At 46.4% G+C, this 40,821-nt stretch carries 40 protein-coding genes and 1 pseudogene; 6 read left to right on the top strand and 35 right to left on the bottom strand.

The window, feature by feature from the left end; translation table 11 throughout:
• The 16 genes from map to AB7S66_RS01925 form a co-directional block, all read right to left on the bottom strand.
• Nucleotides 1–722 (bottom strand): type I methionyl aminopeptidase (gene map / locus AB7S66_RS02000; RefSeq protein ID WP_428517699.1); only part of this gene is annotated, 722 nt, incomplete at its 3' end.
• Nucleotides 703–1,161, bottom strand: a complete 459-nt coding sequence (gene nusB / locus AB7S66_RS01995) for a transcription antitermination factor NusB (protein WP_428517698.1) — start codon at nucleotides 1,159–1,161, stop codon at nucleotides 703–705. The genes map and nusB, both read right to left, overlap by 20 nt.
• Nucleotide 1,162: 1 nt before the next feature.
• A complete protein-coding gene (locus tag AB7S66_RS01990; RefSeq protein WP_428517697.1) occupies nucleotides 1,163–2,206 on the bottom strand; it encodes a peptidylprolyl isomerase in 1,044 nt (347 codons plus the stop codon).
• A gap of 57 nt (nucleotides 2,207–2,263) precedes the next feature.
• Entirely contained in the window at nucleotides 2,264–2,677 is a 414-nt protein-coding gene (locus AB7S66_RS01985; protein WP_428517696.1) for a flavodoxin family protein, read from the bottom strand.
• Between the two features lie 74 nt (nucleotides 2,678–2,751).
• A complete protein-coding gene (gene secG, locus AB7S66_RS01980) occupies nucleotides 2,752–3,099 on the bottom strand; it encodes a preprotein translocase subunit SecG (RefSeq protein WP_428517695.1) in 348 nt (115 codons plus the stop codon).
• 20 nt (nucleotides 3,100–3,119) lie between these two features.
• Nucleotides 3,120–3,872: a triose-phosphate isomerase gene (gene tpiA / locus AB7S66_RS01975; protein ID WP_428517694.1), complete on the bottom strand. Its 753-nt coding sequence runs from the start codon at nucleotides 3,870–3,872 to the stop codon at nucleotides 3,120–3,122.
• Between the two features lies 1 nt (nucleotide 3,873).
• Nucleotides 3,874–5,052, bottom strand: coding sequence for a phosphoglycerate kinase (locus AB7S66_RS01970; protein WP_428517693.1), 1,179 nt, complete (start codon nucleotides 5,050–5,052; stop codon nucleotides 3,874–3,876).
• 84 nt (nucleotides 5,053–5,136) lie between these two features.
• Nucleotides 5,137–6,141 (bottom strand): type I glyceraldehyde-3-phosphate dehydrogenase, encoded by a 1,005-nt coding sequence (gap, locus tag AB7S66_RS01965; RefSeq protein WP_428517692.1) that lies wholly within the window; start codon nucleotides 6,139–6,141, stop codon nucleotides 5,137–5,139.
• A gap of 83 nt (nucleotides 6,142–6,224) precedes the next feature.
• Nucleotides 6,225–6,983 (bottom strand): hemolysin family protein, encoded by a 759-nt coding sequence (locus tag AB7S66_RS01960; RefSeq protein ID WP_428517691.1) that lies wholly within the window; start codon nucleotides 6,981–6,983, stop codon nucleotides 6,225–6,227.
• 2 nt (nucleotides 6,984–6,985) lie between these two features.
• The gene (ybeY, locus tag AB7S66_RS01955; RefSeq protein WP_428517690.1) at nucleotides 6,986–7,486 is read right to left on the bottom strand and encodes an rRNA maturation RNase YbeY; all 501 of its coding nucleotides are present in this window, start codon (nucleotides 7,484–7,486) and stop codon (nucleotides 6,986–6,988) included.
• Entirely contained in the window at nucleotides 7,486–9,705 is a 2,220-nt protein-coding gene (locus AB7S66_RS01950) for an HD family phosphohydrolase (protein WP_428517689.1), read from the bottom strand. Before AB7S66_RS01950 ends, ybeY begins: the two co-directional genes overlap by 1 nt.
• On the bottom strand, nucleotides 9,702–10,670 hold the full coding sequence (locus AB7S66_RS01945) for a PhoH family protein (protein ID WP_428517688.1): 969 nt from the start codon (nucleotides 10,668–10,670) through the stop codon (nucleotides 9,702–9,704). Before AB7S66_RS01945 ends, AB7S66_RS01950 begins: the two co-directional genes overlap by 4 nt.
• A gap of 8 nt (nucleotides 10,671–10,678) precedes the next feature.
• Nucleotides 10,679–13,738, bottom strand: a complete 3,060-nt coding sequence (locus AB7S66_RS01940) for a hypothetical protein (protein WP_428517687.1) — start codon at nucleotides 13,736–13,738, stop codon at nucleotides 10,679–10,681.
• 22 nt (nucleotides 13,739–13,760) lie between these two features.
• Nucleotides 13,761–16,598 carry an excinuclease ABC subunit UvrA gene (gene uvrA, locus AB7S66_RS01935; protein WP_428517686.1) on the bottom strand — a complete coding sequence of 946 codons (2,838 nt, stop codon included), beginning with the start codon at nucleotides 16,596–16,598 and terminating at the stop codon, nucleotides 13,761–13,763.
• Nucleotides 16,591–17,631, bottom strand: a complete 1,041-nt coding sequence (gene ispG / locus AB7S66_RS01930) for a flavodoxin-dependent (E)-4-hydroxy-3-methylbut-2-enyl-diphosphate synthase (protein ID WP_428517685.1) — start codon at nucleotides 17,629–17,631, stop codon at nucleotides 16,591–16,593. Before ispG ends, uvrA begins: the two co-directional genes overlap by 8 nt.
• 64 nt (nucleotides 17,632–17,695) lie before the next feature.
• Nucleotides 17,696–18,115, bottom strand: coding sequence for a hypothetical protein (locus tag AB7S66_RS01925; protein WP_428517684.1), 420 nt, complete (start codon nucleotides 18,113–18,115; stop codon nucleotides 17,696–17,698).
• 105 nt (nucleotides 18,116–18,220) lie between these two features.
• Between AB7S66_RS01925 and AB7S66_RS01920 the strand changes: the two genes are divergently transcribed.
• The gene (locus tag AB7S66_RS01920; RefSeq protein WP_428517683.1) at nucleotides 18,221–18,823 is read left to right on the top strand and encodes a nitroreductase family protein; all 603 of its coding nucleotides are present in this window, start codon (nucleotides 18,221–18,223) and stop codon (nucleotides 18,821–18,823) included.
• A gap of 64 nt (nucleotides 18,824–18,887) precedes the next feature.
• The gene (locus tag AB7S66_RS01915) at nucleotides 18,888–19,361 is read left to right on the top strand and encodes a methylated-DNA--[protein]-cysteine S-methyltransferase (RefSeq protein WP_428517682.1); all 474 of its coding nucleotides are present in this window, start codon (nucleotides 18,888–18,890) and stop codon (nucleotides 19,359–19,361) included.
• On the opposite strand, the gene AB7S66_RS01910 is transcribed toward AB7S66_RS01915, so the two are convergent.
• The 12 genes from AB7S66_RS01910 to AB7S66_RS01855 form a co-directional block, all read right to left on the bottom strand.
• Nucleotides 19,346–20,281 (bottom strand): ArsR/SmtB family transcription factor, encoded by a 936-nt coding sequence (locus tag AB7S66_RS01910; protein WP_428517681.1) that lies wholly within the window; start codon nucleotides 20,279–20,281, stop codon nucleotides 19,346–19,348. The two genes, AB7S66_RS01915 and AB7S66_RS01910, sit on opposite strands and share 16 nt — an antisense overlap.
• A 57-nt stretch (nucleotides 20,282–20,338) precedes the next feature.
• Nucleotides 20,339–21,829, bottom strand: a complete 1,491-nt coding sequence (locus AB7S66_RS01905; RefSeq protein WP_428517680.1) for an alpha-N-arabinofuranosidase — start codon at nucleotides 21,827–21,829, stop codon at nucleotides 20,339–20,341.
• Between the two features lie 19 nt (nucleotides 21,830–21,848).
• The gene (locus AB7S66_RS01900) at nucleotides 21,849–22,445 is read right to left on the bottom strand and encodes a carbohydrate ABC transporter permease (RefSeq protein ID WP_428517700.1); all 597 of its coding nucleotides are present in this window, start codon (nucleotides 22,443–22,445) and stop codon (nucleotides 21,849–21,851) included.
• A 251-nt stretch (nucleotides 22,446–22,696) separates the two neighbouring features.
• Nucleotides 22,697–23,482: a carbohydrate ABC transporter permease gene (locus AB7S66_RS01895; RefSeq protein ID WP_428517679.1), complete on the bottom strand. Its 786-nt coding sequence runs from the start codon at nucleotides 23,480–23,482 to the stop codon at nucleotides 22,697–22,699.
• A gap of 184 nt (nucleotides 23,483–23,666) precedes the next feature.
• Entirely contained in the window at nucleotides 23,667–24,956 is a 1,290-nt protein-coding gene (locus AB7S66_RS01890; protein ID WP_428517678.1) for an ABC transporter substrate-binding protein, read from the bottom strand.
• A 346-nt stretch (nucleotides 24,957–25,302) separates the two neighbouring features.
• On the bottom strand, nucleotides 25,303–25,740 hold the full coding sequence (locus AB7S66_RS01885; RefSeq protein ID WP_198893036.1) for a V-type ATP synthase subunit K: 438 nt from the start codon (nucleotides 25,738–25,740) through the stop codon (nucleotides 25,303–25,305).
• A 31-nt stretch (nucleotides 25,741–25,771) separates the two neighbouring features.
• Nucleotides 25,772–27,610, bottom strand: a complete 1,839-nt coding sequence (locus AB7S66_RS01880) for a V-type ATP synthase subunit I (protein WP_428517677.1) — start codon at nucleotides 27,608–27,610, stop codon at nucleotides 25,772–25,774.
• A 1-nt stretch (nucleotide 27,611) separates the two neighbouring features.
• On the bottom strand, nucleotides 27,612–28,223 hold the full coding sequence (locus AB7S66_RS01875; protein ID WP_428517676.1) for a V-type ATP synthase subunit D: 612 nt from the start codon (nucleotides 28,221–28,223) through the stop codon (nucleotides 27,612–27,614).
• A gap of 9 nt (nucleotides 28,224–28,232) precedes the next feature.
• Entirely contained in the window at nucleotides 28,233–29,537 is a 1,305-nt protein-coding gene (locus AB7S66_RS01870; protein WP_428517675.1) for a V-type ATP synthase subunit B, read from the bottom strand.
• A gap of 10 nt (nucleotides 29,538–29,547) precedes the next feature.
• Complete coding sequence (locus tag AB7S66_RS01865) at nucleotides 29,548–31,305, bottom strand: V-type ATP synthase subunit A (RefSeq protein WP_428517674.1); 1,758 nt, start codon at nucleotides 31,303–31,305, stop codon at nucleotides 29,548–29,550.
• Nucleotides 31,306–31,316: 11 nt separating this feature from the next.
• Nucleotides 31,317–31,850 (bottom strand): DUF2764 family protein, encoded by a 534-nt coding sequence (locus AB7S66_RS01860; RefSeq protein ID WP_428517673.1) that lies wholly within the window; start codon nucleotides 31,848–31,850, stop codon nucleotides 31,317–31,319.
• Nucleotides 31,851–31,859: 9 nt separating this feature from the next.
• The gene (locus tag AB7S66_RS01855; RefSeq protein ID WP_428517672.1) at nucleotides 31,860–32,462 is read right to left on the bottom strand and encodes a V-type ATP synthase subunit E; all 603 of its coding nucleotides are present in this window, start codon (nucleotides 32,460–32,462) and stop codon (nucleotides 31,860–31,862) included.
• 221 nt (nucleotides 32,463–32,683) lie between these two features.
• Between AB7S66_RS01855 and AB7S66_RS01850 the strand changes: the two genes are divergently transcribed.
• Nucleotides 32,684–32,998 carry a hypothetical protein gene (locus tag AB7S66_RS01850; protein WP_428517671.1) on the top strand — a complete coding sequence of 105 codons (315 nt, stop codon included), beginning with the start codon at nucleotides 32,684–32,686 and terminating at the stop codon, nucleotides 32,996–32,998.
• Between the two features lie 47 nt (nucleotides 32,999–33,045).
• Nucleotides 33,046–33,447, top strand: a complete 402-nt coding sequence (locus AB7S66_RS01845; RefSeq protein WP_428517670.1) for a hypothetical protein — start codon at nucleotides 33,046–33,048, stop codon at nucleotides 33,445–33,447.
• Here the strand turns inward: AB7S66_RS01845 and udp are convergent.
• The 5 genes from udp to rsgA all read right to left on the bottom strand — a co-directional run bounded on the left by udp (nucleotide 33,389) and on the right by rsgA (nucleotide 38,448).
• Entirely contained in the window at nucleotides 33,389–34,204 is an 816-nt protein-coding gene (udp, locus tag AB7S66_RS01840) for a uridine phosphorylase (protein WP_428517669.1), read from the bottom strand. The two genes, AB7S66_RS01845 and udp, sit on opposite strands and share 59 nt — an antisense overlap.
• A 55-nt stretch (nucleotides 34,205–34,259) precedes the next feature.
• Nucleotides 34,260–34,739 (bottom strand): DUF6530 family protein, encoded by a 480-nt coding sequence (locus AB7S66_RS01835; protein WP_319474934.1) that lies wholly within the window; start codon nucleotides 34,737–34,739, stop codon nucleotides 34,260–34,262.
• On the bottom strand, nucleotides 34,736–35,074 hold the full coding sequence (locus AB7S66_RS01830) for a GIY-YIG nuclease family protein (protein ID WP_428517668.1): 339 nt from the start codon (nucleotides 35,072–35,074) through the stop codon (nucleotides 34,736–34,738). The genes AB7S66_RS01835 and AB7S66_RS01830 overlap by 4 nt, the downstream gene beginning before the upstream one ends.
• 76 nt (nucleotides 35,075–35,150) lie before the next feature.
• Entirely contained in the window at nucleotides 35,151–37,499 is a 2,349-nt protein-coding gene (locus tag AB7S66_RS01825; protein WP_428517667.1) for an endonuclease MutS2, read from the bottom strand.
• The gene (gene rsgA / locus AB7S66_RS01820; protein ID WP_428517666.1) at nucleotides 37,480–38,448 is read right to left on the bottom strand and encodes a ribosome small subunit-dependent GTPase A; all 969 of its coding nucleotides are present in this window, start codon (nucleotides 38,446–38,448) and stop codon (nucleotides 37,480–37,482) included. Before rsgA ends, AB7S66_RS01825 begins: the two co-directional genes overlap by 20 nt.
• A gap of 78 nt (nucleotides 38,449–38,526) precedes the next feature.
• Here rsgA and AB7S66_RS01815 point away from each other — a divergent pair, with 78 nt between their 5' ends.
• Together AB7S66_RS01815 and AB7S66_RS01810 are read left to right on the top strand one after the other, a co-directional pair.
• Complete coding sequence (locus AB7S66_RS01815) at nucleotides 38,527–39,105, top strand: pentapeptide repeat-containing protein (protein ID WP_428517665.1); 579 nt, start codon at nucleotides 38,527–38,529, stop codon at nucleotides 39,103–39,105.
• Entirely contained in the window at nucleotides 39,102–39,710 is a 609-nt protein-coding gene (locus AB7S66_RS01810) for an MBL fold metallo-hydrolase (protein ID WP_428517664.1), read from the top strand. The genes AB7S66_RS01815 and AB7S66_RS01810 overlap by 4 nt, the downstream gene beginning before the upstream one ends.
• Here AB7S66_RS01810 and AB7S66_RS01805 read toward each other — a convergent pair.
• The gene (locus tag AB7S66_RS01805) at nucleotides 39,643–40,650 is read right to left on the bottom strand and encodes an RluA family pseudouridine synthase (protein ID WP_428517663.1); all 1,008 of its coding nucleotides are present in this window, start codon (nucleotides 40,648–40,650) and stop codon (nucleotides 39,643–39,645) included. The two genes, AB7S66_RS01810 and AB7S66_RS01805, sit on opposite strands and share 68 nt — an antisense overlap.
• Nucleotides 40,640–40,821 (bottom strand): annotated as a pseudogene (locus AB7S66_RS01800) (hypothetical protein); the annotation flags it as partial. The pseudogene AB7S66_RS01800 and the gene AB7S66_RS01805, both read right to left, overlap by 11 nt.

Raw genomic sequence — 40,821 nt, 5'->3', positions numbered from 1 at the left:
GTAATAGCAACAGTATCCTCAAAATGTGCAGATGGCATACCGTCGGCTGTAACGACTGTCCAATCATTGGAAAGAAGTCTTACTTTATGGGTTCCCAAGTTGATCATCGGCTCGATAGCCAAGACCATGCCTTCCCGAATGCGAGGGTTTGGTAAGTAGGAGCTGGTGTAGTTGGGAATTTCAGGCTCCTCATGTACATCAAGACCGACACCATGGCCACAGTAGTCTCTCACAACTCCGTAGCCATGCTTTCTGGCATGCTTGTAGACTGCAGAGCCAATATCCTGGATTCGAGCCCCCTTCTGCGAAGCGGCCTCAATACCGAGACGCAGACTCTCTTCGGTAACATCACAAAGCTGCTGGTACTCATCCTTGGTCTTTCCAACGATGAATGTTCTGGCCATGTCAGAGAAGTGCCCATTCATGTTGATACCCAGATCAACATCAACCAGGTCCCCTTCCTTGATGATTCGTTCTTTTGAAGGAATCCCGTGGATCACCTCCTCATTGACAGAAATACAGGCAGTAGCCGGAAACCCCTCATAATGAAGAAATGCAGGAACTCCTTTATGGTTAATAATAAACTGGTAACAGTACTGGTCTATATCAAAAGTGGACATTCCTGCCTGTATATAGGAGGAAAGGGTATGCATAAGCTCAGCTGTAAGATGACATGCTTCTCTTATTCCAGCAATCTGTGCTTCAGTTTTTAAACGAATCATTGGTATGTTGCTCCTGAATAGGGAAAAGCTGTTTCTGCATTGCATCCAGAATTCCATTGATGAACTTATAGTTTACTTCAGTGGAGAAATCCTGACTCAGCTTTACCGCTTCGTCAATGATGATATGAGGATGGATATCCCCAAACATAAGGCAGAAAACACTCATCCTGAGAATATTCCTGTCTACGATATCAATTCGTTCGAGAGGACGATTGAGTGAAAACTTTCTGATCGACTCATCAATCTTCTCAAGATTTTCCAATGTACCCCTTACAAGATACATACCATAGAGTTTTACATCATCCTCGAGCATGCTGTATTCTTCATCAGTGATACCACTGAAGATGTACGGCATGGATTCCAACGTAAGTGTATGGTTGAAGTCCATTGCATAGAGAGTTTGTAACGCTAATTCACGTGCTTTATGGCGTGTTTTCATGCTATTTGTACAAAATGTTTACAGTAGCAGATTTTCGCAAATCATCCACCAGGCTGTTGATCGCCGCATAATAGTTCGATTGTTGCTTTGCGGCAGCAAGTTCACTTCTGATGTACTGTTCCACCGTAGTGGAAGTAGTTGGACTGATCTGGTCCTCCAACTGAAGAATCTTGGTATCATTGTGCGCAAGAATTTTCAGGATATGGTAACCGGTATTGCTGGTCACTACATCACTGACACTTCCAACATCTGTAGAGAATGCCACATCGAAGAAAGCATCCCCAAGACCTGCAAGCGCTTCAGTATTATCCATGGTCAGCCAACCAATATCACCAGCCTTGTTCTTGCTCTGAGTATCTTCTGAGTATTGGACCACTGCTTTCTCGAATGAGATGGCTCCGCTCTTGATATCACTTGCAACACGTTCAAGAAGCGCCTTGTTCTGTGCATCTTTCTGGGAGTCATCGGTAAAAGGAATATAGATATGACTCAGTTTCACTGTTTCTGGGCTGACAAAACGAGTCTTGTTCTTGCGATAGAAGGAGCTGACTTCAGCATCCGAGATCTGGACCTTTTCACTAAGCATATCGGCTTTCTTCATACGTACATAGGAGTCAACCATCAACTGTTCCTGAATAGCTTTACGGTATGCATCAACGGAACCGAAGTTGTTGGTAATAATCTGGTCGAATTGTGCATCGGTGAAAGTCTGTCCAGTGGAAGCCTCAAGATTGGCCTTCTGGGATTCATATGCACTATCGACCATTGCATCAGTTATCTTTACACCATCACGGGCAGCACCCTGACGAAACAGTTCATTGTTGATCAGAAGATTCAATACCTGCAGAGGGTCAACGCTTTCAGGGTCCTTTCCCTGCTCTGCTGCACTTGCCTTGTACTGTGCCACTTCTGCTTCAAGATTTGCCATGCTGATGGGTGTGGTCTTGGTAAGCCTCACTGTTGCGGCAGGCGCACCTATCGTTGCAGCAAAGGCCATTGTGCCGATGAGCAGAATGACAGCAAGAACACTAAATCTACGTTTCATATAACAACTCCTAAGAATATCTTCTCATAAGGTACTACCAATAGAATCGGGAATCAATCAGTTTTTCACATGTTTACCGACAGCGCGAGCAAGATCAACCTTGTTGATTATCTCGCTTTTCTTCAGGAACATCCCTTCCCCCTCCATTGTTTTCATCAAAGTCTGGAGTGTTTTCATGGGGCGAACACCCCCTTTGGTGATGAAAGCCATGCATCGTTTTCCAGAAATGCTACCGGCTGTCTTCAGGAACCCAGAAACAGTGTTTGGTATTTTTCCACCAAAAAACGTAAGGGTCTCGGTCCCGATGATCAGATAATCATAGAAAGAGACAATCTTACCTGCTTCGAGGGACATATCGAATACATCCACCATATGACCTTGGGAAGCGATACCTTCCGACAGTGCATTGGCGATTGCCTTCATTTTATCATTCCCTTTTGATGCTGGTGCATACAATACACAAACTTTCATAGACACTCCCTTGAAACAGCTACCGACCGCAAGTCTGCGGCCGGTAGTCGATAGTTATTGGAATAGCGACCGTCCTAGTTGGCTTCAGTAACTGGCTCAGCTGCTGCTGCACTTTCACCACTTTTCCACCAATCGGTAGTCTGCTGTACCTGTTCCGTGGTGACAGAATCGAGCAACTCATCCTGTGATGGCGATTTGTTCACGAAAGCCACCAAAAGGGCCAATACCAAGAACAAGACTGCAAGCGTCCCCGTAGCCTTGGTTACCACACTGCTTGTGTGGGACCCAAAAGCGGTATTGCTTCCACCACCGAAAATTCCGCCCAGGCCTTCACTTTGTTCATCCTGTACTGCGACAAGGAAAATCAACAGAAGACTGACGACGACGAATAATACCAACAGAATAATGCTCAAAACACCCATTTTCTCTTTACTCCGAATACTTACTTATCAAAGTTCACAATCGGAAGGAACTGCTCCACGGAAAGGGAGGCACCACCAACCAGTGCGCCATCGATATGTTCTTTAGACATCAAGGCTTTCACATTCGAAGCCTTCACTGAACCACCATACTGTATAATCAGCTCTTCTGCAACACCCTTGTTATAGAGTTTTTCAACGAGGCCACGAACATAGGCATGTGCAGCATCAGCATCTTCAGGGGTTGCTGTCTTTCCTGTCCCAATAGCCCAAACAGGTTCATAGGCTAAGGTTATATGCTTCATCTGCTCTGCAGAGACACCCTTTAGACCTTCCGCCACCTGACGGCTCAATACTTCTTCAAGTTTTCCTGCCTCTCGTTCTTCCAAGGTCTCACCGATACAGAGATCGACATCCATACCCTCAGCGAGTGCAAGCAATACCTTTCTGTTGATGAAAGCATCGGTCTCTCCATAGAGAGCACGTCTTTCACTGTGTCCAAGAATAACGTTGGTAACACCAAGATCCTTGAGCATGGTTGCACTCACCTCTCCAGTAAATGCGCCTTTCAAGTTGTCGTTCATGTTCTGTGCAGCAACAATAATCCTTGAGCCCTTGAGTGCTTCAAGCACTGCTGGGATTGTGACGAAAGGAGGAGCAACCATCACCTTTGTATTGGTTCCTTCCACTGCCTTTGCAAGCTCCTTAGCGAAGGCTGCTCCTTCACTCGGAGTCATATTCATTTTCCAGTTTCCAGCGATATAGGGTTTTCTCATCTTATTTCTCCAAAGCCTTGATTCCTGGAAGGACCTTTCCTTCGAGGAACTCGAGTGAAGCACCACCTCCGGTACTTACGTGACTGATCTTGTCTGCCAAGCCAAACTTATTGATAGCTGCAACAGAGTCTCCACCGCCAACAATGGAAGTAGCCTGGCTCTCTGCAAGTGCCCTGGCAACGGTAAGGGTTCCCTCAGCGAATGCATCAAACTCAAATACACCCATCGGACCGTTCCAAACAACACTCTTTGCCTTGGTGACAGCATCAACAATCATGGATATGGTTTTTGGACCGATATCCATACCAATCAGGTTCTCAGGAATATCAATGGAATCGACACTGACAGGCTCTGCATCTTCCTTGAAATCGGCGCCACAGATGTGGTCAACAGGAAGGATTACCTGAACACCTTTCTCTTTTGCCTTTGCCAGGAATGACGAAGCAACATCCTTGTAATCTTCTTCAACCAGACTCTTCCCGATGGTGTGTCCTTGGACTGAAAGGAATGTATATGCCATTCCACCACCTATAACGATCGTATCACAAGTCCTTACCAGGCTTTCCAGGACACTGATCTTACTGGAAACCTTGGAACCTCCGATGATGGCAACAAAAGGCTTTTCAGGATTGCTCAGGAGCGGGGCCATAAACGTAACTTCCTTTTCAATAAGGAAACCTGCATAGGAAGGCAGATAGTGGGCCACCCCTTCCGTGGAAGCGTGTGCACGGTGTGCTGTTCCAAATGCATCATTTACATATACATCACCCAAGGAAGCAAGATTCTTTGCAAAATCGGGATCATTGTCCTCTTCCTCACTATAGAAACGGACGTTTTCCAATAAGAGAACATCACCAGCTTTCATTGATGCAACCTGCCCAGCAACCTCTTCACCGATCACATCACTTGCAAGTTGGACCTCTTTCCCCAGCAATTCGCTGAACCGCTTTGCGATGGGTGCCATGGAGAATTCAGGGTTCTTCTTCCCTTTTGGACGTCCAAGATGGCTCATGACCACAAGTGATGCACCATTATCCAAACAGTACTTAAGGGTAGGAAGAGCAGCCCTTATGCGTGTATCATCAGTAACCACGCCATCCTTGATGGGTACGTTGAAGTCCACACGAACCAAGGCTTTCTTGCCTGAAAAATCACACTCTCGAATGGTATTTAGAATCATAGCTTTCCCCTATATTCCGATGGTAATCGTTAGCAAGGAAATCAGGCCTGTAGAAACAGGCCTGATATTTACAGTTACACAGTATTATTTAACCAGCTTCTTTGCAAGGTCAACAACGCGGTTTGAGTAACCCATTTCGTTGTCATACCAGCTGATAACCTTGAACATCCTCTCGCCCATCTTCATGGTAAGATCAGCATCAAGGATTGAAGAGTGGCGGTTGCCAACAACATCACGGGAAACAATGGGATCTTCAGTATATTCAAGAATACCCTTCATTGGTCCCTCACTTGCCTTTTTCATTGCAGCATTCACTTCTTCAACAGATGCATCCTTCTTCAAGGTTACCACAAGGTCAACAACTGAGCCGGTCGGGGTAGGAACACGCATTGCCATACCGTTGAGCTTGCCCTTCATCTCTGGGATGACCAAACCAACAGCCTTGGCAGCACCCGTGGTGGTAGGAATAATGGACAATGCACCGGCCCTTGCTCTTCTCAGATCCTTATGAGGCTGGTCAAGCATTACCTGGTCGTTGGTATAGGAGTGAACAGTGGTCATCAAGCCCTCTTCAATGCCAAAGCTGTCATTGAGAACCTTTACGATAGGAGCCAAGCAGTTGGTGGTGCAACTTGCATTGGAGTATGCGACAAGGCTGTGATCGATAACATCATCATTGACACCACAGACAACGGTCTGGTCAATCTGGTCCTTGGCAGGAACCGTAAGGATAACCTTCTTGGCACCAGCCTTGATATGATCCTTGTATCCACCCTTTGGGCCTTCAGCAACAGAGAAAACACCAGTGGATTCGATTGCTACATCAACATCGAGCTCCTTCCAAGGAAGTTCGCTGGGAGAGCGTACTGCAAATACAGGAATGTTCTTGCCATCAACGACGATAGCATTATCTGTTACTTCGACGCTCTTGGAGTATACTCCATACGTGGAGTCGTATTTCAGAAGATGGGCCAAGGTCTTGGGATCTGTAAGGTCATTGATGCCGACAATCTCGATGTCCTTGTCTTCAAAAGCGATCTTGAAAACATTGCGTCCGATTCTTCCGAAACCATTAATTGCAATTTTCATTGTTTGTTTCCTCCGGGAAATATAATTGTGTATCGATATTAATATACCGTTTTCCTTTTACAAGGGTCAACGTATATTATATATTATGTTTTGACAACCAATTTCAACTGGTTGATCTTATGGCCATCAATATCCTCTACGGTAAAAATGGCCTCGTCATCCTCGACAGACTCATCCTTGAGTGGAATTCTACCAAACAGTTCAAAGACATAGCCTCCGACTGTTTCATACTCCTCCTCAGATAGATGCAAGCCGACTGATTCATTCAGGTCTTCAATGGAAGTTCTTGCATCGACAACAAACGTATTGTCATCGAGCTTACGCATCCCATCATCTTCATCATCATCAAATTCATCCTGGATATCGCCAACAATGACCTCCAGAATATCTTCCATACAGACAATCCCGCTCACCCCGCCGTACTCATCAATGGCAATAGCTATATGGACCTTTCTCAATTTGAATTCTCTGAGCAAATCATCAAGATGCTTGCTTTCTGGAATAAAGTACGGCTGTCTCATCAGCGTTTTGACATTGAACACATTGTCTATGCCTTTACGGATGATGTCCTTAGCATATAAAACACCAACAATATTGTCTATTGTCTGCTCATATACTGGATAACGGGAGTACCCTTGTTCCTTAATAATCCCATACAATTCATCAATCGTGATATCACTACTGATAAACTGGACATCGACCCGGGGAATCATGATCTCCTTAACAGTCTTATCCCGCAGTTCCTGAATGCCCTCGATCATCGTCTGCCGCTCTTCCAACTCTGCTTTACATCGTTCCTCACGATTGCCAGAGCGTTTCTTGAACAGACTCTTCCATGGCAAGCTCAACGTTTGCTCCCCCTCAATTGATGGAGAAGTTTCTCTTGCTTGATCAACATCGGCTCATCAGCATCATTGCTGGAATGATCTTCACCAAGAAGGTGAAGCAAGCCATGGATCAAGAGGCGAAACAACTCTTCATCTGGTTCTACACTAAAGGATAGTGCATTTCTTTTCAAGGCATCAAGAGAGATTACCATGTCTCCCAGTACCCTGATTTCTTCCGGCGGACCATCGATCAATCCTACTTGTACTTCAGGCCAAGAAAAATCTTCTACATCCTCCTCCTGCACAAAGGAGAGGATATCTGTAGGTTCGTCCTTGTCACGATACGTTCTATTCAGATCCTGAATGGTATCATCACTGACAAAACTTACAGAACATTCACAGCTTGGTTGTCCAAGCATTGTGAGCACCTTTTCCAGATGTTCAACAACCATCTGGGAGGGTGCCTGTTCGGCATACTGCACATCCTCATAAGAAACATCGATATAATATCTATTCATTATCCTGGTTGTCCTTTCTGCTCTGATGGATATTCAATACGGCGGTGATCGCGTCCAAGCAATGTTTGCACAAACGCATCCTCTATCTGATCAAGGTCTGTAAGGGAGAGTTGGCTGTTCTTGAGTTGATCCCTCTCCAGTTTTCCCATGATGAGCGAGTGTACCAGTTTTTCATATTTCGAGTGGTTTGGCCGTTTCAAGGTCCGGCTGGCAGCTTCCACGCAATCAGCGAGCATTACAATGGCAGATTCTGGGAAAGTTGGAGGAATTCCATTGTATTTGAAGTCATCCTCTTTTACATCCATTCCCACAGCTTGTGCCTGGTTCTTTGCCTCATTGTAGAAGAATTGGATGACATCATTGCCATGGTGTTGGCTGATGATGTCCAGGACCTCCTGAGGAAGACCTGCCTCCCTTCCCTTCTCCAATCCAAGCTTCACATGGCTCTTGATGATGGCCGCAGAGAGGGATGGTTTGATTTCATCATGCTTGTTATCCCCACTCTGGTTCTCGATGAAGTATTCGGGATGGTCAGCCTTTCCGATATCATGATACATCCCACCTACTCGTGCAAGCATGGCATTTGCTCCAATGGAGCGAGCTGCATTGAAGCTCAGGTCAGCCACGTTTCTGCTATGATTGTATGTTCCCTGTGCTACTGATTCCAAACGGTCGAGTACCGGGCTTGCACTGAATGCCAGCTCGCTCAGACGATACGCTGTAGGAATATTGAAGAGTTTTTCGCACAACGGTACGAATGCTTCAAGAAAGACCAAAGTGATGGTGATATTCAAAATCATCCCACCGACAAGCGGCATTACCTGATGAAGGGGCAATGCTTCCAGCATGTACAGTGCAAGGGCCGCAAAACTACTGATGATGCAAGCATAGAACCAATTGAATACATCATCAATCCGCTTGATGGTATAGCGGAAGAAGTAAAGACAGACGCCACTGATGGTCAACACGAAGAAGAAGGTAATAGAACTCGACTGTTCCATCAGTGTTGCATAACAAGCAAGTAGAAAAGCGCTAACCAAACCTAGGCGTTTCTTGCTGGTGATATGACTGGTGAAGAGCGGTGCAAACAATACAGGTAGATAGGAGTCAAGAAACAAAGAGGACCGTGAAGAAAAAAACAGAGTGACAACATACATTGCCACCAACGACAATGATACGGAAACAAGCATGAGATTCAAATAGAGATACAATCGCTTCTCTGCATGCAGGAATTGAATAAAGACATATACAGAGACACTGGTGGAAAGCAGAATGAAAATTGCCCTACCAATCAGTTCAAGGATCGTGTACTGAAAGCTGTTCGACCCCATCATTTGCAGCAGATCAATCTGGGAACTTGTGACCACCGTATCCTTGGCAATGATCTTTTCTCCCCGTTCTATGGTTATCACCTGCTCGGGAATCTCTGCAGCAGCTTCCTCCCTGATTGCCAGTGTTTCAACAGCTTCATAATCTACATTTGGATCTAAAAGCATCTCGAGTGCATCCAGTACGAGATATGGTTGGAACTGACTATCAATAAGCTCGTACGGTTCCAGTAGAGAAGACAGCTGTGAAGGAAGATTCTTTTTCGTCAGCAGTGTATCAATGGTTTGCTTGGAAGGTTCACTGCTTTCTTGTTGGAAAAGACTATTTCTCACGAGAAGCTCCTCATAGCCTTGGGAACGGATGGTATTCACTTCCTCTTCATCAAACAATCCTCTCTCCAAGACATAGCTGCCTGTTTCTTCAAGTGCTTGCAGCAACAATTGTTGTTGGTCAGGTGCCAGTTCTGCAATCCTTTGTACAACATTGCGCTCATCACTAAGCCCCTCCTCCTCCAGGAAGGTATTGAAATCTGTATTACCTTGGTGAAATAGAGCAAGAAAATTCTCCAAACGCCTGCTGCTGATGGTAGTTGATCGGAGGGAATAGCTGAAATACGGAAGTACTTCCTGCATTCGTTGTTCTATGAGCTTCTGTGTTTGTTCATCATCAACGTACTGGAAACTGCTTGTAGCAAAAATATCCTCACTGGATAGTTCGCCCTCTGTATATTGCAATCCCAATTCCTTGAGACCCGATCCATTGGAGTGGGTACTTAAAAGCGGCACCACCATTGCCAGGAAAACGGTAAGCACCATGAAAATGAGAGAAAGTTGTTGTTGAAGATTGTGTTTTTTCTGTTTACGGTCAGAAATTTGTATTTTCTTTATCATGATTTCTCGTTCCCCTCATCCCCTGCATACGCATTCACAATATGCTGTACAATCCGGGAGCGCACCACATCGCGAGAATCGAAACGTATGAAATCGAGCCCAGCAATTCCTTGCAAGATCTGCATTGCATGGATCAATCCACTATCTTTGTGGCGTGGAAGATCAACCTGGCTGATATCCCCTGTAATGATTGCATTGGCATTTTCACCGAGTCTCGTGAGGAACATCTTCATCTGTTCCTTGGTGGTATTCTGTGCTTCATCAAGAATAACCGTTGCATTTTGTAGACTCCTTCCTCTCATATAAGCAAGAGGGGCGATCTCAATACTCCCATTCTCTTCCAAACGCCTGATATTCTGTATACTGACCATGGCTTCCATTGCATCGTAAAGCGGCCTTAGGTAGGGGTTGATTTTCTGGGCAAGATCACCAGGCAAGAAGCCCAGGCTCTCCCCTGCTTCAACAATCGGTCGGGTCAGTATGATCTTGTGTTTCTTCCCATTCAACAACTGCCCAAGTGCATAGGCTACTGCCAAGAAAGTCTTACCGGTACCCGCGGGACCGATACCAAAAACAATCTGGTTCTCCATCATGCTTTTGATGTATTGCTCCTGCATCTGGCTCTTGGGATAGGCAAAGCGATTATGAACCATGATATACGGTTTTTCCCATTGGTCACTGGAGAGTAGTTCCTGGATTGGTTGGTCGCTTTTCATCCCCTGATATTCCATAAAAATTTCTGTTTCACTGAAATAGTGCTGATTTTCTGCAAGTTTCTGCAACCTTGCCATCAAGGAGAGGAACCGGTTGGTGACTTGTTCATCTCTGCTCAGACAAGAAAGCGAATTGCCTTTTACAAACAGATTACATCCCAGCAACACCTCTAAATAGGGAAGATTCCGGTCATTGATACCCAGCACCCGTTCCATCTGTTCTTCATTGGAAAATTCCACACTTCTATCCATGCATAATCCTATGAGGAGGATGAACGCCTCCAAACACTGTTGTCCTGCGTCCATGTCTCTTCCACATCCAGCTCGGGAATCGTGTTCCAGGTCAGGTAGACTGAAACCGTTGGAACCCAGCTGTATTGGTTGTTCGATAATACTACACTTCCGCTGTATTTACAATTCAGTGACCAATCCTCGAGGTCATGGACCATCACAATGGAAAGCTCACTGAGGTTAAACTGCGTGTTGTATCTTCCATCTCCACTGAAGTCAAAGCTTCTCAGCAGATCTTCCCAAAGCAAGGAATAAGAGAATGTTTCATCATCATTGTAATAATGGAAGAACCCGGTATTTGTGCTTTTTGCAGCAAGCGTTATATCAAGAAACTCTGCAATTTGGAGTCGTGCCGATGTCGTTATCGAGAACGAACTTGCGTATCGGTCCTGATAAAAGAACTTCAGGGAAGAGTCTATACCCAATGTAAGTGCTATACGTCTCTTCCACCACCTGAGTTGTATATCCTTCCCTGCAATATCGACTTGCAGTTTCTCAGACTGCAAGTCTGATGCCTCCCCTTTTAATGCATATGTTACCTTGAGATGGGGAATTGCAGCATCATACGTAAAATAATCAAAATAGTTTGGTTTTCCTTCACTGGTGAGGAACGAGAACGAAAACCTCTGCGACAGGGTGAGAAAGGATGAAAAGAACTGTTCCTTGACCGTTCCCTCTAGATGCATGGCCTCTTCCCAGGAAGCGAGGGTTCTCGTAAAATCGTATGACCCAGACAGGGAAACAGAAAGGGGTCTTGTGGTATAGGAGAATGATGATTTCAAGCTATCCTTGCGAAGGGAGGACTCATATTCGCTGAAAAGTAGGGATGAAGAGAGAGTCAACGGCCCAAATGAATATTTCAGACTCGGCAGCAGGCTCGGTCTCACAGGATAGAGACTTGCAGTGATACTGGGCGTTATGGTTGCTTCCCCAAGTGGGAAGGACTGCTGGTAGCGGACCTGATGAACTGTCACTGACTCATCGTCAAACGAATACTTCTGCTTGATTATCTCTCCTGGGCTACCGAGCGGTTTCTCATGGTTCTCCTGATAACGATACAGCCGTTGGCTCAAGGTATAGGTCAGGCCGATGGAGGGAACAGCAACCGTATTTACATTGAAGAGTTGATATGCGTAGCTTTTATAAATGCTCTTGCTCTGGTCTTCCAGGAAGGTAAGCTGTGGAAGCAATTCACTCGAGATTGTGAAGAGCTTGGTATTCGGCGAAGCGTTCAGTTTCACAGTACCTTTCGTCAGGCTGTACAGATATGCTTCATCCCAATCAATCACGCCAAGTGTTGCATCAAGGGTATGGGTAAGCCTCTGGTCCAGGGAATAGGACAGGGATATCAGCTTCTCAGACTCTCCTGAGGAATCTCCACCGTTATCCAAGATGATTTTGTAAGCCTCAGGCAACAAGATATCCCTTTCATTTTCTTCAACTGATTCCTTGCTTTCCGATGTTTTGGGGTTTGTAGAGGAATAATCTAACAGAGTGCCTTGGAGATTAAGAGAAAACAGGGGAAGATGCATCTGCTGTAATACATAGGAGAATGCAGGACCATCATCTTGCCATTTGAACAGCGCATCAGCTTCGAGATTGGAGATGGTCAGGGATGAAATATATGGCGAAAGTGTGCTGGTTGGAAGCGAGAATGACCCTTTCATCTTCCAGGTATAACCAGTGATATCAGAAGTATACGTTCTGGGAAACTCCTGATTCTTCCCCAGCAATGCATCAAAAGAGAAGGATGTAAGGCGGTTTCCATACAGGCTGAGCACCTTTGGATCTGAATAAAGGGGCATTGATATATCGAGTTTCGCCCACGAGGTGTCCAGTTTGATTCCTTGGTTAAGATAATACCGGTTATATCCTACATCGGAATAAAGCGTTATGGGACTTGTCCCTAAGGGATATAACGCAAATGCAGAGAGGGAGTTGAAAGTAATGCGTTTTGAAAAGAAAGTCGTCTTGCTGTCATAGCCTGCATGCAATCCTGCGTTCTCATATGCATCAAAAAAGAATGTGAGATAAGAATCTGTTTCCTTTGCCCAGGACTGAACCGCAGAAAGTTCTCCGGTATTCGTGTAGAGAACCTTCCCTGGGGACTTGGGCCATTCATCAGGAGAACTTAACAGCTTTGTTATACTTGATTGGTCACTCTCTTCGAACTTTGGATATGATCCATATATTTCCCAGGTCGTGGAAACAAACATCCCACGGTCGCTGGTGAAACCAAGGGCAGGATTACCCACCATCTGGTTTCCAGGAAAAAAGAAGAAAGGCGTCCAGAAAACAGGAACACGACCAAGATACAAGGCAGCGTCATGGACCATGAGATCCCCACCTGAGAGGAAGCTTAACCGATCTGCCCTGATGGAGGAGAGGGGATCCTCAGCACGTGTCCCAATTTGCCCATCCTGATAATATATTCCACCACCAGCACCTTGGTATGTGATAAGGCTTCCCGAGGTATAGATACTGACATTCTCATCCTCGCTGTTCTTTCGATCACTCTTGGTTGTTGCCCCGCTGATGGTCAGTGTCTCATCCGACCAATCGAAGGTTACAATGCTGCCTTCTATCGATTGCAAGGCAGCATCAGCACCCTTATCCTCAAACAACACAGAACCGGAAGCGGTAAGCAAGGTATGGGAAAGGTCAATGAGCACATTCTGTGCCCTGAGCTGTTTGGGCTCCTGTTTTCCCTCGCCTATAAAGGAGACGATGACATCTCCTGAAAGCGTGAGAAGAGAAGAATCAGCATTGGTATGCATTATTCTTGCTTGTGTGATCTCCAGTCTGTATGAACCATCCTCTACATCGGAGGTTATGCGACTATGCTCAATCGAATGGTATTCGTACAGTGCTTCACGGATAGCAGCAGGGTTATCTGCTTTGATCCCCCTAAGCTCAGCCATCTCGATGAGTTCTTCGTCACTGGCACGTTCGATACGCAAGGCTAGCAACAAGGATGTATCTTGTGCATAGAGAAACTGGCTCCCCAAAATAAGTAGAGCCAGAATCATCAGTATTGGTAATCCGTGTTTCTCAACCTTTTTCATGCAACATCTGAGCTAAATAATACCCTGTGTGGGATTCCTTGCATAGTGCAAGTTGCTCAGGAGTTCCTGTTGCTACAACCATTCCACCACCATCTCCTCCTTCCGGACCAAGATCAATGAGGTGGTCTGCTTGCATGATGACATCAAGATTGTGCTCGATAAGCACTACTGTATTCCCTGCATCTACCAATCTGTTCAGTACTTCCATCAACTTCTTGACATCTGCAAAGTGAAGTCCTGTGGTCGGCTCATCCAGTACGTATAACGTCTTTCCTGTTCCCACCTTCGAAAGTTCAAGGCTGAGTTTCACCCGTTGCGCTTCCCCTCCACTGAGGGTAAGCGCACTCTGTCCCAGCTTGACATACTCAAGGCCAACGGACTGCAGTGTGTCTATCTTTCGTTTGATTCTTGGAATTGCACTGAAGAACTCGCTTGCCTCTTCAATGGTCATTTCCAAAACATCATGGATGTTCTTGCCTTTGTAATGGACTGCCAGTGTCTCCTTGTTGAACCGTTTCCCATGACATACATCACAGGTTACATAGACATCAGGCAGGAAGTTCATCTCTATCTTCAGGTTTCCATCTCCATGACAGTTCTCACATCTTCCCCCTGCAACATTAAAACTGAATCGACCACTCTTGTATCCTTTCGCCTTGCTCTCCGGTAGGGAGGCAAACAGTTCCCTGATAGCCGTAAAGACCCCGACATATGTAGCGGGATTACTGCGCGGAGTACGTCCGATGGGACTCTGGTCGATGTTGATCACCTTGTCGATATTCCCAACCCCACTGATATCGCTGAATCCATCATAGTTGGGTTTCTTGTTTGCCAACTGACGTCTTACTGCAGGAAGCAAGACCTCGTTAAGTAAAGAACTCTTTCCACTTCCAGAAACGCCGGTGAGTACAATAAGTTTTCCAAGGGGAAAATCAACATCCACTGACTTGAGGTTGTTCTTATTGGCACCTTTCACACTGATCACTTTCCCGGAACCTTTTCGTCTCTTGGATGGGATGGCCATGGATAATGTTCCCGCAAGGTACTGTCCGGTGATACTTTCAGGATTAAGTTCAACTTCCTCAGGTCTTCCCTCAGCTATGATATACCCGCCATGGACACCCGCTCCCGGTCCAAGGTCAACAAGGTAATCTGCTTCCCTGATGGTAGCCTCATCATGTTCAACCACCAGTACGGTATTGCCGATATCCCGTAAATGCTTGAGTGTATCGATGAGCTTCTGATTATCCCTTTGATGCAATCCAATGGACGGTTCGTCCAGTACATAGAGTACACCACTGAGCGCAGAGCCGATTTGGGTTGCAAGACGGATACGTTGTGCTTCTCCTCCACTGAGGGTGGCACTGCTCCTGTCGAGCGTCAGATAGTCAAGGCCGACATTTCGTAGGAATGTAAGCCTGCTTCTGATCTCCTTGAGCACCTGGTTGGAGATCATGATCTCCTGGTCGCTCAAGGGGAGGTCATTGAAGAAAGCATGCGCCTTCTTAACGGAGAGGCGGGTTGCTTCCATGATGTTCATGCCATGGATCGTCACCGCAAGTGCTTCTTGGCGAAGACGATCGCCATGACATACCGGGCATACCTTGGTTGTCTGGAAACTGTTCATCCACATCTTGATCTGCATACTGTTCGTTTCATAGTACCTGCGTTGCAGATCAGGGATAATCCCGGGAAAAGGTTTTTCTACCCGGTACGTTTGATTGCTTTTCTCCCGCTCGTATTCCACAAACACCCTCTCTTTGGTACCATAGAGCAATGCATTGATGGTCTCATCAGGCAGTTTGCTGAATGGTGTATCGAGTGTGAAATGCAAATGTTTGGCAAGTGCTTCAACAAGAGACCTTGACCACTTTGCATCGGGATTCATCGTGGCAATGGCTCCTTGATTAAAGCTCTTTGAATAGTCCGGGATGATAAGATCCGGGTCAAACTCTGTCTTGATCCCGAGTCCATTACATTCTGGACAAGCTCCATACGGGTTGTTGAAACTGAACAATCGTGGTTCGATGTCAGGTAGGGTGATACCACAGTGTGGGCAACTGTTGTGTTCACTGAAAACCTCTTCATAGCTTTCTTCCCCGTTTTCCCCGAGAAAAGTCACTTTCACCAGACCCTGCGTCATCTCGTTCGAGGTCTCGATACTGGAGGCAAGCCTGGATCGGATGTCCCTACTGAGGATCAAACGATCAACCACAATATCGATGGAGTGCTTGAACTGTTTTTCCAAGACAATCTGCTCATCAAGGTTGAGCATGTTTCCATCAACCTTTACCCGTTGGAATCCCGCAGCACGGGCATCCTCAAGAACCTTCTTGAACTCCCCTTTTCTTCCAATCGCGACGGGAGCGCTTATGATGATCCTGGTACCATCCTCTGCCTTGAAGATGGCATCAATGATCTGGTCAACGCTCATCTCACTAATCTCTCGACCGCAGACATGACAGTGCGGCTTGCCCACCCTTGCCCACAACAATCTGAAATAGTCATATATCTCGGTAACGGTACCAACGGTTGAACGGGGGTTTCTGTGAGTTGATTTCTGCTCGATTGCAATTGCCGGGCTGAGCCCTTCCATATAATCCACATCAGGCTTGTCCAACTTATCGAGAAACATCCTTGCATAGGAACTGAGGCTCTCGACATAACGTCTTTGTCCTTCTGCAAATATGGTGTCGAAAGCCAAGGAACTTTTCCCACTTCCCGAAAGGCCGCTTATGACGATCAACTGATCTTTCTTCAACTCCAGGTCGATGTTTTTCAGGTTGTGCTCCCTGGCACCCTTTATGATCAACGTATTATGCATGTTCAATTGCTTCCAAAAAAGCAGCCTTTGCTTCCTGCTGCGTTACTTTTTTCACCAATTTCCCTTTTTCATAGAGAAATATACTATTGCCAAGACCAGTTATGGCCAAATCAGCTGCTTTTGCTTCACCAGGACCATTGACCTGGCAACCCATGATGGCTACGGTCAGATCCTTTTCAATGGTGAGGAGCTCTTGCTCTACGGATGCCAGGAACCCCTGGGAATCGAAACTATGCCTGCCACAACGAGGGCAGCTTACAATCCTGATGCCTTTCTTTCTCATCCCCAAGGTTCTCAGCAGTTCAACACCTGCCTGTACTTCGCTCTCAATATCACCTGTAATGCTGATACGAAGGGTGTTTCCAATCCCCTCGCTGAGAAGTTGCCCCAATGCCCATGTAGAGCGAGTAACTGCAGATATCACAGAACCGGCCTCCGTAACCCCAAGATGCAGTGGATAGGGACTCTGGGAAGCAAACAGCCGATTGGCTTTCATGGTAAGATCAGTATCACTTGCTTTCAGCGAGACCACCGTGTTGGTAAAGCCCCATTGCTCGAACCATGATAGGTACTCAAGAGCAGTATTGGTCATCAGTGCATCCGCAGGATCGTTTCCACGTGGTAAGGATCCACTATTCAGGCCTATACGAATGGCCCTGCCTTGATCCTTTGCGCTCTTCACCACCTCTTCAACTTTCCATTTTGCGCCGATATTACCTGGATTGATCCGAATCTTGTGTGCACCGCATGATAGTGCATCCAATGCCAGTTTGTAATCAAAATGGATGTCTGCAACAACGGGAATTGGACTCTTCTCACAAAGATACCTGAACGCATCATGATCCTCAGCAGAAGGGTACGAGAAGCGAATGACATCGCATCCCATCGCATTGAGTTTCCCAATTCGGCGAATCAACTCCTCCAATGCTTCTGTTGCATGGGGAATTGCACTGTCATACATCGTTTGCACAAGTACTGGTAGACCGCGTCCGATAAGGCTATTTCCGATATGTACCTGATGATCTCCTGTCATGCTATGCTCCTCTCAGTCATACACATTGTATTGGTACGTTATTACTATACATTTGTAAAGCCTTTCAGGTCTCTTCCAGAACAATTAGCAGATGTTTTACTTTCGTGGGACCTTCCTCTCCCTGGATCCCATAGGAGAAGGGTTCTCCCGGCATAAAAACGGTAAAGGTTCCTTCCTCAGATCGAATAACATCGGTAACCTGACTGTCTGGGATGGATAGGAATCCATTCGCATCCTTCGGCCCTTCTTGTTCTTTTCTCCGGTATGTAGTAACGAGCAACTCACTACCCTGCAAGGTAAGCACAATGCATACCTTGGATGGATGCACCATGAAGGTGCCTGTAAAGGGAGCTGTGGTGTACTGAGCAAACAGTACTTGCATTCCTTCAATTGAAGCACCTGCAGCATCGAGCAGTGTCACTTGTTGCAGATGTGGTATTGCCGGTGCATAGAACGTGAGCTGGTCAATTGTATCGTGTATCATAGTCTGCCCAGAATATACCCATTTCAAACATCTTACAAGAATATGCAAGGGGGCCTTTACATTTATATTGATTACAACTATATTGAGAGCAAGGAGAATATTTACATGGAAAACACCATTATCAATAGCATGAAAAAAAGACGCACAATCTATAACCTGGGGAAAGAACTTCCCGTGATGAAATCCACACTGGAAGAGGCTGTCCGTGGAGTAATCAAATATGCTCCATCTGCATTCAACTCGCAAACGAGCAGAGCTGTCATCCTTTATGATGAAAAGCATGATTGGCTTTGGGATCGAATTCTCTCCAAGCTGGTAGCAATGATTCAGGATCCAGATCAGAAAAAGCAGACTGAAGAGAAAATTGCAGGTTTCAAGGCAGCTTCAGGAACCATTCTGTTCTTTGAAGAGATGGCAACCATCCGCAATCTTCAGGAACAGATGCCACTCTACAGTGAGAATTTCGCGCTCTGGAGTCACCATGGAACCGGTATGGCACAGTTCTCTGTCTGGACGGTTCTCGCTGAGCTTGGAGTTGGTGCCAGTTTGCAGCACTATGGGAATCTCATTGAGGAAGAAGTACTTGCACATTTCGACCTTCCCTCCTCCTGGTCACTGGTCGCCCAAATGCCTTTCGGCTCGATCGAGAAGGACCCAGGTGAGAAGGATTTTCTTCCCATCGAGGAACGGGTACTGGTTATTGCATAATGAATTAAAACTGATAAGGGGGTGGAGCCTTGCTTCTCCCCCTATTTCTCAATACGCTTATACTATGAGCAACCTATTTTCCACCACCTATGAAGGCCCCCTTGGCACCCTAACACTAACTAGTAACAAGGATGCATTGTTGGGGATTTCATTCATTTCTAAAATAAGAGAAGAACAAGAAAGTAGTCCTGTCCTGGAGATGGCGATGCAACAATTGGATGCATACTTCAAAGGGAAATTACAGCAATTCACGGTTCCCCTTGAACTGCATGGAACTGCGTTCCAGGAGTCTGTCTGGAAAGCGCTCTCTCTGGTACCCTATGGTACTGTAGTCAGTTACCAGGATATCGCAATTGCCATAGGCAATCCCAAGGCTGTACGTGCTGTGGGGATGGCAAACAACAAAAATCCCATCAGCATCATCATTCCCTGCCACCGGGTCATCGGCAAGCAGGGATCACTCACAGGGTATGCTGGTGGTCTGGATAAGAAGCAGTGGCTTCTCTCCCATGAACGAGCAAATCAGAGCAATACATAATCCAGCTTCAGGAGAAGATTCTGCTGGTAATCACCAAAATGTTCGCCGAAGAGGCTGACACCACCGATATTTTTTGCATGCTCCTTGATACCGATCTTTACACTGATAAAACAGGACTCCCAGAGCATGAGATCCTCGATGGTTACATCCCCGATAAGTTCATTGTTCAGGTACGTCCCTCTGCTGTTCACCACCCAGTGATTGAGCAACCCATATTGGTTCAAGGTATCAGGCCACCAGGGAGGATTGTATTTCCCTTTCCTTCCCCCTAGATCTCCTGGGCTTGTCCAAGTACCAATCTCTCTTCCATTAATCCATACGGTTATATCACTTGGCCAATCATTACGGTAGAAGGGAGCTTCAGAGCAAGCCTCAAAGCTCAGATCCAGATTTTTTGGTCTCCCCAAGTTTGCAACAGCATTGGGAAAGCGATATTCCACATACCCCTTGTAAAACCATAGCAACTGAGCATCGGTGCGCTCAGCATAGTAGAAAGAACTTGGCTGGTCGAAGATACCGATTGCACTCTTTTCGCTAACCAATCCACAGGTTGGATGTATGTCACAATCAACGAAGTTGCCGATCGGCATATTCAGAACCACTGAATTTTCCTTGAGTGCATCTGACTGATCGAGCAACAGCTTGATCAAGACACGGTCACATCCCCTGCTGCTTACCTTCATGGAACCTCGGATCCCTGGTTGGGACTCTGTGATCAGCAATCCAGCTTTTTCAAGTATGCTCACATGCAAGGCAGCAGTTGAGGTAGGTAGTTCCAGATGTTCAGCTATTTCGTTGACACTGAGGCTCCGTTCATTCAGCAATTCGAGGATGTTGATCCTTGCTTCATTAGCAATCGCCTTCGCAACAACCAACATCTTCTCTTTATCAGAATAATCAAGGAGTATCTCTTTGAGCATGTTTGATCCCTCTTATCACTCATCCTAACACAAATAAAATAGCAGAAACATCAAATTTTATGAAATTGAGAACCGGAATAGATTCCAAGATTGTCTTGGAGCAATAAACGTATCCATTATCTCACTTTTTACAACAGGTTTTATATTCTCCGGGTTATTTTTCTCGTTTACAGCCTTCAAATCTCTATGGTGCAAAGTGATATGTTCAATAAGCTTCAGTTGCCCGGAAAATCCTACTGCATCCAAATCAAGCTCGATATCTTCATGAAGGCTTCTGTTGATGACAAACAGATCAAGTTCCTGTTCCTCTTCATGATACACAAGCACTGCATCTGCGTACGGGACCTCGCCATAGCGATTGTTTTCATAGGATGGCACGTCCAATCGGATATCAAGCACCTCTCCCCTTCCATACTTAGATGCATAATAGAAAGGCCAGTAGATGGTTTGGGCCCAGCTTGGTCCCCCATCTTCGGTCATGATCGGAGCAATGACGTTTACCAACTGGGCAAGACATGCAACTTTCACCCGATCACAGTGTTTGAGCAGGCTGTTGAGTAGGCATCCTACTACCAATGCATCTTCAAAGGTATACACATCTTCAAGTATATGCTTTCCAACCTTCCAGTCAGGTTCTGCTTTGTCATGTTCGTTGGAGTGGAACCATACATTCCATTCATCAAATGAGAGATACATGGTCTTTTTGGAACGTTTCTTCGCCTGTACATAATCACATACATGTACGACTGTTTCTATGAACTCGTCCATTTTCTTGCTTGAAGCAAGAAAGGTCTCTGCATCATCTTCATCATTTCTGAAGTACATGTGCAGTGACAGGTAGTCGGCAATATCCCATGTATGCTCAAGTACCGTCTCTTCCCAGGCGGGGAATGTAGGCATATCACTATTGCTGGAACCACAAGCCACCAATTCAAGGCTGGGATCATAGAGCTTTAGAGCCTTTCCTACCTCAGATGCGAGACGCCCATACTCCTCGGCTGTCTTGTGACCAACTTGCCAGGGGCCATCCATTTCATTACCCAGGCACCACATCTTGATATCATAGGGGGCTTCTGAACCATGGCTTTTTCTCAATTCACTTAACGCAGTACCTCCTGGATGATTACAATACTCAACCAGGTCCTTTGCCTCATCGATTCCACGGGTTCCCAAGTTGAGTGCCATCATCGGTTCTGTGCCTACTTTCTGACACCACTCCATAAACTCCTTGATCCCGAACTCATTTGGGTCCAATGCTTTCCAGGCAAGATCAAGCCGTACCGGTCTCTCTTCAACAGGACCTACAGAGTCTTCCCAGCGATGGTTCGACACATAGTTGCCTCCAGGAAATCTAACCATGGGCACATCAAGATCCTTGACGAGTTTCATGACATCGGTACGCAGCCCATCACCATCAGCGAGTGGATGATCCTTCTCGTAGATACCCCCATACACACAACGTCCCAATTGTTCGACGAAGGAACTGAACAACCGCTTGTCAGCGGTACCAATTACATAATTTTTAGATGCATGTACTGTACATTTCACGTAGGTTTCTCCTGTTATATCAACCTTTTACCCCACCGCTGGTAAGACCAGCGATAAAATAACGTTGGAAGAAAATGAAAACTATGATTATAGGAAGTGTTGCGGCCAATGCTCCAATTATCAGTAAGTCATAGTTGTTTCCATATGGAGTCAGTAAGGTATTCAGTCCAATGGGCAATGTGAACTTTTCCCCAGAACGGAGAACAATCAATGGCCAAAGAAAATTGTTCCAACTCTGCATGGACATGAAAATCGCCATAGCAGAAAAGGCTGGTGGCATAATGGGGATGACAATCCTGAAAAATATGGAGTACTCATTCAATCCATCAACACGCCCTGCATCTATAAGATCGCGGGGAACTCCATCAATGTATTGCCTAAAGAAAAATATCGCAAACGGCGATACAATCATGGGAAGGAAGACACCCCAAAAGGTATCTATCAAAGAAATGCTAATCATGAGTTTATACAGAGGAAGAATGAGGATCTGTATCGGTACAAGCATGAGAAATATCACTAAGGTTGTTACCATCTTCCTTCCCTTGAACTGATAAAGAGAGAGACCATAGGCAACAAAAGAGCTGAGGAATAGTGCCAGACATGTTTGCAACAACATCAAAAGCAAGCTATTTCCGAACCAGGTAAAATATATTCCATCCCTAATTGTGTAAAGCCCCTTAAATGTAGCTACATTCAAATCGGTAGGGATTAGCGTCTTGAGTGTTATTCCATACCGCATAAGATCCCGCCCTGGGCGGAAGGCTGCCAAAGTCAAAGCATAAAGTGGTACCAGATAGATAAGTGACAATACTGTTAACACAAGGTATTTAACAAAGGTTCGTCTTGAGTGGTGGTAGATTCTAGCCATTATCGCCTCCCCTCAGATTCAAAGAAACCGAACAGTTTTAAGAACGAGATGCTCAGGGTGAATACAATGATAAGGAGGACAATCCCTATGGCGCTTGCCATACCCATCTCTCCCTCCTGAAATCCTTTATTATACAAATGTCCTACAATAGTCAGCCCAACATTATTGGGAGAAGGTTTACCTGCCCAAAGGATGAAACTTTCCTCAAACATCGCAAAGCCGCCAAATATGGAAATGGTAGTCACAAAAATGGTCGTACTCTTCAGCAAAGGGATGGTAATCCTCCAGAGTTTTTGGGAAGGGGATGCCCCATCAATATCTGCAGCCTCATAAAGTTCATCAGGAATCGCTTGCAACCCTGAGAGGAAGTAGATGATATTTACTCCCACCCACCGCCAGAGTGCAAGGATCAAAAGAAGAATCATAGCCTGGTGAGGTCCACCAAGCAACCACTGTCGTGGTTCAGCTCCCAATGCTACTGCGAGTGTATTGATAAGACTCTTCTCACTGGATGCAAATAAAAGACGCATAACAGTCCCAGCAACAACAATCGATACCAAGCTGGGTATATATAATACTGAGCGGTATACCGTATTGATGGTTCTATTCCCACTGTTCAACCATACGGATAGAAGCAAGGGGATTGGAATAAGAAGTGCTATCGTGTAGACAGTGTAACGAAAACTATTTTTAAGGGCTACCTTGAATTCAGGATTGTCTAGCTTGCGATAATTCTCCAGGCCGATAAATTCAACTTGCCCAGGGTAAACTTGTTGAAACCCCATAATTATTGTACTGATAATTGGATACAAATAAAAAATGAGGAAGGATGCAATAAAAGGCAGGATAAAGACATACGGCGCTACCTTGGCGGAACCCAGAGTTTGTTTCTTTGTCATCCATGTCTCCTTGTAGAACAACACAACTGAGGATACGCCAAGGTATTGACGTATCCCCACTTTAAAAGATCTAACGAACGAGATCCGCTGCTTCTTTCAATGCCTCAGCAGGACTCTTTGTCTGCTGCTGTAAAGCCTGAATCATAACGGTTGATTTCAATCTATCAATAACCGCAGGGAGTTTTTCCTTGATATTGACGCTCTTGATCTCATCCTTGATATCCAGCAACATGCCGAAAATATCCTCGTTCTGGTAGTATTCAGTGAACTTGTTCGCTGCATTCATCCTTGGATTGTCCCAGACATCCCAACGTGGAGGATCAAAACCGAGGTCTTCCCAGATTTTCAAGTTACCTTCCTCAGATCCTTTTGCGAACATCAAGAAATCCTTGGTTAGCTCAATATCTTTTGCCTGGTTGGTTACAGATGTTCCTGTCCCACCCATTCCAGCTGAACGGGCACCACCCGCTGTCCATCTTGGCATCGGCAGTATCAATATCTTTCCAGCCAGGTCCGGCATATAGTCGGTGAATCTATTCATGTACCACATCGGCATCCAAATGGATGCTGCACCACCATCATTCATGAATCCATAATACTCTTCAGCATGATGGAATCCACCAGGAGTAGCTATAGCTGCACCACTGTTCAACAGATCCTTGAGGTATTGCAGCGTTTTTACGTTGATTGCGTTATCGAGGATAACATTTCCGTCTGCATCAAGAAAATCAGAACCTTGTTGAGCAATTAAAGGCCAGAATGACCAATGTTCAGTTACTTCTATGGTAGTCATTGGCTTACCGGTCTTTTGTTTTACGATCTTTGCTGCCTCCATGTAGTCATCCCAAGTCTCGATTGCATACGGATCAACGCCTGCAGCATCGAGAATTTCCATATTGTAATAAATTACTGATGCACCAACGTGGAATGGAAGGCCATAATTCTTACCATCCTTGCTATAGATGTCTAGGCGTGAAGTGACAAACTTATCGCGTACCGGGTCAATAACATCATTGAGTGGTACAAGCTGGATGTTTCCCTTGAGGAAGTTGGGATATTTCGCTATCTCAATGTCCACGAGGTCTGGAGCACCAGTTCCTGCCTGCAAGGATACCAGCAACTTGGTGTGCATATCCTCATAGGGAAGGACTTCTCCCTTGAAGTTAATCTTCCTGTCTGGGTTCTGCTCATTCCAAAGTTCAGCCATGTCAACATAGAATTGCATATGAAGGTCCTGGAACGTCCAGAAAGTGATTTCCGTACCTTCTGCTGAAGTGGTGCTTGCTTCCTTTTCTCCAGCTGCAAATACCATACCGACCATACAAGTGATCAATACCAAGAACAACAAAATCCGTTTCATAACACTCTCCTTTTTTTGAACAATATTCCTGTTCAATACGTGCTAATTGGAATATTCATTCCAATAAACTTGGACCTTATGTTTTTAGTATAGTACGGATATAGCAGTTGTCAAGAGTATCATTATAAAATTCCCAGAATGTTAGAACATAGCAAATTATTGAATATGAAATGTATAGGGTTAACGGGAACATATACGAAAGCTGACTGGATATTCCTAAGCTATTCATGCTATATAGTAGAGGATAGCCTAAGATATATACCAAGATAATTGGACCATAAGACAGGAAAAATGGACACCCAAACGGGTGTCCATCTCTATTGTGAACCGTTGTTCGGTAATCTGCTTATTGCAAGGCAAGCAAACTGAAGACCAAGGTAAAGAGAGCAACTGTCTCAACAATACCGATGACGATAAAGTAGTTAGCAGTACCCTTTCCAGTCTCAGCAAGTGCATCACATGCACAGGCGGCAGTCTTTCCCTGCATCCATGCAGAGAGTCCGATAGCTGCACCACCGAACACACCAACACCCAATGCCAGGGTTGATGAGGCCCCTGCAGCAATGGCTGCAGCAATGAAGTTCATCAAGAGGAACCCGTAAATGGTCTGGGTAAGCGGAGCACCGGCAAATGCAACCATGATGAACGGAGCAGGTTTACCGTTCGCGTAGCACTTCTTCCAACCACCAACTGCTGCCTGGGCAGCAGCGCCAGCGCCAAGTCCCGACCCAAGAGCCGAGAGAGCCAATGCACATGCCAATCCAATAAATTCCAAGTTTCCCATGTGTTTCTCCTTAGTTGTTACCAAACAACGATCAGTTTTCTTCCACCGTTTGGGTAAACGGTTCATATGCGATCCCAGTCCACTCCATGCCGAGCTGACCAGAGAACTCCAATAGATTCAGGCGCACACCGTGCACTACTACACTCAGCAACCCCATTACAATGTTCAGGGAGTGCCCGATTACCAGAACCAAGATTCCAGCAACAAGTGCAAACCCACTGAGCATTCCACTTGCCATACTGTTGAAACTCTGTGCGATGGCAACAGAAGCCATTCCGACAGCAAACAAACGAATATAACTCATGATATTTGAGAATGTGCTGATGGTATTGAGGAAGGTGGTGAAAAAACCACCCAATCCACTGGCAAGTCCTTTTCCAAACTTGATCCCAGGGCCTTGTGATCCAAAGACAACCACCAATAGAAACCCTGCCCCTACGACTGAAGCAACATACATCATGTTTGCTGGTTCACCGATGACCAGTTGCAATACCACAAAATAGAGAGCCAGAATATCCATCAACCATCCGATATCAGCAACAAAACTCAGATCCTTCTTGGGAATCTTGTGGATTACATTGAGGATGCATGCCAGACTCAGCTGAACCGTACCAATGATGAAGCAGAACTTCATGACGGTGTTCTGAGCTGTACTGGCAGTCAATCCAAAAAGTTCAGGATAGTTTGATATGGATGGAATGACCAGGGTCTGAAGGAAAGGAACTGCCACAAGTATTTCCTTTGATCCGAACCAGGTACCTGTCAATGACCCCCATACTATTGTGGCAATACTAAGCACATAGAGCAACATGACCATGGTATTTGCCTTCTTTGCTTTTGCATGCAATAGTACAGCGGTCGCCAAGAAAATGATACCATAGCCTGCGTCTCCGATGATCATCGCAAAGAACAAGGTGAAGAACAACAGGAACCAGGTGCTGACATCATTCTCCCGATAGCCAGGAACAGTGCCCAGGATATCAAATACAGGCTTGATGATCCCTACACCCTTCGGGTACTTGATCAAGGTTGGTGGTGTGTCATCCTCTGTGACATCATCCAACTGGTACGCCCAGCCTTTCTGCCTGGCAAAGGATATAAAGTCATCTACCTTGGTCTCTGGAAGATAGCCCGAAAGCCAAACCAGGTCCTCTCCCCCTTCAAGCTGTTCCCCAACCTCCTCAAAGCGCATTGCCATCTCCAGCTTCTTCAATTGGAACGAGAGAGCATCAAGATAGGTACCTGCTTCCTTGAGGGCATGGACCACATCCTTCAGACGGCTCTCATCTGAAGCTTTCCTGTGCTGTAGAAACCCAAGACCATGTTCACTCAGGGTAAAAGGTTTGGCTGGAACTGATGGATCGAGTGTTTCCCCTACGGTTGCAATGGCCACCTGCCCTGCAACCGGAGAGAGCTCAATATATTGGATTGAGGAATCCAGGTTCTTCAGGTCTTTCCTGGAAAGAGTATAAAAGTGCAAGGCTATCCCTTCTTGGGACAGCTGCCTCACTTCCTCTGGGTCGAAATCACCCCACTCCTTCAGCTCCTCAATCTGAGCTGAGTCAGCCTTGATTTCCTCTTCGAGGGTATCTCTTGTCTCCAAAAGTCCTTGATAGCGTTCAAGAAGCTCATAAAACACTTCATCAGAGACCACACTCTGGGAAGGCATGTGCTTTTTGTCTTGCAGATCAAGAATGACATTCCGTAAGCTGTATATCTGGTCATAACGCTTTTGGAGTTGTTCAATCTTTTGGGTCTGGACCTGTTCGCTGGTTATATGGAGCAGACCACCTTTTCTGAGATCCCTGAGCATGGTACGGCCATTATGTGCCTGAACGACGATATAGGCCTTTTTCATTGGTACAATCATCTCATGCCCCCTGCATCAGCTTTTTCTTGGCGATCTTACCACGAACAACAGCAGCAGTCTGCTGGTCACCCAGGTAGATGGCAATCCGCCGTATATTATCCTTTGCCTCAGGTATCTTCACCTTCTCAAAAAGGTTCACCCGTTGACTGGTGGTTCTCAACTCTTTCTCAAGGAGTCTCACCTGTTGTTCCAGCGTTGCAATCAAGGCATCATAACGAGCCAAGTCACGAAGGCTCTCCAATCCTTTGTCCACCCAAAGAGGATAGTCAGCAAGGTTATAAGAGATGGGAACAAAGGTCAGTTCCTTGAATACTGGAATGGTCACACCGGCGATATTGCCTTTTGCTTTGACCACCTTGTCTATCTTGATGAGCTTTTCAACCTTAAGTTCAGAAGGGAATACGGTATTCTCATGATACACAGCAATCCACGTCTGCATGTCCTGAACGAGCGTCTCCTGCTTTTTCTTCAGTGAAACCACCTCAGCAGAAATTTGCCTGATAACCATCTGCAACTGTTGTTTCTTCAGTTGCAGGGTCGGCAGATACCGCTGGTATTGCTTCAATCTGTCCTTCTGGAGTTTCTGTTCGTTCTTGGTCAGTTTGACGGCCATCTCGACTCCTTAGTCATTCAACTTCCTGGGCCAGCGACTCAGGATCAAATCACTCTTCAATCCTGTTTCATTTGGCTCGAAACAGTCACTGAGAATCTCCCACCCCAAGTCCAGTGCTTCTTCAAGGGGGATATTTACACTCAAATCCATCAATTTGCTTTCAAACAATCGACCATACTTGAGCAGTTTCTCATCCCAATCGGTCATATTGAAGCCCATTGATTTCTTTTCGAGTGACTCCTTGTATGATGCATACAGTTTGATCATACCATCCATCAAAGCACGATGGTCATCCCTGGTATCCTTGTTTACCTGCTGCTTGAGTCGACTCAGCGACCCAAATGGCTCGATTCTTCCACCCTTGAGATAGTACTGACCTTCGGTGATATACCCGGTATTATCAGGAACCGGGTGCGTGACATCATCACCAGGCATGGTGGTTACTGCAAGAATGGTCACAGAACCTGCACCCTCAAAGTCAACGGCTTTCTCATATCGGGAAGCAAGGGAACTGTAGAGGTCACCTGGATATCCACGGTTGGAAGGTACCTGGTCCATGGTAATGGCCATTTCTTTCATGGAGTCAGCAAAGTTGGTCATATCGGTAAGGAGTACTAGTACCTTCTTGCCATCCTGTGCAAAACGCTCAGCAACGGCAAGGGCCATATCAGGGACCAACATGCATTCAACGGTTGGGTCACTTGCAGTATGGATGAACATGATCGTCCGACTCATTGCACCACTACTCTCCAAGGTATCCTTGAAAAAGAGATAGTCATCATACTTGAGACCCATACCGCCAAGTACAATCAGGTCAACTTCAGCCTGCATGGCAATCCTTGCAAGCAGTGGGTTGTAAGGCTCACCACTGACACTGAAAATGGGAAGTTTCTGACTCTCTACCAAGGTGTTGAAGACGTCGATCATCGGGATACCCGTTCTGATCATGTTACGAGGAATGATACGCTTTGCTGGATTAACCGCAGGACCACCGATATCAATCATATTTTCCGACAGTGAAGGTCCATTGTCACGGGGTTTACCCGTACCATCAAATACACGACCAAGAAGGTTCTCCGTATACGAAACACGCATCGGGACTCCAAGGAATCGCACCTGATCACCGGTGGATATACCCTGTGCACCACTGAACACCTGCAAAGAGACCAGATCATCATCAAGCTTGATGACACTCGCATAGCTCTGTTCACCTCCAGAGGTGACAATGGCAAGCTCACTGTTGCTTACCCCGACGGCACGTACGGTAATGACGTTTCCAACGATGGATTCAATTTTTGAATATATTTTCTGCATCTGCAACCCCTTAGATCAACTGCTCAGCGTCCGGGTCAACACTACGTTGTTTCCCCTGGTACAGTGCAAGGATCTCTCCTTCTATCTGTGTGAAGCGCTCGCTCTTCGTTTCAACATTGTTCCAGTCAAGGAACTTCTGCCTAAGCGTGTTAAAGAAGGAACGCACATGTTTCTTATCTTCCAGGTCAAACTCAGTGGCAAGCACCTTGAACAGTACCTCAAAGGTATGTTTCTGTCTTTCCGGTGGGACCGAAGCATCGACTGGGTCGAAGGAGTTCTGCTGCAGGTAAAAAGCATCAATCAACTCACTCTTCTGATACGTGATATAGTCTGAAACCGAGGTTCCCTCTTCACCAACAACCTTCATCATCTGGTTGACCTCATTACCCCTTCTCAGGATATTGCGGGCATACTCGACCTTTTCCTGCTTGATGATACCCTCATATTTCGACCAGGAAGTGAGAGGATCGATTGCAGGATATTTGCGTGCATCACTGCGTTCACGGCTCAAGCCGTGGAAAGCACCGACAACCTTGAGTGTAGCCTGGGTGACCGGCTCCTCGAAGTTGCCTCCGGCGGGACTGACAGTTCCTCCGATGGTTACCGAGCCGATACGACCATCACGCAGACGCACCTTTCCAGCTCTCTCATAGAACTCTGCAATGCGGCTCTCCAGATACGCTGGGAATGCCTCTTCTCCGGGAATCTCTTCAAGACGACCACTCATCTCACGCATTGCCTGTGCCCAGCGACTGGTGGAGTCAGCCAGGAGCAGGACGCTGAGTCCCATCTGTCTGTAGTACTCAGCCAGCGTTACTGCGGTGTATACGGAAGCCTCACGGCTTGCTACCGGCATGGAAGAGGTATTGCAGATAATGATGGTACGTTCCATCAGAGAACGACCGGTCTTCGGGTCAATAAGCTCAGGGAACTCCTTGAGAACCTCTACTACCTCACCTGCTCTCTCTCCACATGCAGCAATAATGACAATATCCACATCTGCATTACGGCTGGTCATATGCTGGAGAACAGTCTTTCCTGCACCAAAAGGGCCAGGGGTACAGTAGGTACCACCTTTTGCAACGGGAAGGAAAGTGTCAATGATCCTGATTTTGGTGACCAGGGTCTCATCGGGGCGCAATCGCTCCTCATACAGTTTGATGGCTTTCTTGACCGGCCAGGTGAAAATCATGGAAAGGTCTTTCTTGTTCCCTTTTGCATCCTCTACAGTACAAATGGTATCACGTACACCATAACTACCCTTTTTCTTGATGCTTACCACTTCCCAATCAGTATCATTGAGATTGAATGGAATCATGATCTGGTGGGTGAACAAGCCTTCAGGGACAGTTCCGAATGTATCGCCGGGACGGAGCCTGTCTCCCACCTTTGCAACAGGGGTGAACTCCCAATCATTGTTGGGAATTGCATCAAGATACACCCCGCGTTGGAGAAAGAACCCACACTGTTTAGCGAGTTCTGGAAGGGGGTTCTGCAAACCATCATAGATCTGCTGCAAGAGCCCGGGGCCCAAGGCAACACTCAACATCTCGCCGGAGAACTCAACGGTATCCCCAACGCGGATCCCACCGGTCATTTCAAAGACCTGCAGGGAAGCCGTATTCCCATTGATACGGATTACCTCACCCTTGAGGCGATCATCACCAACATGGATATATCCGACTTCATTCTTTGCAATAGCACTGTCGAACTCGACTGTTACCATATTCCCGTTGACGCCTAAGACACGCCCACTTGTATTTGCCATATCCAACTCCACTAATTGTTCTCAATCTCAGTCTGAATATTGGAAAAGAGACGCTTGAACTCAGCATTTCCTTCCTCTCGGGTGAAAAGACTTTTTCTTTGCAGTATTTTCAGTTTCAGCGCATACGAAAGCAACCCTTCAATATCGAATGTATGAAGAGCACTCAAATCATCCAGATAGTTCCAATGCAACCGGATCAGCAACATTTCAGCTTGTAATACGTCATCACTGGAAAGAGCCTGACGCACAGTATCGCTGATATTGGCTTCCTTATCCCCATCATTTCGATAGGAGGGGTCGGAGAGAGAAAGTTTTCTGCTTCTTGCCTCAGTCAACTCCTTCTTAACCATGCCAGCAAAATGTTGGTACTGGGAGAGAAAATGATGTGAGGATGCAACACCGCTTACCGCCTGCTCCAAAAGCAGGTAGTGAGCCTTGCTTACCTGATCTTTGCAGAGAGAAAGAAAGGTATCAGTTGTGAAGGGAAGCACTCCGTCATACCGTAAGGAAGGTAACGTTGCCACCAAATAATAGTAGGAAGCCACGACAACTCCTTATTGTTCCGCTTTGAAAACGATGTCCTGGATGGAAGGAGAAAGAAACGGACGAAGCAGTTCCGCAGTCTCCTCTGCACTGAAATCATAGAATGCCGAACCATCCTTCTCACTTACCCTGAAACCAGATCGAACGGAAGGAACTGCCTTGATTTCAAGACCTTTCTTGAGTTCATCAGCAAGTTCCTTTTCCAGGGATGTTGCAAGCTGATCGAAATCTTTCTTGCTCAGCTGCAGTTCTTTTCCCCCGATATCGGAAAGGGAAGAAACAACCTTGATAATTACATTGACAAGGTCCTTGCTGGAATAGGCTTTCTCGATATCAGTGGTAAGAATCCTGTCCAGTTCTGCTTGTATGGCCTTCTTCAGGGAGAGCTGTACATCCCTGCTGGCCTGCTGAAGACTGCTGATTGCACTCTGGTCCCGCGTCTGGATCTCCTTGTGAGCTTTCTCGATTTCCCGAGCAGCCTCTTTGCGGGCTTTCTCAACCAATGCTGCAGCCTCAGCCTTTGCATCAGCAATAATCTGATCAGCCTCTTTCTGTGCAGCCTCAATTCCATCCCGGCGGATGGAAGCAACCAAATCTTGAATCTGTTGAGCCATCTGAATTCCTACCTTGTACTTGAGTTCCAATAGGTCACGAAAAATTTGGATTCTGCCTACATACGCAAAATTTACCAAACTGTAGGGAATTATCGTGCAATGAACATAAAATTTCAACCTATTTGTCAATTTTTGTCCATTTGGCTATATCTGGTCCCCCATAGCCAAAAGAAATCACCGGAATTCTATACCCTTCCCGATATTTTTGCTAGGATGTCCCCATGAATATGCTTGCAAGACATGCCCATCTCTATACCAACGGGAGTAAACGGGGGATTCTCTGTATTGAGAATCTTCACGATGGAAAGGTACATCTACTCATCAGTAAAAACATGGTGAACGATATACAATCAATTCGGTTCCGCCTCGATCTGGGAACATTTGAGCATACAGCGCTCCAGGATGCGTATGAGCACATTGGCCTGGAAGTATTTTCCATCAGGGTATTGGCAACCGCTGAGGAGAATGAAAACTTGAGTGACTTGCTCGCTGCACAAGAATCATTGCTTGTATCGCAAGGAAAATTACTCTATTGAAGCATTTCCCTTGATGTCCCTCTTATAGAAACAAAAGGAGGGATATCATGTACGGAAGAATTCAGAAGCATAGTACCCAGAGGCTTTTTACCAATGCCCAGGAGGCCTACCGCTTGCTTGCACACTACTATCTGCAAGTTGCTAATACGGGTGGATGTATCCTCGATTACCTGCTACTGCCCCATTCAATTGACTTGTTGCTCTTCTTTCCCAATACCATGCATAATCTCATTGCAGTGGATTCCGCTCATCTGCTTCCACTCTTTGGTACATTGGGAGCCAAGGGAAAACACTACCCTTTCTCTGGAACCTATGAACTCTACCATGCAAGTCACTGTTTCTGTGAATTGGGAAAGACAGGAGCAAATGTCCTGCCTTTCAGCTTGGAAACTATAGTGCAGGTAAAGAAACATGCTGGGATTTGCTCGCCTTCGTCCTGTCTTTTTTGATCAGATTCCGTACCCCTTGGATGGTTACTCGTATTGCATCCTCGGTATCGTGGAGCTTAGGATTCTCCATACCCAGGAGTTCACGCTCCTGGTTTCCCACCACGAAGAAGTCACTACCACAGCGAACGCCCAAGTGTGCAGCAACCACAAAGAGGGCAGCACTCTCCATCTCGCTTGCCAAGACACCGAGTCGCTTCCAAGCCTCCCATTTGTTAATCAGGTCATAACTGACCGGCATCAGGGAAGGATCATGCTGGCCATAGAAAGAGTCCTTGCATTGCACTACCCCCAGGTGACTTTTTTTCCCGAGTTGGTCAGCAGCCTCTTTCAATGCAGTTACTACCTCAAAATCAGCCACAGCAGGGAATTCAATAGGTGCATACTCCCTGCTGGTTCCTTCCATTCTTACCGCAGCGGTAGCAATCACGACATCACCACCCATCACGTCCAAGGCAATACCGCCGCAAGTACCCATGCGGATGAATGTATCACTTCCGCATTTGAAGAGTTCTTCCATTGCAATAGATGCAGATGGTCCCCCTATACCAGTGGAGGTAACAGAGACCTTTTCCCCATCAAGATACCCTGTATAGGTAACATATTCCCTGCTGTCAGCCACCAGAGACGCATCATCAAGATACTTTGCGATCAGTGGCACCCGCTTCGGGTCACCAGGAAGAATGACATATCTGCCCACATCGCCCTCTTTGATATGCAAATGGTATTGGATACCTGTTCCGTTCATATAGTCTGACATAAATCCTCCCTCTTGCTTTCATGGTATCACCCACGGTATCAAGGTGCAAGCTGTCTCAGTACCCCATCTGCTTCAACATATCTGCAAGCACACGAAACCGCTCACCAAGTCGTTCCCCTTCTTGGGATAGTGCATCATTGAGCAGACGGATATCGGTGTCTATCATCGGATTATCTGTGCAAACCTCGACGCTCATGGCATCCCCTTGCAGTCCAATACGGTCAATGGTCTGTTGATCTGGATCGTAGAATTTGGGAAATCGATAGGCATCCTGAAAATAGAGGTTGGTTCTACATATCAGGATCGCCAAGTCAAGTGCACGGGTAAGGGGAAGTTCTTCACTCTGGCGTGACCACTTCTCCCCAGTATAACGCCACACCTTTGCTGATGCTTCCACACTGCCCCGATCATTCCACTGGGCCAATCCAATCGAGAGACCTTTGGCATCACTTTCATTTGCCTGCTTTCCATCAACGTGTTCATAGTTCGGTACCACGATAACGGGCTTGTGTTTCAAACTTGTAGGTATCTTCATGCATGTATCTCCTTTGCGTGTGTATGGGTTTGTTTCATCATGGAGAGCAGTGCTTCAAGGTCTGCACGATAATCAGAAACATCCTTTTGATAATCAAGCTCTTCCAAAATGGAAAACTTCAAAATGGAAGGCCCATGCTTGTCATAGCTATCCTGTAATGATGGATAGTTTGCCAGAGCCCCAACAGAAAGTCGTAAAAAGAGAGAGTTCTTGGTTGCCTGAAAATTGTTGCTTACCCCCAGATACTCCTGTGAAGTACTGGAATCAACCAAGAGAAATACACCCATTGGAGGTTTTTGCTCCTCATAAAGGGAACGAAGTTGTTTTTTATCCATAGAGTAACCTTTAGTAAATTACTAATTTAGTATACTCAGTAAAATGCCCTCTGTAAAGAGGGCATGATCAACATTTCTAAAGTTCTACGTATGTTTTGCCCATACCCCCATCTTCTGGATTGGCAAATCGGAACCCTCGAATCGAATGATGCTTCTCCAGATATGAGGAAATACCCTTGGAGAGAATTCCGTCCCCATAGCCATGGATAACAGAGAATTGAGATACACCATGAACCAAACAGCTTTCAATCTGCTGTTCAAGGGAGGAGAGAGCTTCCTCCAGGGTATACCCTCTCAGGTCGAGCATCAGTTTAGGCCGCGGAGTGCTGCTATGGTACGAAACCAACACTTTCTTCTGTTGCTCCTTGATCGCCTGCAATTGCTTGCCCTCTAGTGTCATTCGCATCGATCCAATTGCAACAAGATACTTGTTCCTTCCCTGCTTTTCCAGGATTTTTCCCAATCGTTTCGCAGTTCCACAGAGCACTTCCATGCCTTCATTGAACTCCTGTGGGTTTTGGTCCTCCAGATCTGAAAGTTCCTCTTCGCTCTGTTCAAGCAGAGCTCGTTCATCCTGTACCTTTTTCTCCAGGCTTTGCACATACGCTTTCACCTGCTTGCGTTTGGCCTTATCCAGTTCACCTTCCCTCATGGTCTTTACAAGGTTTTCCAGCTCTTTTCGTTTTGCACTCATGAACCGAGCAAGCTCGGTTGTTTGTTCATCCTTGAGCTGTACTTCCCTTTGCCGTACTTGAAGCTCCTTGAGCTGCAGTTGTTTCACCTCTTGCTGAAGCGTGTAATATCGCTTCTGGATCTTTTCTTCCTGCTTCTCAAGCTCTTTTCGTTTTTCCTCAAGATCCTTGATGATGGAAGCAATCTGGACAGCTTCACTGCCAAGATAGTGTTCAGCACGAGATATGACTTCCTCAGGGAGTTTCATATAGCGGGCAGTATCGATCGCGTGGCTCTCTCCGGGCAACCCCTGTATGACATGGAAGGTGGGCATATGGGAGTGTTCGTTGAACTCCATTGAGGCATTGATCACTTCCTTCTTTGCATAGGCAAACTGTTTGAGTACTCCATGATGACTTGTCACAAGCGTCAGTTTTGCCTTATCCAAACAGAATTCAAGTACAGAGCGGGCAATTGCAGAACCTTCGACTGGATCGGTGCCACTGCCAAGTTCATCGAGAATAACCAAACTTCTCTCACTCATGTTCCTGAGAATGTAACCGATCTGTTTCATATGGCCACTGAACGTGGAGAGCTCTTCCTCGATCGACTGTTCGTCACCAATATCAGTAAACAGATTGTCAAACAAGGGCAGGCAGCTCCCTTCTTCAGCTGGAATGAACCCACAGTATTGATTAAGCAACGCAAACAATCCCACCGTCTTGATTGTCACCGTCTTTCCACCAGCGTTTGGGCCGCTGATAACAACTGCTCGAACACCTTCTTCAAGTACAATGGAAATGGGAACAGCTTTCCTGCCCAACAATGGATGTCTCGCTTGTTGCAGGTTGCATCGATTTGTCTTCAGGTCTGTTGCAGTGCAGTGCATGTCCAGAGCCCAAAGAGCAATAGAGAAAATGGCATCAAGCATCCCGATACGTGTAGACAAAGTGTTCAGTTGCGCTCTGAGCGCTCTGGCATTGCTGTTCAGCTCACTGAGAATCTTGGCTAGCTCCACAAGCATCTGGTTTTGTGCCATCATCACTGCATTGTTCATCTCTACAAGCGTATAGGGTTCCATGAACACGGTATTCCCTGAACTGGAACTGCTGGAGACGAATCCTTGTACCTGGCTTCTCCTGTCACTTCTTACGGGAATGACCAGTCTTCCATCCCTCATTGCTTCCTGGTCAGTCTGTACTGCAGTAGGATTGCTCCTGATGAACTGGGCACAGAAACGGGAGCGTTCACTCTTGGCTGCTTCCACCTGACGGAAGAGGGCACGTATCCTGGGATGAGTGTTTCTTACCTGCCCACTCTCATCGAGGGTGCTCTCAGTCTGAGTTGCAAAGGCAACCAATTCATTTGGCAACCCCTCTCCCAGAAGCGGGCCCAACACTGCAAAGTATCCATCAGGATCCTGCAGGGACTCCATGTGCGTATACAGATGCTCAGCACTGCGGATATACCGAGCAAGATCAAGCAGTTCATATCCTTCTGCGCCCTGGGTAGGATCATCAAGTGAGGCAAGCGTTTCCTGTATAGCAGGGAATGAGTGGATCATGAGCCTATCGGTACCTGAAAGCAGTTTCATTGCTGCTGCAACTTGTCCCTGGCGTACGGTAAGCTCATCCTGTGTATCGAGAAAAGGAAGCGTCTTAAGAACTTGCACGCCTTCTGGTGCATGGCTCATGCCCTGTATCTGTTGTAAAACCTGGAAGAACCCCAGTTCTTCAATACTCTTGTGATTCATCTCTCTCCATTCGTGTGACCCAGGATTTTGAACGGTCATGTTTTCCCATCCATTCAGGTTTCTTTTCATCGAGGGAAGCAAGCATCCTGAGATAGCTCTCATATCTATCGTAATGGATGAGATCCTGTTCCACTGCCTCCATCACCCTGCATCCAGGTTCCCCCCGATGCAGGCATCCTTCATATGTACATGAGCCTGCAAACTCCGCAAACTCAGGAAAAGCATCGCTTAATTCGTGGGGGTCGGTATGTGGGACGAGGAACTCCCTTACCCCAGGCGTATCTGCAATCGTAAAATCTGGGCCATGCAACAACAGGGCATGATTGGTGGTATGTCGGCCGCGATTATATTTATGGGAGATTTCACCTGTTTTCTGCCCTACTCCCAACAACCGGTTGATCAAGGTGGATTTCCCAACCCCGCTCTGTCCGACAAACGCCACTGTCTTACCCCTAAGAACCTCATGCAGGCGATCAAGATTCTCCCCATTGGCAGCACTGACCGCCATTGTCTGATACCCCAGTTTGCCGTAGAGGGAAAAACGCTCATGTTCCTCCTCTGTGAGAAGGATGTCGCTCTTGTTCAGGATGATCATGACCGGGGCTTTCCGGGAGCAGGCTATTACCCGGTCGATGAATCGTGGCCTGAAAGGAGGACTTTCCACACTGCTTACACAAACCACCAGATCCATGTTGGCCACCACGGTCTGGTTGCATCCTTTCTTGGCATTCCAGCGCTGGAAACAGTTGCGTCTCTCAAGCCGTTCCGTGATCAGTCCCTCTCCCTCATTGGTAATGGCAAATGATACCTGGTCACCTACTGCAAGAGGATTGTACTCATCGGTAACTTGGGACAACTGTTTTCCCTTGATACGGCAAAGAAAAAAGTCTCCTTGAGACTCCACCGTATAAATATTGTTGATCCCTCTGGTTATCAGACCTGTTTGCATCGCTTTCTAGCTCCCAGGAAGTACTGTATCTGCAAACGGGGCTCTTGACAACCAGAAGGTATTTGATACTGTAATGCTATGTTCAGTTTTAAAACGTGTGCTCACCCACTCTGCCATACCTATGTATGCAATGAAGGCGACTATTGTTTTCGCCATAGCAAGAACCAAGACCAACTCTACCAGGATTGTCTTGATCGGCTTACCGGCACCAAGGATATTGTTGACTATTCACTAACAGGCAGCGAGTTCGAGAACCTGACCTTGGGAAAGAAAACCATTTCCGCCTCAAATATGGCGTGGTGCACCTTTAGAAATGTGGATTTCTCACAAGTCACCCTGCTCACCAGCTTTTTCGATTTTTGTTTCTTCGAAAAGTGCAAATTCAACGGGATCGTCTCCCGCTACAGTGTATTTTCCGGAAGCAAGATGATTGATTGCGATTTCTCTGGAAGCATGATCATGCATACCAATTTCAGTGGAGTTGATACACTGCGTTGTTCATTCGATGACTGTGACCTTTACTTTTCGACCTTCAATGCAAGTTTCCTCAGGGATACTGATTTCGAGGACTGCAACTTGAAGAAAGCCGACTTTGTCTATACTGATAGGAGACGCGTCTCCTTCCGCTACTCCAATTGGGAGGAGGCTCGCTTTTGAATATCTATCAACATTTTTCTGTCGTAGGTTTCTGCAACACCTATCTCATTGCCCGCAAGGAGGGCAGTGAGGCCCTCCTGATCGATCCGGGACATGTGGATACGGAGTTGATCAACTTGATAGAAGCAAATCGGTACCAATTGAAACATGTATTGCTTACCCATCGACACCCTTCCCACACAGAGGGGCTTGGAACCCTGAAAAAAATCTACGATGTAGAGATCCATGCCTCCGCCTTTAGCAGCTATGAGTTTCTCTACCATCCAATTGAGGATGCTGAAGTCCTTACTCTCTGTGGTTTGGAGATTGAGGTCATCCATGTACCTGGCCACAGTCTGGACAGTATGGTATATAAAATCGATCATGCATTGTTCACTGGTGATACCCTGCTTTGTGGGAGGATAGGGTCAACACCCGGATACCGGGAGCAGGCTTTGCTTATATCATCCATCAATCAGAAACTGATGACACTCGATGAGAACATCCTGCTCTTTCCCGGACATGGCACGGCAAGCAAGTTGAGGATAGAGCGTATGTTCAACCACGATCTCTTGCAGTTGGGTAAGATTGAGACCGAGCGCCAGAACTGGAGAGAGGATGAGTAGAACGTATATAGGAGCGAAAACGTTCAGGCATTGCGGCAATGAAACGCAATCTCCTTCCCTTTGATGGACTGTCAAGTTCAAGAAGCAAGGCATGCAACATCAGGGTCTCTCCCTCAGTGTTCCCATAGATGGGATCGCCGATGATCGGGTGTCCGTCCTTGCTTAAATGCACCCTGATCTGGTGAGTTCGTCCGGTGTGGAGGGTAATCCTCAAGAGAGCAAACCCACGGTACTGTCTCAGAACCTGATACTCAGTCTTTGCATATCTCCCTTCAGTATCAGCACACGTGGTAAATTTCTTTCGGTCCTTTGGATCACGTTTCAGATGTTTCTCTATGATGCCCTGTTTCTGTTTGAACACCCCTTTTGCCAAGGCAATATAGATTTTCTTCGTTGTTCGGTCCTTGAACTGTGCAGAAAGAAGTCTGTGGCTTATCCTGTTGCGGGCAACCACCATGACGCCACTGGTGTCCTTGTCCAGGCGATGCACAATTCCGGGACGCACTGCAGGGCTGGAAAGATCGGCATCTTCCTCATCTGCATCTTCATCCTGCAGTTCCTCATAGAACTGCTTGCCATAACGATGGACCAGCGCATTGACCAACGTGTGTTCCATATTCCCATTGGCTGGATGTACCACCATCCCCTGTTCCTTGTTGATCGCCAGAAGATCCTCATCCTCATACAATACCTTGAGCGGGATATCTTCCCCTTCAATCCCTCCAAAAAACATTTCACTGAAAAGTATGGTGATATGATCACCTTCTCTGACAAGCTTGCTTTTCTTGCTTGCCTTGCCATTGAGCCGAATCGTGGTATCGGCATCACTCAAGGTAGAACGTGAGATGAGGTCGCTATGCCCAGCAGCATAGACATCCAAACGAAGTGGATGTTCCAAGGATTCGACAATGAGGTCTACCCTCCCTTTCTTAACGCCCATTGGTACTTCCCACTTCACCGACGATATAATCGGCAATCGATATTCCCAGTGAGAGACCGGCGGCAATGGAACCTTGCATGAGGAAACCTTGCAGGTCGGTCGATGGTGTTTCAATGAGCTCGGAATCCACTGCAACGCGATACAGCAATGCAGCCACCGGGAGCGTGATAA

Source organism: Sphaerochaeta sp., from assembly GCF_050178175.1.
Lineage (GTDB): Bacteria > Spirochaetota > Spirochaetia > Sphaerochaetales > Sphaerochaetaceae > Sphaerochaeta.
The sequence above is the reverse complement of the archived record's forward strand: the minus strand, read 5'-3'. Positions and strand labels throughout refer to the sequence as shown.

Coding starts and splice junctions, on each gene's coding strand:
- nusB (WP_428517698.1), bottom strand. CDS start 1,161: ATGAAAACACGCCATAAAGCACGTGAATTAGCGTTACAAACTCTCTAT.
- AB7S66_RS01990 (WP_428517697.1), bottom strand. CDS start 2,206: ATGAAACGTAGATTTAGTGTTCTTGCTGTCATTCTGCTCATCGGCACA.
- AB7S66_RS01985 (WP_428517696.1), bottom strand. CDS start 2,677: ATGAAAGTTTGTGTATTGTATGCACCAGCATCAAAAGGGAATGATAAA.
- secG (WP_428517695.1), bottom strand. CDS start 3,099: ATGGGTGTTTTGAGCATTATTCTGTTGGTATTATTCGTCGTCGTCAGT.
- tpiA (WP_428517694.1), bottom strand. CDS start 3,872: ATGAGAAAACCCTATATCGCTGGAAACTGGAAAATGAATATGACTCCG.
- AB7S66_RS01970 (WP_428517693.1), bottom strand. CDS start 5,052: ATGATTCTAAATACCATTCGAGAGTGTGATTTTTCAGGCAAGAAAGCC.
- gap (WP_428517692.1), bottom strand. CDS start 6,141: ATGAAAATTGCAATTAATGGTTTCGGAAGAATCGGACGCAATGTTTTC.
- ybeY (WP_428517690.1), bottom strand. CDS start 7,486: ATGAATAGATATTATATCGATGTTTCTTATGAGGATGTGCAGTATGCC.
- AB7S66_RS01950 (WP_428517689.1), bottom strand. CDS start 9,705: ATGATAAAGAAAATACAAATTTCTGACCGTAAACAGAAAAAACACAAT.
- AB7S66_RS01945 (WP_428517688.1), bottom strand. CDS start 10,670: ATGGATAGAAGTGTGGAATTTTCCAATGAAGAACAGATGGAACGGGTG.
- AB7S66_RS01940 (WP_428517687.1), bottom strand. CDS start 13,738: ATGATTCTGGCTCTACTTATTTTGGGGAGCCAGTTTCTCTATGCACAA.
- uvrA (WP_428517686.1), bottom strand. CDS start 16,598: ATGCATAATACGTTGATCATAAAGGGTGCCAGGGAGCACAACCTGAAA.
- ispG (WP_428517685.1), bottom strand. CDS start 17,631: ATGACAGGAGATCATCAGGTACATATCGGAAATAGCCTTATCGGACGC.
- AB7S66_RS01925 (WP_428517684.1), bottom strand. CDS start 18,115: ATGATACACGATACAATTGACCAGCTCACGTTCTATGCACCGGCAATA.
- AB7S66_RS01920 (WP_428517683.1), top strand. CDS start 18,221: ATGGAAAACACCATTATCAATAGCATGAAAAAAAGACGCACAATCTAT.
- AB7S66_RS01915 (WP_428517682.1), top strand. CDS start 18,888: ATGAGCAACCTATTTTCCACCACCTATGAAGGCCCCCTTGGCACCCTA.
- AB7S66_RS01910 (WP_428517681.1), bottom strand. CDS start 20,281: ATGCTCAAAGAGATACTCCTTGATTATTCTGATAAAGAGAAGATGTTG.
- AB7S66_RS01900 (WP_428517700.1), bottom strand. CDS start 22,445: ATGTTGTTGCAAACATGTCTGGCACTATTCCTCAGCTCTTTTGTTGCC.
- AB7S66_RS01895 (WP_428517679.1), bottom strand. CDS start 23,482: ATGGGGTTTCAACAAGTTTACCCTGGGCAAGTTGAATTTATCGGCCTG.
- AB7S66_RS01890 (WP_428517678.1), bottom strand. CDS start 24,956: ATGAAACGGATTTTGTTGTTCTTGGTATTGATCACTTGTATGGTCGGT.
- AB7S66_RS01885 (WP_198893036.1), bottom strand. CDS start 25,740: ATGGGAAACTTGGAATTTATTGGATTGGCATGTGCATTGGCTCTCTCG.
- AB7S66_RS01880 (WP_428517677.1), bottom strand. CDS start 27,610: ATGATTGTACCAATGAAAAAGGCCTATATCGTCGTTCAGGCACATAAT.
- AB7S66_RS01875 (WP_428517676.1), bottom strand. CDS start 28,223: ATGGCCGTCAAACTGACCAAGAACGAACAGAAACTCCAGAAGGACAGA.
- AB7S66_RS01870 (WP_428517675.1), bottom strand. CDS start 29,537: ATGCAGAAAATATATTCAAAAATTGAATCCATCGTTGGAAACGTCATT.
- AB7S66_RS01865 (WP_428517674.1), bottom strand. CDS start 31,305: ATGGCAAATACAAGTGGGCGTGTCTTAGGCGTCAACGGGAATATGGTA.
- AB7S66_RS01855 (WP_428517672.1), bottom strand. CDS start 32,462: ATGGCTCAACAGATTCAAGATTTGGTTGCTTCCATCCGCCGGGATGGA.
- AB7S66_RS01850 (WP_428517671.1), top strand. CDS start 32,684: ATGAATATGCTTGCAAGACATGCCCATCTCTATACCAACGGGAGTAAA.
- AB7S66_RS01845 (WP_428517670.1), top strand. CDS start 33,046: ATGTACGGAAGAATTCAGAAGCATAGTACCCAGAGGCTTTTTACCAAT.
- udp (WP_428517669.1), bottom strand. CDS start 34,204: ATGTCAGACTATATGAACGGAACAGGTATCCAATACCATTTGCATATC.
- AB7S66_RS01835 (WP_319474934.1), bottom strand. CDS start 34,739: ATGAAGATACCTACAAGTTTGAAACACAAGCCCGTTATCGTGGTACCG.
- AB7S66_RS01830 (WP_428517668.1), bottom strand. CDS start 35,074: ATGGATAAAAAACAACTTCGTTCCCTTTATGAGGAGCAAAAACCTCCA.
- AB7S66_RS01825 (WP_428517667.1), bottom strand. CDS start 37,499: ATGAATCACAAGAGTATTGAAGAACTGGGGTTCTTCCAGGTTTTACAA.
- rsgA (WP_428517666.1), bottom strand. CDS start 38,448: ATGCAAACAGGTCTGATAACCAGAGGGATCAACAATATTTATACGGTG.
- AB7S66_RS01815 (WP_428517665.1), top strand. CDS start 38,527: ATGTTCAGTTTTAAAACGTGTGCTCACCCACTCTGCCATACCTATGTA.
- AB7S66_RS01805 (WP_428517663.1), bottom strand. CDS start 40,650: ATGGGCGTTAAGAAAGGGAGGGTAGACCTCATTGTCGAATCCTTGGAA.